We start from the raw sequence: 57,671 nt of genomic DNA on the forward strand, positions 1-57,671 counted from the left end.
GCGGACACCGCGGCGCACGTCGGCATCGCCTTCTCGCGCGGCATGCTGGCGGCCGGGATCCTGCCGGCCGCCAAGCACTTTCCCGGCCACGGCTCCGTGACCGTCGACTCGCACGAGGGCCTGCCGGTCCAGGGAGCCGGCCTGGAGCAGCTGCGCGCCAGGGACCTGAAGCCGTTCCAGGCCGCCATCGACGCCGGGCTGCCCATGGTCATGACCGGGCACATCGCCGTGCCTGCGCTGCAGCCCGGGGTGCCCGCCTCGGTCTCGCCGGCGGCCTACGCGGAGCTGCGCCGGATGGGCTTCAAGGGCGTCGCCGTGACCGATGCCCTCAACATGGGTGCGATCGGGAAGCAGTTCCCCAACGACGCCGCCGCCCCGCTGGCGCTCGCCGCCGGCGCGGACCTGGTGCTGATGCCGGCGTCGGTGGAAACCGCCCACGACGCCATCGTGGCCGCGGTCCGGAACGGCTCCCTGCCGGCCACCCGGCTGGACGAGGCGGCCACCCGGGTGGCCACGATGCAGCTCTGGCGCGCGCGCAGCCTCGCGCCGCAGGGCAGGCCGCCGGGCAGTGGCGTGACGCTGTCACAAAAGGTCTCCCAGCAGGCCATCACCGTGCTGGCCGGGCCCTGCCGCGGGCCGATGGTCCCGGCCAGCGTTCGGGTGAACGGCGGCTCCGAACAGGACCGGGCCAGGTTCGCGGCGGCGGCCGGCCAGGCCGGCATCCGGATCGGCGACGGGCCGCTCGTGACGCTGATCGGCTATGGCGGAGCTCCGGCGACCGCGGATGTGGCGGTTGCCCTCGACGCCCCCTGGCCGCTGGAGAAGTCCGCCGCGCCCGCGAAAATCGCGCTCTACGGCCGGACCCAGGAGGCCTTCGACGCGCTGCTGGCGGTGCTGGCCGGGAAAGCGACCGCGCCGGGGAAGCTGCCGGTCGCCGTCGGGCCGCAGGGAGCGGGCGCCGGCTGCCGCTGAGCCGGGACCATGGCGTTTAATGGTGCTGTGCCCATCCTGAACAAAGACATGACCCTGTGCATCTCGCTCTCGGCCCGGCCGAGCAACAACGGGACCCGCTTCCACAACCACCTGTATGAACAGCTGGGCCTGAACTGGATCTACAAGGCCTTCGCCCCCACCGACCTCGCCCAGGCCATCGCCGGGGTGCGAGGCCTCGGCATCCGCGGCTGCGCGGTCTCAATGCCTTACAAGGAAGACGTCATAGCCCTGGTGGACGCCATGGACCCGTCGGCGAAAGCCATCGATTCGGTAAACACGATCGTCAACGACGGCGGCACGCTCACGGCCTATAACACCGACTACACGGCAATCGAGCAGCTGCTGGCGCGCAACGCCGTCCCCACGGATTACTCCGTGTGGCTGCTGGGCGCCGGCGGGATGGCGAAGGCCACCGCTGCGGCGCTGCGCGACGCCGGCTTCCGCAACGTCACCGTGGTCGCACGCAACGAGGAGGCCGGCCGGGCGCTGGCCGGGCTCTACGGGTTCGACTGGCGGGCCGACCTCGATCCGTCCGGCACTGCCGAGCTGCTGATCAACGTGACGCCGATCGGCATGGCGGGCGGCCCCGATGCGGAGGCGCTGCCCTTCCCGCAGGAGGCGATCGCCGCCGCGAAGGTGGTGTTCGACGTCGTCGCGCTGCCGGCCGAGACCCCGCTGGTGAAGGCCGCCCGCGCTGCGGGCAAGCAGGTGATCACCGGCGCCGAGGTCGCCACGATCCAGGCCCTGGAACAGTTTGTGCTCTACACCGGCATCCGGCCCAGCGACGAACAGGTCCGGGCCGCCGAGGAGTTTATGCGGGCCCAGTAGCCCCGGCCGCCGGGACCTGGACGGGCTCCACCGAAATGGCCACCCGCTCCTCGCCGATCCTGGTGAGGACCAGGGTGGCCGTTTTGGTGGCGGAATTCTTGGCGCTCCTGCCGCCCGGGAGCAGCTGTTTGCGCAGTTCCTCCGGGGTCACCGAGGTGCCGCGTTTCTTGATATCCAGGACACCGACGCCGTTGGCCTTGACCCAGGCCTTGAGCGCCTTGACGTTGAACGGCATCACCTCGAGGACTTTGTACGCGCGGGCGAAGGGCGTCTCGCGCAGTTCCGGCGCGCAGATGTAGGCGATGTGTTCATCTAGCAGATGCCCGCCGAGCTGGAGCGCGACGTCGGCGACCAGGCCGGCACGGATCACGGCGCCGTCCGGCTCGTAGAGGTAGCCCTCCACGGCCCCCACCGGGGCGGCCGGTCCGGCGTCGAACTCCTCCGAGCTGGTTAGCTCCGCGGCTCCCTGCGGCCCCAGGACCAGGGCGGCGCGGCGGATCCCGGGCCGGCGGACCGCGTTGAACCAGAGGGCCACCTCGGTAACGTCGCCGCCCACCGAGACCCACTGCGCCTCGCAGCCCGCGGGCACGGAGGCGTGCGGCATGCCCGGGCCCATCTTCACGCCGACGGCCCGGCCGGACGCGGCCAGGGACTCCACAAAGGACAGCGGCGGGGAGAAGTCCTCCGGGTCCCAGAGGCGCTTCGTTCCGGAGCTCGACGTAGTGCGGCGGGCCGGGTCGAGCCAGACGCCGTCGATCCCGTCGAGCGGAACGACGGCGGCATCGGCGTGGACCACGGTGGCGTTCCGGAACGGGATCAGGTTCATGGTGGCGCAGGCGGCCGTGGTTTCATCCAGTTCGACGGCGGTGACCGTGATGTCGAGGGAGGCCAGCGCCATCGCATCCGCCCCCAGCCCGCAGCCCAGGTCCGCCACGTGGGAAATCCCGGCGGCGGCGAACCGCTGCGCATGCCGTGCCGCGACGGCCAGCCGGGTGGCCTGCTCCAAGCCGGCCCGGGTGAAGATCATCTGCCGGGCGAATTCGCCGAACTTGGCCTCCGCCTTGGTCCGCAGCCGGGACTGCGTGAGTGCCGCCGAGACCAGTTCGGGGGAATGGCCGGCTTTCCGGAGCGAGGCGTTGAGCCGGAAGGCCTCCTCCTCGCGGTACGGGCCAAGGGACGCCAGCAGTTCCCAGCCCTCCGGATTCAGGAGCGGGGCGATCTGGTCCTGCGTAGTCTCAGCCATGCCATCAAGCGTAGTTCAGGCGCGGAACGCCCGGCACGACCGATAGGCTGGACGGCATGGACGACAGGGACACAGAGGACTTCGGCGCGGCGGGCACCCGGGAGCCGGGCGACGGGGAAAATCCGGGCCGGAGCGGCCTGGTCCGCTTCGCCCGGCCCGCGCTGATTGCGGGCAGTGTGGTGGCGGTCGTCTGCGTGGCGCTGCTGGTGATCATCTTCGCCCTCGACTCCTTCAACGCCACCGTGTATTCCGTTGGCGGCAAGGACGTCACGGACGCCACGGACGAGGCGCGGGCCATCCGCGAAACCTATGCCCCGGCCCGGGTGGGCGGCATCATCTTCCTGGTCCTCGGGACGCTGGCCGCCCTCGCTGGCGGCTTCGTCATGTACCGCGAACGGAACACCTCCGCGCAGGTCGACGAGGACGACGACGGCCAGGACTGGGACTACGAGGACCTCGCGGGGCAGTAGGCCGCTTTGGCCCGCTTGGCCCGGCGCAGGGTCGGCGCCGGCATGGAATGGGACGGACATGCCCATCCTTCGCCGCCAGCACGGGACATATTGCGTATATGCCCATCCGTGGCGGCCAGCACTGGGCATGTCCATCGCTCAGCACCAACAATGGTCACAAGCTCCGCGCCCGAGGCAACATGCCCGTCGTCCAAGCCGCCCGATGAGCATGTCCATAACCGCGTTCACCGACGACGAACTTTCTGGCACTCACCTTGACCGAGTGCTAACTCCTTACATAGAGTCGTCATTGGCACTCCCCCTAGGCGGGTGCTAACACCTGAAGCTTTACCGGCCTGGCTGCTGCCGGCACCGCGACGACGGTCTGTACGCCATGGCACCACAGCTTTAAAGTCCACGAATTTGCTGACGAAAAGGAGAGGTCCGAGTGTCGGTCTCTATTAAGCCTCTTGAGGATCGTATTGTTGTCCGCCCGCTCGAAGCCGAGCAGACCACGGCTTCCGGCCTGGTTATCCCGGACTCCGCACAGGAGAAGCCGCAGGAAGGCGAAGTTGTTGCAGTGGGCCCCGGCCGCTTTGACGACAACGGCAACCGCGTCCCCGTCGACGTCGCCGTCGGCGACGTTGTCATCTACTCCAAGTACGGCGGAACCGAAGTTAAGACCGGCGGCGTCGAGTACCTCGTGCTGTCCGCCCGCGACGTTCTGGCGATCGTCGTAAAGTAACTCTCTTGGACCCCCGCGCCGCCGATTCCTTCGCTTTGAACGGAACGGCTGCGCGGGGTTCTGTCTTGAAAGGACAAAACCATGGCAAAGCAGCTCGCGTTTAACGACGCTGCCCGCCGGTCGCTTGAAGCCGGCATCGATAAGCTCGCCAACACGGTCAAGGTGACGCTCGGCCCGCGCGGCCGCAACGTCGTGCTGGACAAGAAGTGGGGCGCCCCCACGATCACCAACGACGGCGTCACCATCGCCCGTGAAGTCGAACTGGACGACCCGTACGAAAACCTTGGCGCGCAGCTTGCCAAGGAGGTCGCCACCAAGACCAACGACGTCGCCGGCGACGGCACCACCACCGCCACCGTGCTCGCCCAGGCCCTAGTCAAGGAAGGCCTGCGCAACGTTGCCGCCGGCGCCGCCCCGGGACAGATCAAGCGCGGCATCGAGGTCTCGGTCGAGGCCGTCGCCGCCCGCCTGCTGGAGAACGCCCGCCCCGTCGAGGGCACCCAGGTGGCCAACGTGGCCGCCATCTCCGCGCAGAGTGACGAGGTCGGCGAGCTGCTGGCCGAGGCGTTCGGCAAGGTCGGCAAGGATGGTGTGATCACCATCGAGGAGTCCTCCACCACGCAGACCGAGCTGGTCCTCACCGAGGGCATGCAGTTCGACAAGGGCTACCTGTCCCCGTACTTCGTCACCGACGCCGAACGCCAGGAAGCCGTCCTCGAGGACGCCCTCATCCTGATCAACCAGGGCAAGATCTCCTCGGTCCAGGAATTCCTGCCGCTGCTGGAGAAGGCTCTGCAGAGCTCCAAGCCGCTGTTCATCATCGCCGAGGACGTCGACGGCGAGGCCCTCTCCACGCTGATCGTCAACCGCATCCGCGGCACCCTGAACGTCGTCGCCGTCAAGGCTCCCGGCTTCGGTGACCGCCGCAAGGCCATGCTGCAGGACATCGCGACCCTCACCGGCGCGCAGGTCGTCTCCCCGGAGCTGGGCCTGAGCCTGGACACCGTGGGCCTTGAGGTCCTCGGCACCGCCCGCCGCATCACCGTGACGAAGGACAACACCACCATCGTCGACGGCGCCGGTTCCGCCGAGGACGTCGCAGCCCGGGTCGCCCAGCTGCGCGCCGAGCTGACCCGCACCGATTCGGACTGGGACAAGGAAAAGCTGCAGGAGCGCCTGGCCAAGCTGGCCGGCGGCATCGGCGTGATCAAGGTCGGCGCAGCCACCGAGGTCGAGCTGAAGGAAAAGAAGCACCGCATCGAGGATGCCGTGTCCTCCACCCGCGCCGCCCTCGAAGAAGGCATCGTGGCCGGCGGCGGCTCCGCCCTCATCCACGCGCTCAAGGCGCTCGATGAGGACCCGGCCGTCCAGGCGCTCGACGGCGACGCGGCAGCTGCCGTGGGCATCGTCCGCCGCGCCCTGACCCAGCCGCTGCGCTGGATCGCCCAGAACGCCGGCTTCGACGGCTACGTCGTCGTCGCCAAGGTGTCCGAGTCCGCGGTCAACCAGGGCTTCAACGCCAAGACCGGCGAATACGAGGACCTGATCGCGGCCGGCGTCATCGACCCGGTCAAGGTCACCCGCGCGGCACTGCGCAACGCGGCCTCGATCGCCGCGCTGGTCCTCACCACCGAAACCCTTGTGGTGGAGAAGCCGGCCGAGGAAGACGAACACGCCGGGCACCAGCACTAAGGTTCCCGCGCACTAGTTCCCGTGCAACAAAAGGGACCGGACCAGCTCCAGCTGGTCCGGTCCTTCTTGTTATGGCAGGCCCCGACCGGCGCCTGTCAGCGCCGGTCACGTCACGTCAGCGCCCCTGCGCCTGCGCCTTCCGCCGCAGCCGCGCCGCGGCGTCGCGCGGCAGGCGTTTGGTGACCACCCGGTAGAACAGCAGCACCGCCACCGCCGACACGACGATCCCGACCAGATTCACCAGCAGCTGCAGCGCCGAGCCCGCCGCCTTCTGGTACTCGCCGAGCACCAGCGCCACCGCCACAAACCCGGCCGCCGGGACCGTGGTCACCGAAATGAACACGCCGATCAGGGCAGCAGACCGCCGGCCGATCACGGACAACATGCCGGCGGTGCCAGCCAATAGGGCCACAATCAAGGAGTACGGCCCCGGATGGTAAATGAACTCCACCGCCGAGCCGCGGTCAAGGGCATCGGCGGGAAAAAGACCAAGCGGGACGGAGAGCCACGCCGTGAACGCCGCCGCCAGCATGGCGACGGGGAACCCCACTCCGAGCGCCAGCGCCGCGCGGCGCCCCAGCCGCCACTGGCGCCGCACCAAGGCCACGGCCAGCGCGGCGAGCGGACCGAACTCGGGACCGACAGCCATGGCGCCCACAATCGCGATGGTCGAGTCGGTGACGATCCCGATCGCGGCGAGCTGGGTGGCCAGGACCAGGAACGCCAGGTAGCTCCACGTCAGCCGGGAGTCCTCCCCGGTCTGCCGGGACACCTCATCCCAGATCACGGCGTCCGCGCCCTCGCCGGGGGCAGCCGCCGCGGCCTCGTCCGCGCGGTCGGAGAGCAGCAACTCGGGCGTGGTCACCGAGATCGAGCCGACCTCCTGGACGTTGAGGGCGTGGAGCTTCTCGATCAGCGCCTCGACGGATTCCCGCGCGATGAAAACCAGGATCACATCTCCCGGCGGGAGCACCGAGGCGCCCGGGTGCAGCGCCACCTCCGCCACACCAGTCCCGTCCGAACAGCTGTCCACCACGGCACCGGTGAGCTGCTCCGGGACACAAATCCGTAACTGCACGATCACTCGCGGCCTCCTTCGACTCGTTACAGACTAGGGCCTGCTGCGTGGCCGGCGCCCGCAGGCAGACCTCCCGGCGATTGGCGCAGAAAATTACGGTTCAGTAACATTGATGTTTTTGGAAGTGTGCCTGAGGGGTCCCCAGTGTCGAACGAGCGAACCGTAGCCAGCCCGCCGCCCGCATCCGCGGGTTCGCCCGCGCGCCGCAAATCAGGCTACCGGCCCGAGGTGCAGGGCCTGCGTGCGCTTGCCGTCCTGATGGTGGTGACCTACCACGTGTGGCTGGGCCGGGTCTCCGGCGGCGTGGACATCTTCCTGCTCATCTCGGCCTTCCTGATGACCCTGAGCTTCGCCCGGAAGGTGGAGAGCGGGAAGCCGCTGCGCCTGCTGAGCCACTGGCTGCACCTGCTCAAGCGGCTGCTGCCGGCCGTCGTGGTGGTGGTCCTCGCCGTGCTGGTCGGGACCTGGGCCATCCTGCCGGCAAGCCGGTGGCCGGACATCCTCGACCAGGCCTGGGCGTCGCTGCTGTACCGGCAGAACTGGCTGCTTGCCGACACCGCCGTCGACTACTACGCCCAGGACCACTCGGGTGCCAGCCCGCTGCAGCACTTCTGGTCCCTATCCATCCAGGGGCAGGTCTTCCTGCTCTGGCCGCTGGTCTTCGCCGGCGCCGCCCTGCTTCACCGTGTGCTGCGCCGGGCACTGCGCCGGACGAAGCTGGATGACCGGCTGACGGACTACCGGCTGCTCCTGGCCCTGGCCTTCGGGACCATCTTTGCCGTGTCGCTGGCTTACTCGATCGACCAGACCGCCAGCAACCAGGCCTACGCGTACTTCGACACCCGGACCCGGCTGTGGGAGTTCGCCCTCGGCTCGCTGCTGGCCCTGGCGCTGCCGCACCTGAAACCGGGCAAGGCGCTGCGCGTGGTGCTGGGCTGGGCCGGCCTGGCCGCGATGCTTTCCTGCGGGCTGCTGCTGACCGTGGACCGATCCTTCCCCGGTTTCATCGCGCTGTGGCCCACGCTGGCTGCCACCGCCATCATCGTTGCCGGGCAGAGCGGCAGCCGCTTCGGCGTCGACCGTCTATTGACGTGGCGCCCGCTGGTGGCCCTGGGCGACAACTCCTACGCCCTCTACCTCTGGCACTGGCCGCTGCTGGTGCTGGCGCTGGCCGGCATGGGAATCACTGCGCCGGACCTGGTGCAGGGGCTCGCCATCGTCGCCGCCTCCGTGGCGCTGGCCGTGCTCACCACCCGCTACGTCGAGAAGCCGCTGCGCGACTGGCACTGGCCGCAGCGCCGCGCGTGGCGCACCGCCGTAGTCATCGCCGCCTGCGGTGCCCTGCTCGCCGGACCCGTCACCGTATGGCAGAGCCAGCTGATGGCCGATGAGGCCGCCGCCGCGGCCCAGCCCCGGGAGCTGACCCCCGGCGCCGCCGCGCTGGCGCCGGAGAACGCCGGCAAGCCGACTCCGGACGCCAAGATCATTCCCGGCCCCGCGGCCCTGAAGAACGAGTGGGCCGACATCGACGGGCTCTGCACGGACTCCAACGTGCCCACGGACCCGCTGCTGGCAGGCTGCCTGCAAAACAGCCGGCCGGACCCCGTGACGAAGAAGATTGTGGTGCTCGGCGACTCCCACGCCCAGCAGTACATGGCCGCCCTGGGCCCCATCGCCACGAGCCACGGCTGGGAAGTCGTGACCCTGCTCAAGGGCAACTGCCGTTTCGGCGGGGAATCGCCTGAGCGCGATGCGGACTGCAACGCCTTCAACAAGGCGAGCGCCCAATACGTGCTGGATCACACGCCGGACGCCGTGTTTACGGTCGCCTCGCTCACGCTCAAGGACGCCCCGTACGAAACCGAGGTGCCGCAGTACCTCGAGGGCATCAAGCCGTTCACCGACGCCGGGATGGAGGTGGTGGGCATCCGCGACAACCCGCGCTTCACCATGAACATGCCCGAATGCGTGCAGAAGAAGGGCGCCGACGCCGCAGCCTGCAACGTTCCGCTGCAGGAATCGCTGGCCGCCTCCTCGCCGCTGGACGCCTACCGGGGCAAGGTCGCCGGACTCCACCTCATGGACCTGAGCGACTTCATCTGCGCCAACGGCACCTGCCCCGCCGTCGTGGGGAACGTCTACGTCTACAAGGACGACAACCACCTCACGAAGACCTACGTCCAAAGCATGATCCCGATGTTCGAGCAGCGGCTGCTCGCCGCCACCGGCTGGACGTGACGCGCGCGGCGCGGCCCGGCATGCCGTTGCTCACATTCGCGGCCCGGAATATGGGGATCGGGCCCGAGGTTCTACTATTTACACAACACTTCTGCACAGGCCACGCCCGTAATGACGGGCTGGTCATCTGCTGCAACCCCTACCCGTGAACCCAGAAACCAAGGTAAGAGGCGCACTCATGACCCAGCCCGAACACGACCCTTTCGGCTTCGTTGGCCTGACCTACGACGACGTCCTGCTGCTGCCGGGACACACCAACGTCATCCCGTCCGAGGCTGACACCTCCTCGCGGATATCCAAGCGCATCACCGTGAACACCCCGCTGCTCTCCGCTGCGATGGACACCGTGACCGAGTCCCGGATGGCCATCGCCATGGCCCGCCAGGGCGGCCTCGGCGTGGTGCACCGTAACCTGTCGATCGCCGACCAGGCCGACCAGGTGGACCGGGTCAAGCGCAGCGAGTCCGGCATGATCACCAACCCGCTGACCATCGGCCCCGAAGCCACGCTCGCCGAGCTGGACGAGATCTGCTCGCACTACCGCGTCTCCGGCCTGCCGGTCGTGGACGAGGGGATGCGGCTGCTCGGCATCGTCACCAACCGCGACACCCGTTTTGTGCCGGAATCCGACTTCCCCATCCGGCTGGTCAGCGACGTCATGACCAAGATGCCGCTCGTCACCGGGCACGTGGGCATCAGCCGCGAGGAAGCCTCGCACAAGCTGGCCACCAACAAGATCGAGAAGCTCCCGCTGGTCGACGAGCAGGGCCGGCTCAAGGGCCTGATCACCACCAAGGACTTCACCAAGGCCGAGCAGTACCCGCTGGCCACCAAGGACGAGGAGGGCCGGCTGCGCGTCGGCGCCGCCATCGGCTTTTTCGGTGACGGCTGGGAGCGGGCCATGGCCCTGATCGACGCCGGCGTCGACGCCCTGTTCGTCGACACCGCCAACGGCCACTCGCAGGGTGTGCTGGACATGATCCGCCGGCTGAAGTCCGATCCGGTCGCCGCGCACGTGGACATCATCGGCGGCCAGGCCGCCACCCGCGAGGGTGCCCAGGCCCTGATCGACGCCGGTGCCGACGGCATCAAGGTGGGCGTGGGCCCGGGCTCCATCTGCACCACCCGCGTGGTGGCCGGCGTCGGCGTCCCGCAGATCACCGCCATCTACGAGTCCGCCAAGGCGGCCATCCCGGCCGGCGTGCCGCTGATCGCCGACGGCGGCCTGCAGTACTCCGGCGACATCGGCAAGGCCCTGGTGGCCGGCGCCGACACCGTGATGCTCGGTTCCCTGCTGGCCGGCTGCGACGAGTCCCCGGGGGACCTGATCTTCGTCAACGGCAAGCAGTTCAAGAGCTACCGGGGGATGGGCTCGCTCGGGGCCATGCAGACCCGCGGCAAGAACACCTCCTACTCCAAGGACCGCTACTTCCAGGCCGACGTCTCCGGCGATGACAAGCTCATCCCGGAAGGCATCGAGGGCCGGGTGGCCTACCGCGGCCCGCTGTCCTCGGTGGCGTACCAGCTGGTCGGCGGCCTCCGCCAGACCATGTTCTACACCGGCGCCCCGACCGTCGCCGAGCTCAAGGCCCGCGGCAAGTTCGTCCGGATCACCGCGGCCGGGCTCAAGGAATCCCACCCGCACGACATCCAGATGACCGTGGAGGCACCGAACTACGGTTCGCGCTAATCCCCACCCGCCCCCTAACCTCGCAAGCTCGGTCAGGGAACCCGGCGGGCGTGGGCCCACCCGCCGCCTCCCTGACCTTGCTTCGCTGCGGTCAGGGAACCCGGGCGCCGTGGGCCCACCCACCCGCTCCACCGTAAGTACCGCGACACGCAGGCCATGGGGATCTCTCCCCATGGCCTGCGTGTGTCTGTGCGCGGTAGCCTCGAGGGTGACCGGCGGCCGGGGGGATTCCCTGGCCCGCGGCCGTAGCCGACGACAACAGGGGGATTGCGCGTGGCGGATGGATTTCAGGGGGCGGATCCTGCCCAGCTCAGGTTGCTTGGCGTCCAAATGGGTTCGTCCGGCCGGCTGCTGCTGGCGCAGCTGAGTTCACTGGGAACCGGCGTCGCGCACACGCCCTGGCCAGGACCCGACGCCGAAAGGTTCCGGCAGGACTGGCAGTCCGGTCACAGCCGGGCGCTGCGCCAGGCCGCCGCTTTCCTGGCAGCAGCGGCGGAGGAACTGCTCCGCAATGCGGCGGAGCAGGAACAGGCAAGCCAGGGCGGCGGAGCCGGCGCGGCCGGAACGTCGGCCGTTGGACTTCCGGCGGCCGTGACGGTCCCTCAGCCTGCTGACCTCGGAGGTAAGACGCCGGCGCAGATCCGCGACTGGTGGGCGGGACTGACGGAGGGGCAGAGGACGGCCTTCATTGCCGATCACCCCGACGTGGCCGGCAACACCAACGGCATCCCGTTCGAGGACCGCATCAGCGCCAACGCCATCAATGCCCGGCACCGGCTCGATGCGCTGGGCCCAGACCCGGAACCCAAATTCAATCCGCTGATCATGGCCGCAGGATATCCGCTGATGTACGCGAAACAGCACGAGGCGTGGGAGAAGCGGCAGGCCTTGCAGAAGGTTGCCGGCGGTAAGGTCAACCTCGTGGCCTGCGCCCCGGAGCGCAGCGCGATCGTGGAAATGATCGGCGACTACAACGCCGACACCAAAACCGCTGTGACGTATGTGCCCGGAACCCTAACCAACGAGCAGTCGTTCTACGGCGGCGGCCCGCAAGCCGTAGCCCAAAGGCTGGTTGGTTTGGACCCGTCACAGGGCACCGTCGCCTTCGTTTACAAAGGAACCGAATTCCCCGACGGGCCGCCTCTGGAAGCCTTCGTCGGGGAAGCCAAAAGCGACGACTTCGTGGCCGCGACGGCTCCCGTACTCCGGGATTTCCAGGCCGCCGTCGAGCTGGAAAAACCCGCCGGAGCGCAGACCGTTGCTATCGGCCACAGCTGGGGTTTGCGGAACGTCACCGGGTCCGAGGTCGCCGGCGCCCACTACGACAAGGTCCTCGCCCTTTCCGGCGCCGCGATGCCGCCAGGCTGGACGCCCGACCCTGGCACGCAGTACTCCAGCTACACGTATCCCGACATCCTGTTGACCGCGGAGCGCAGGGGAGTCGTGGGAGACAACTACCCCATGAAGGAGCCCGCTTTTGAGAAGCACGTGTACGCCCCGCCGGGAGGCAGCGGATGGCAGGAGGCCTACAGCATTGACAACCACAGCCTCATCGCGACGACGGATCCGTTCAATGAACCGGCCTTGGAAGACATCCGAAAGGAGATCCGTGCGCGGTAAGGGGCGGTTGACCGACGGGACCCGTCTTTGGTGTGGGTTTCTTGCAGTTATTTTGTGCCTTGGCCTGTCCGCCTGCGGAACTGGATCCGCACCACAAGAGAGTCAGAAGATGAAACCCCTAACGTTGGAAACGGCCAAGTCCAAGCTCCTCGCAGTGCAGCACGAGATCATCGGGATGGTGCCAGCCGGTCTGGTCGTCTCCGTTTTCGAAAATGACACGTCCAGCCTGATGCCCTGCCGGGGCGATCAGAAGAAGTGGACGGGAGCCGGGCAGGTCGAGCTGCGGCCCGGCCTGGACCGGACGACGTTCCTGGACCAGGTCCGGAATTCCCTGTCCGGCCGGCCCGGCTGGTCCGCGACGGACGGCAAGGACCAGGACGGGAACCGCCGGGTGGATCTCCTTCACGACGACGGCACCCATCTCCTGGTGTCCTTCTGGGACGGTCCGGAGAGCCTTCAGATCGGCAGCTTCAGCGCCTGCTTCGACTTCCCAGAGTACGAATACGGCGAGAAGTACTAGCGGCCGGGCAGGCTCCAAACAGCATGCCCGTGCCGCGCGTCCCAACTAGGCTGGAGGCATGTCCGAACTCCTGCCCGCGCGCGAGCCCAAGCGGAAACTGGCGCTGAGGCCCTACGCCCGGGCCGTGGCGCAGGTGCTGCGGGTAAGCTTCCGGGCCTCGCCGGCCGCCGTCGTGATGAAAATCGTGGGCTCGCTGATCTCGGCGCTGCTGCCCCTCGTCACCACCTACTTCGCCGCACTCACCACGACGGCGCTCGCGGCCGCCTACACCGGGAACGCCGAGGCCGGGCGGCAGGCGATCGTGTATGTCATCATCACGGCCGCGCTCGGCCTGTTCTGGGGAGCGTTCAGCAGCGTGGACCGTTACATCCAGCAGCTTATGAGCTTCCGGGTCGGCGCGATCGTCGGGGACCTGATGTACGAGCGGTTCCTTGCCCTCGACTTCTGGCGCTACGACGACAAGGAGACGGTGGACCTCTACGACCGGGCGAAGCGCTTCTCCGATTCCTACGCCCGCGTCCTGGACCGGATCGCCGCCATCTTCACCCAGCTGGTCTCGGTGATCCTGGCGGTCGGCGCGCTGCTGCTGGTGAGCTGGTGGATCGCAGTGATTGTGCTGGTCGCGATCGTGCCCAGCGTCTACCTGCAGTTCAAACTCTCCCGCGAACAGATCGCGCACTGGAACACCCAGGTCGACTCGCGCCGGCAACGCAGGATGATCGAAACCAACCTGCTGCGGCCGCAGCACATCGCCGAGATGCGGCTTTACGGGATCGTCGGCTACCTGATGGGGCTGCGCTCCAGGCTCCGTGACGCGGACGAGAAGCGCCGGCTGGACTTCCAGAAACGCTACATCCCCAAACAGCTCGCCGCCGACGCCCTGCAGTACGGCGCCGAGGTGGTCTCGCTGATCTGGGTGGTGGGCCAGATCATCGCCCGGGCGCAGCCGGTGGGGCAGTTCCTCTACGTCCAGCAGATCGTCAGCCGCGCCCTGTCCACCGCCAACAGCCTGGTCTCCTCGCTTAGTTCCATCGACGAGGACCTCGCAAACCTGAAGGACTACGAGCTCTTTATGGCGCTGCCGGTCCACTCCGACCATGCCCCGCCCCTGCTCCAGGCGCCCCGGACCGTAAAACTGCGCGACATCCGCTTCACCTACACCGGCAGCGAGCTGGAGGTCATCAAGGGCATTTCGCTGACCATCCGCGAAGGCCAGCACATCGCTATCGTGGGGGAGAACGGCGCCGGCAAGTCCACCCTCATCCGGATCCTCGCCGGGCTCTACCGCCCGGATTCGGGGCAGGTGCTGCTCGACGGCGTCGACCTCGCCGCCGTCGACGTGAAGTCCTGGCACCGGCACCTTGCGGTGCTCAGCCAAGAATTCCTCAAATACGAGTTCGCCACCGCGGCGGAGAACATCTTCTTCGGCGACGTCGACGCGCCGCGGGACGACGCGCGGATCCGCCGTGCGGCCGCCGACGCCGAGGCCCTCGAGTTCATCAATAAACTGCCCAGCGGGCTGGACAACCACGTGAGCAACTGGATGGAGGATCCGCGCGGCCGGAAGGGCAGCGGCCTCTCGGGCGGACAATGGCAGCGCCTGGCCATGGCCCGGAACTTCTACCGCGACGCATCCTTTATGGTGATGGACGAGCCGACCTCGGCGATCGACGCGCTGGCCGAGCACCGGATCTTCACCCGGCTCTTCGCCGACTGCGGCAGCACCATCATCGCCATCAGCCACCGGCTCGCCACAATCGAGAAGGCGGACATCGTCTACATGCTGGAGGACGGCCGGATCGTGGAGCAGGGCACGCATAAGGAACTCGTGGGCCTGCGCGGCCGCTACTTCCGGATGTTCGAATCCCAGCTGGCCGTGGACGAGGCCTAGGAACCCGTCACGGTGGTGCGCACCCGGGCCAGGCTGGGGGCGGCGGGAACGCTGCTGAAACCGAAGGAGACCGCGGGCCGCACGGCGGCAAGCGCCCCGGCGTCGGTGCCGTCCCAGCTCACGCGGGCCGCCGTGATGTGGTGCAGGTCCGTCACGCCGTAGTACTCCCTTCGTCCGCCCCCGGCCGTGCCCGCGGTGCGGGCGCCCGGGCTGATTCGGGAAGCGAGCGGGCTGACGGCCCATAGCCACCGCGGGTGCACCGCCAGCGGACGCGGAACCAGGCGCACGACGCTGCCAAGACGGGTGCGCGCGCCGACGTCGGCCCGGACGCTGAGCGAACCGGCGTCGATGCCGAGCCGGGGTCCGTCATGCGACACCGCGAGATCCACAACGCGGGTCTCGTCAAAGTTGTAGACCGAGGCGATGAACGCGCCGATCTCGGCGGTCGGGGCCAGCAGAATCCGGCGGCCGGAGGGCAGTTCCACCATGGCATCGGCGAAAGGTCCGAAGGGGGAGCGCTGCCAGAGTCCCAGCACGGCGCGCAGCCCGGATTCCGTTCCCAGCCCGGCGATGTGGCCGTCGAAGCTCCACCCGTTACCCATGCCGCCAGCGTACCTGCCGCCGGACGCCTGTCCGCCTGCGGGCTGCCCGTGACCGTTCCCGGAAGCAACGGATGGGCATGCCCTTCCGTGGCCGCGGCCAATGGACATAACCCCACTATGTCCGTTCCCGGGCGCCAAGAATGGGCATGTCCTTCCGGGGAGGGAGGACATGCCCACTCTTGGCGGTGCTCAGCGGTGTTAGGAGGTGGTCACCGAGGTGTCGTCCACGAAGAAGTAGGTCTTCAGCGAGGAGTCCTCGACGCCGAGGAAGCGCAGCGTGACGCTCTTGCCCTTGAACGCTGACAGGTCCAGCGTCTTCAGGACATAGCCGGCGGACTTGTTCAGGTTCGAGTAGGTCGCCAGAGTCGTGGTGACGCCGCCGCTGATGGCCTGGACCTTCAGGGTGTCGTAGGCCGTCGCCGTGGTGGTCTCATCGGTCAGGGTTTTGAGGTAGAAGGACAGGGTGGAACCGGTCACGGAGGACGGGATGGAGATGGTCTGGTCCAGCGTGTACGAAGTGGCCTGGCCCCAGCCGTTCAGGCCCGCGAAGCCGGTGCCGGTCCGGGCGTTGGTTCCGGTCTCAAAGGTGTCCGCGTGGTCGGAGGTCCACGAGGCCGCGCCGCTTTCGAAGCCGGGGTTCAGCAGCAGGTTCCCCGACGGCGGCGGGGTGGTGCCGCCGAGCAGGGCCATCGTGGCGGTGGCGTCGGAGAGGCCGGCGCCGCAGCCCTTGGTGCAGCCGCCGGGCATTGCCCGGGTGCCCTGGCGGAGCGTGGACTCGACCTGGGCCGGGGTGAGGGCGGGGGACTTGGCCTTCATCAGGGCTACGAGGCCGGCCACGTGCGGGGTCGCCATCGAGGTGCCCTGGTAGCTGGCGTAGCCGGCGGCGCCCGGCGTCGTGGTTCCGGTGTTGAGGGTGGAGAGGATCCCGCCGCCGCTGACGCTCGTGTCGCCGCCGGGAGCCGTGAGATCCACGGTGGCGCCAAAGTTGGAGTAGTAGGAGAGGGTGCCGCTCGGGTTGCTCGCGGCCACGGTGACCACCGAGTTGCAGTTGGCGGGCCGGAAGCCGGAGGCGTCCTGGTTGCTGTTGCCGGCCGCCACCACCACGGTGGTGCCGCGGGAGACGGCGGCGTCGATGGCGGCCTGGTACGTGGTGCCGCAGGCGCCGGAGCCGCCCAGGCTCATGTTGATGACCTTGGCGGGGTTCGCGTTGGCGGGGACGCCGGAGACGGTGCCGCCGGAGGCCCAGATGATGGCGTCGGCAATGTCGGAGAGCGAACCGCCGCACTTGGCCAGCACACGGACCGGGAGGACCTTGGCGTTGGGCGCCACGCCGGCCACGCCGGTGGCGTTGCCGGTCACGGCGGCGATGGTGCCGGCCACGTGGGTGCCGTGCCAGGAGGAGTTGGAGGCCGCGGTCTGGCCGCATTCGCCGGCGGCGTACCAGTCGCCCTCGTCCTGGGGGTTGGCGTCCCGGCCGTTGCCGTCGCGGGCCGCCGTGGCGTCCGAGACGAAGTCGTAACCCGGCAGCACATTGGCGTCCAGGTCGGGGTGTGCCGTGATGCCGGTATCGATCACGGCGACCGTGGAGCCGGAGCCGGTGGAGACGTCCCAGGCGCCGGGGATGCGCATGCCGTTCGCCGCGGTGAAGTCCCACTGCTCGCTGTAGCGCGGGTCGTTCGGCGAGAGCACAGCGGTCATGCGGGCGTCGGGCTCGACGGCGTCGACCGCGCCGGAGGCGACGATCTCGTTCATAAAGTCCTTGGCGGCCTGGTCCGAGAGTGCCTTGTCGGAGGCGATCAGGGTGCCGCCAGTGGCGAGGGCGCGGAGCTCCTTCACCGTGACGCCCTGCTGCTTGGCTGCCTTGCCCCAGGCGTTCGCGCGGCCGTTCGGCGTGGCGTTCCCGGGGGTCTTCTTAAAGCTCACAATGAACTGTGTGTAGGCCTCGCCGGCGTTGACATCCGGCGCCGGGACATTCTCCGAGGCGACCGGTCCGGTGCCGGGGGCGGCGAGTACCGGGCTGACGGCCAGCGTCATGGTGCCGACAAGGGCGGCCAGCGACAGGGCCAGCACGCGGGACTTCCTGAGTGATGCACTTCCCATGGGTTCTGCTTTCTATCACCGGGCAGTGCGGACTGCCCGGAACGGGGTGGGGAGGCCGCCGGGGACAACCCCCGGCGGCCGAAGGCAAACGTAAAGGCATTTTCATGATTTGTAAACCGTTGACAAAACATGTCAAGTAGGTGTGGACTATCGATTATTTGGGACCCGGCCGGGCGTCTCCTGGCGGCCCCGGAGCGGCCTGCGGACGCGGTCCGGACGGTCCGTCCCGGGTCAAAGGCCGGGTCAAAGGCCGGCCCAACGGCCGGGTCAAGTAAAGTGGGGACGTGACTTACGAGATTGAGATTGGCCGTGGCAAGCGTGGGCGTCGTGCCTACTCCCTGGACGACATTGCGATCGTCCCCAACCGGCGCACCCGCGACCCCAAGGACGTGTCCGTCTCCTGGCAGATCGATGCCTACAAGTTCGACATGCCCGTCATCGCCGCGCCGATGGACTCCGCGATGTCCCCGGAGACGGTCATCGCGCTGGGACGGCTCGGCGGCCTCGGTGTCCTCGACCTGGAAGGCCTGTGGACCCGCTACGAGGATCCCCAGCCGGTGCTGGACCAGATTGCCGCCCTCGAGAACGAGACCAACAGCCCCGCCGTCACGCGCCGGATGCAGGAGCTGTACCAGGCCCCGATCCAGCCCGAACTGATCACCTCGAGGCTGGCCGAGATCCGTGCCGCGGGCGTCACCGTCGCCGGCTCGCTGACCCCGCAGCGCACCCAGGAGCACTACAAGACCGTGGTGGCTGCCGGCGTCGACATCTTCGTCATCCGCGGCACCACCGTCTCGGCCGAACATGTCTCCAAGGATCACGAGCCGCTGAACCTCAAGCAGTTCATCTACGAACTCGACGTCCCGGTGATCGTCGGCGGAGCGGCCGGTTACACCCCGGCCCTGCACTTGATGCGCACCGGCGCCGCGGGCGTCCTGGTCGGTTTCGGCGGGGGAGCCACCACCACCACCCGCCGCGCCCTGGGCATCCACTCGCCGATGGCGTCCGCCATCTCCGACGTCGCGGCCGCCCGCCGGGACTACATGGACGAATCCGGCGGGCGCTACGTGCACGTGATCGCCGACGGCGGCATGGGAACCTCGGGCGACATCGTCAAGGCCATCGCCATGGGCGCCGACGCCGTCATGCTCGGCAGCGCCCTGGCCCGCGCCGAGGAAGCCCCCGGCAAGGGCTGGCACTGGGGCCAGGAGGCCCACCACCTCGAACTGCCCCGCGGCGACAGGGTCAATGTCGGCACCGTCGGGCCGCTGGAGGAGGTCCTGTTCGGCCCGGGCCACCACACCAACGGCACCTCGAACCTGATCGGCGCGCTGCGCCGCTCGATGGCGACCACCGGCTACTCGGACCTGAAGGAATTCCAGCGCGTCGACGTCGTCGTCTCGCCCTACGCCGGGAACTGAGCCCCGCGCGGGGCCCGGCAAAGCCCTGCCCATCCGGAGAACTTGGAAGTAGTGTGGTGCACTACGAGGTTTGATCCGGACGGAGGCGTGAGATGAACAGTTTTCCCGGTGGTGCTCCCTTGGCCGGCGGTGCTCTTGGACCCGCGGAACGCGAAGCGTCCCTGGCGGCGCTCAGGGCCAGCACCGAGCCCGGCAAGGAACTCGACATCCTGATCGTCGGCGGCGGCATTGTCGGCGCCGGAGCCGCGCTGGACGCCGTGACCCGCGGCCTGAGCGTTGGCATCGTCGAGGCCAACGACTGGGCGGCCGGCACTTCGTCGCGGTCCTCGAAGCTCATCCACGGCGGCCTGCGCTACCTGGAGATGCTCGACTTCGCCCTCGTCAAGGAGGCCCTGCACGAGCGCGGACTGATCCTCTCCGTCCTCGCCCCGCACCTGGCCCGGCCGGTGCCGTTCCTCTACCCGCTCACCAAGCGCTTTGTGGAACGGCCGTACGTCGGATCCGGGATCGCCCTCTACGACGCCATGTCCATCACCGGCGGCCACAGCCGCGGCGTCCCGTTCCATAAACACCTGAGCCGGCGCGGCACGCTGCGCGCCGCGCCGAGCCTCAAGGATGACGCCTTTGTCGGGTCCATCCGCTACTACGACGGCCAGGTCGACGACGCCAAGTACGTCGCCAACCTCGTCCGGACGGCGGCCTACTACGGCGCCCACGCGGTGAACCAGATGGCCGTAGTCGACTTCCTGCGCGAGGGCGAACGGGTGGTCGGGGCCAAGGTCGTCAACCACGAGGACGGCTCAAGCTTCAACATCCGGGCCAAGCAGGTCATCAACGCCACCGGGGTCTGGACCGACGAGACCCAGGCCATGGTCACGGACCGCGGCCAGCTCAAGGTGCGGGCTTCGAAGGGCATCCACCTGGTGGTGCCGCGGGACCGCTTCCAGTCCACGGTGGGCCTGATCCTGCGGACCGAGAAGTCGGTGCTGTTCGTCATCCCGTGGGGGCGGCACTGGATCATCGGCACCACCGACACCGACTGGCACCTGGACAAGGCCCACCCCGCGGCGTCCAGCAAGGACATCGACTACATCCTCGAACACGTCAACAAGGTCCTCAAACGGCCGCTGACCCGCGAAGATGTCGAGGGTGTCTACGCCGGCCTCCGCCCGCTGCTGGCCGGTGAGAACGACTCCACGGCAAAACTGTCCCGCGAGCACGTGGTGGCCCACCCGGTTCCGGGCCTCGTCGTCGTGGCCGGCGGCAAATGGACCACCTACCGGGTCATGGCCAAGGACGCCGTCGACGAGGCGACCCGCAGCATGGACGAACGCGTCCCGCCGTCGTGCACGGAATCCATCCCGCTGCTCGGCGCCAGCGGATTCAAGGCCGCCTGGAACAAACGCAACCGGATGGCGGAGGAAACCGGCGTCCACGTCGCGCGGATCGAGCACCTGCTGAACCGCTACGGGTCGATGGCCCCGGAGGTGCTGGCCCTGATCGGGGAAAACCACGAACTGGCCGAGCCGCTGCCGGGCGCCGACGACTACCTGGCGGCCGAGGCCGTGTACGCGGCCAAGTTCGAGGGCGCCCGCCACGTCCAGGACGTGCTGACCCGCCGGACCCGGATTTCGATCGAGGCCTGGGACCGCGGTGTGTCCGCCGCCCCGGTAGTCGCTAAACTGATCGGTGAGGTTCTCGGCTGGAGCGACGCGCAGCGCGAGAGCGAAATCAAGCATTACCTGGCCCGGGTCGACGCCGAACGACTCAGCCAGGAGCAGCCGGACGACGAATCCGCCGACGCCGCACGGATGGGCGTGGAGGACATCGTCCCGCTGCGCTGACCGGGGCGCCCCGGCGCACCACCCGTCGGCGTGCACCGACGCCACATCGAAGGGACACCTCTTGGCGGAACAACTGGACCGGTACGACGCCGACCTCACCACGCCGCAGATGGTGATCCTGGAGCTGGACGCGAAGGACAAGTTCGACGCCGCGGCCCAGCTCGCGCAGCGGATGTACGACGCCGGACGGATCTCGGACCTCGAGGGATTCCTCGGCCACGTCAACGCCCGCGAGCACCAGCTGGCCACCGGGCTGCCCGGCGGTGTGGGCCTGCCCCACGCCCGCAGCGAATTCGTCTCGCGAATCTCGATTGCGGTCGGCATCACCAAGTACGGCAAGGCGCTGGACTTCGGCGCGGCGGACGGCCCGGCCACCGTGGTCCTGCTGATCGCGACGCCGGCCAGTTCCTTCTCGGACCACCTGGAAGTCCTCGCCACCATGGCACGGTCGCTCTCGAAGGAGTCTTTCCGGGAGTCCCTCCGCCGTGCCTACGACCCCGAGGTGATCTCCGAACTGATCAACTCGTCCCTGGTGTTCTTCGACCACTGAGATTGGGGCAGGCCATTTCGTGTCGACTCCGTCGCCACGCAGGGACCCTGCTGCCCCACTCTAGGCCCAGCCCTAGCGCCCGTTTCGTTGTTCTACACGGGGACGAAGTACGGTTAAGGGGTGCTGAAAACCGCCCTCAAACCCCGCTGGATCGCAGGCCTGGTGTTTGCGATCGTCATTTCGGGGGTCTTTGTGCTGCTGAGCCAGTGGCAGTTCGGCCGCTCCACGCGGCCCGAGGCACCGGTTTCCACCGGGACCGAGGAGGCCCGCCCGCTGACCGCGGTCCTGAAACCCGGGCAGTTCTTCCCCGGCTCTGTGGCCGACCAGGTGGTCACCGCCACCGGCAGCTACGATCCGCAGAAACAGGTCCTGGTCCCGGGCCGGATCCACGACGGCGCCAAGGGATTCTGGATCGTTTCAGCCTTCGCCGTGCAAGACGCCCCGGCCCTCTCCGGGGCCGGGGCGTCGCCGCAGACCTGGATCCCGGTGGCGCGCGGCTGGGTCGCCGACCCCGCGGACGCCGCCGCGCCGCCGTCGGGCCCCATTGAACTCACCGGCCGGCTGATCCCGTCCGAAGCGCCGCTTCCCAACACCGACGCCGGACCCGGCCGCGCCAGCGCCGTCTCCGTCGCCGAACTCATCAACCTATGGGATGTCACCAGCTACCCCGGCTTCGTTGCCGCCAGCGCCGAACGCTCCGCCGGCGCCGATGTGGCAGCCTCCGGCGAAGTCAAGCCGCTGGCGATCGGCCCGCAGCCGCCCGCCCAGAAGGTCAACTGGCTCAATCTCTTCTACGCCGCCGAATGGGTGGTCTTCGCCGGCTTCGCGCTCTTCATCTGGTGGCGCCTGGTCAAGGACGACTACCGCCGCGGCCTCGAGGACGCCCAGGATGAAGAAGCCGCCCGGCTCGCCGCTGCGGGCGGGCCCCGCGACCCCGATTCCTCCGACACCAACCCGCATCCCACCAAACCGAGAGTGCAACCATGATCGAGCCCAAGCCGGCCATCGCGCCGCAGCAGCCCAACGGAACGGGAACCCCCGGCGGCAAGAAGCGCCGCTTCGGCGGGACCGAGGCGCAGATCCGCTCAGCCCTGAAGTTCTACAAGGTCCTCGCCTACCTGACGGGCTCCATGCTGCTGCTGCTCTGCGCGGAATTGATCGCCCGCTACGCCTTCGGCCAGTACCTCTTCGCCGGCGGCACCAACGCCGTCAACGGCCAGCCGTTCGGTTTCGGATTCGCCGACGCCGAGCCGGCCGGCGTCATCGGCGGAGTGAACCTATCCGTCGCGGTGCTGATCGTGCACGGCTGGATGTACGTCGTGTACCTGATGTCCAACTTCCGGCTCTGGTCGCTCATGCGCTGGCCCTTCGTCAAGCTCATCATCCTGGCCCTCGGCGGCGTCGTGCCGTTCCTGTCCTTCTTTGTGGAGAAGAAGTTCCACGCCGAGGTGGAGGCCGAACTTGCCGCTAACCCGCAGGCGCCGCAGCGCTACTGAGCCGGCCCGGATAAAGCCCCGCCCCGCGGTGCTGTGAGTTCGCTTACCCGCAGCTTCTCAAGGTGCGGGGGACCGGGGGCGCAACGTAGGCTAGGACGGTGACCACTCCCACTGCATCCCAGACGTCCCACAGGCCGGTGCTGGTTGTTGACTACGGTGCCCAGTACGCGCAGCTGATTGCCCGCCGCGTCCGGGAAGCGAATGTGTATTCGGAAGTCGTTCCGCATACCTACAGCACCGAGCAGCTGCTGGCCAAGAACCCCGCCGCCATCATCCTCTCCGGCGGCCCCGCCAGCGTCTACGCCGAAGGCGCCCCGAGCGTCGGCGCCGACCTGTTCGAGGCCGGCGTCCCGGTGTTCGGCATCTGCTACGGCTTCCAGGCCATGGCCAACGCCCTGGGCGGCAAAGTGGCCCGGACCGGACTGCGGGAATACGGCTCCACGGAAACCACCGTGCTCGGCGAGGGCCGCTCCATCCTGGCGGGCATGCCCCAGCACCAGAGCACCTGGATGAGCCACGGCGACTCCGTCCACGAGGCCCCGGAGGGCTTTGAGGTGCTCGCGACGACGGCCGGCGCCGACGTGGCCGCCTTCGCCAACGAGGAGAAGTGCCTCTACGGCGTGCAGTGGCACCCCGAGGTGAAGCACTCGGCCTACGGCCAGCAGGTGCTGGAGAACTTCCTCTTCAAGGGCGCCAAGCTGGAACCGAACTGGACCACGGGCAACATCCTCGACGAACAGGTCGAGCGGATCCGCGAGCAGATCGGTGACGCCCGGGTGATCTGCGGGCTCTCCGGCGGCGTCGACTCCGCCGTGGCCGCGGCCCTCGTCCAGCGCGCCGTCGGCGACCAGCTGACCTGTGTCTTCGTGGACCACGGGCTGCTGCGCGAGGGCGAAGCCGAGCAGGTCGAGCGGGACTTCGTGGCGGCCACCGGCGTCAAGCTTTACGTCGCCAACGAGCAGGAGCGCTTCCAGGCGGCCCTCGCCGGCGTCAGCGACCCCGAGACCAAGCGCAAGATCATCGGCCGCGAGTTCATCCGCGCGTTCGAGGAAGCCGAGCTGGCCATCATCGCCGAGGCCGCTGCGCACGGCGAGAAGATCAAGTTCCTCGTCCAGGGCACCCTGTACCCGGACGTTGTCGAATCCGGCGGCGGCGAGGGCGCAGCGAACATCAAGAGCCACCACAACGTGGGCGGCCTCCCGGAAGACCTGCAGTTCGAACTCGTCGAGCCGCTGCGCGCGCTGTTCAAGGACGAGGTCCGGGCCGTCGGCGCGCAGCTTGGCCTGCCGCAGGAAATCGTCGGACGCCAGCCCTTCCCGGGTCCGGGCCTCGGCATCCGGATCGTCGGCGAAGTGACCAAGGAACGGCTGGACCTGCTCCGCAAGGCCGACGCGATCGCGCGCGCCGAGCTGACCGCCGCCGGCCTCGACAACGAGGTCTGGCAGATGCCGGTCGTGCTGCTCGCGGACGTCCGCAGCGTCGGCGTGATGGGCGACGGCCGCACCTACGGCCACCCGATCGTGCTGCGCCCGGTGTCCTCCGAGGACGCCATGACGGCCGACTGGTCGCGGCTGCCCTACGACCTCCTGGCCCGGATCTCCAACCGGATCACCAACGAGGTGGAGGGCGTCAACCGCGTGGTGCTGGACGTGACCAGCAAGCCGCCGGGAACCATCGAGTGGGAATAGCAGTGTGAATGGCCGGCCCCGTGAGGGGCCGGCCATTGTGCTTTTGCGGCCCGTCGCGCCGAAGCGACTTGCCCCACGAATTTGACCCGCGCCAGTGTTGCGCCCCGGCACTGACGCCTGATTCGGGCTACCCTCGAAAGCATGCCGGTATGGTCCAGGGCGTCCCGCGCGAACTCAGAAACCGTGAGCACAGAAAAGAAGGCAGCAGTGTCAGTAGGTCAAGGCCACCCCGAGGGCTCCGAGGAGTTCAGGAAATGGCTGTCGGGTCTCAAACCCGTCACCGGAGCAGACACCATGCTGCGTTTCACGAAAACGCCCGAAGGCTCCATTGACCTGACACACGCCCACCCCTCCGGACTGGCCCAGCTGATGGCCGGACGCCGCACCCGCCTGTCCACCCTGATCCGGGACCGCCAGCAGTACGTCGTCGCGGCCCGGGCCTCGCGCAACCTCCGCTCCAAGATCTTCGAGCTCGCCAACGACCGCGGCATCGACGCCGGCTACCTCTCCGCCGGAACCGTCGTCTGGACCTCCGCCGTCGGCGGCAAGCCGCAGCGCGTGTCCGCGCCGGTCATGCTCACCGCGGTGTCCCTGACCGTCCGCCCCGGCGAGGACGACTACGAACTGCAGCTCACCGAACAGGCCCGGATCAACCCGGCCCTGATCCGGCACCTGAAGACCATCCACGGGATCGTCTTCGACGTCAATGCCGTGACCCGGATGGCCTACAGCACCGCCCGCTATGACCCGCAGCCGGTCCTGGACCGCCTTGGCACCCTGATCCAGCCGATCCACGGCGCCGAGATCGAGCACAACCTCCTGGTCTCGACCTATGCAGACCTCTCCGGGAACCTGGACGACCCCTGGATCAACCAGCACAACCCGCTGGTGGCGGCGCTCGGTCGGGCCGCTGCCGGCAGTCCGGTGGACGTCCCCGTGCTCAAGGACGGGCGCTTCCCGAGCACAGATGAGCGCAGCCCCGCGGACGAGCTCCTGCTGCTCGACGCCGACACGGACCAGCAGTACGTTGTGGACGCCGTCCGCGCCGGCGACTCCCTGGTGGTCAGCAGCCCGCCGGGCACCGGCCAGACCCAGACAGCCATCAACACCATCGGTGCCTTGGTCGACGAAGGCAAAAGCGTCCTCGTGGTCGGCGACCGGCGCGCCAGCCTCGGCGAGCTCTCCGCCCAGCTGGAGGCCCTCGGCCTCGAATCGCTGCTCGTCCAGCTCGCGGGCAACTCCACGCCGCTGCAGCTCAAAGGCCAGCTGGTCCGGGCGATTGTCCGGAACGAGAAGTCTCTGGAACCGCAGCTGAAGAACCTGCACTCCACGCTGACCGAGCACCGGCATGCCCTGAGGGACCACGTCGCGTCGCTGCACAACGTGCGGGCGCGCTGGGGGTGCTCACCGTACGAGGCCATGCAGTCCCTCGCGGCGCTGACCGCCATCCACCCGGCGCCGGCCACCACGGTCCGGCTCAAGCGCAGCGTCCTGGACAGCATCCGCGACCGTGCGGAACTGGCGGGACGGCTCAAGCGAGCCGCCGAGCTGGGCAGCTTCAGCCGCGCCTCGACCATGAGCCCGTGGCACGGCGCCCGGCTGCTGACGCGCAAGGAGACCCAGGAGGCCCAGCAGGTGGCCCGCTCGGTCGCGGAAAAGCTCCCGCAACTGCGCGAACGGATGAACGGCGTCGCCGAGCACGCGGAGATCCGGCTCGGCGGGACCTTTGCCGAGTGGGGTGACCAGATCGACCTGCTGGTCGCGGTCCGCGAGAGCCTGGACAAGTTCACGCCGGACATTTTCGACCGGCCGGTCCACGACCTGATTTCCGCCACCGCCCCGTCGGCGTGGCGGCGCGAGCGGAACATCGACATGCCCTCGATGCAGCGCTCCCGGCTGCGGCGCGTCGCCAAGGAGTACGTCCGGCCCGGTGTGCACATCGCGGACCTGCACAGCTCGCTGGTGCTGGTCCAGGACCAGCGGGCCACCTGGGCCGACTACGCCACCAGCCAGCGGCACCCGGCCGTGCCGTCCGGACTTGCCGAGATCACGGCCCTTTACCGCGAGCTGGAAGCCGAACTGGCGGAGCTCGGGGAGGCCGTCCGTCACACCCGTGCCGGGGGAGCCGTCCACGACACCCCGTACGAGGAACTTCTCGAGCGCCTGGACCGGCTCGTCGCTGACACCGGGACGCTGGAAACGTTGCCGGAGCGGACGCTGCTGGTGGAGAACATGCGCGAACACGGCCTGGGCGAACTGCTCGCCGACCTCGCCAAGCGCGAGGTGCCCGCCGGATCCGTCGCTGCGGAGCTGGAACTGGCCTGGTGGCAGTCCGCGCTGGAGGCCATGATCAGCGGCGACGACTACCTCGCCATGTCCGACGGCGACGCGCTGCGCCAGCTTGAGGCGGAGTACCGCCTCGCGGACAACGCCCACATTGCCAGCGGCGCCGCCCGGCTGCGCTGGAAACTGGCCGAACGCTGGCGTGCCGCCCTGACCGAACACCCCCGGCAGGCGGAGCTGCTGCGCAGCCTGCTCAAGGACGGGCGGGTCACGCCGGCGGCGCTGACCGCACAGTCGCCCGAGCTCGTCCCGAGGCTGGTGCCGGTCTGGTCAGTCAGCCCCTACCTCCTCAGCAGCCTGCTGCCGGCCGAGCAGCATTTCGACGCGGTGGTGATCCTTGACGCCGAGGCGACGTCGCTGCAGGCGGTGCTGCCCGCCGTCGCGCGGTCCCGGCAGGTCATTGCCTTCGGCGACGACAAGATCGCCAGCCCGCGCAGCTTCTCCGTGGGGGTCGAGCGGCTCGCCGCCGGCGAGAACCCGCACCAGCGGGTGGACAGCGCGTTCCAGGCCCTGACCGCCGTGTTGCCGGTCTGGAAACTCAGGACCGTCTACCGCGCCGTCGACGAGGACCTGGTCCGGCAGCTGAGCAAGGGTTTCTACGCCGGCGAGCTCCGCCGTCTTCCCGAGGGCCAGTCGGCAACCGGCCTCGACCGGGCCCTGACCGTGGAATACCTGCCGGACGGGACCGGCCTGCCCAGCGCCGACCACGACGGCGTCGAGTCTGTTGTGGCCGAAGTGAACCGTGTGGTGGAACTGGTCTTCGAGCACGCCCGGCTGCGGCCTCGCACCTCCCTGGCGGTCGTCACCGGCAGCCTGCGGCACGCGGCCCGGATCGGCGAGGCCATCCGGCTGCAGCTGCCCAGCTACCCGCTGCTGGGCAGCTTCTTCACCGCCGGCGAAGAGTCCTTCCGGGTGGTGGACCTGGAACGGGCGCAGGGCCTGGTCCGGGACCGCGTCATCTTCTCGCCCGGTTACGGACGCACCCCGCACGGCCGCGCCCTGCACAGCCTCGGCCCGCTCTCCGCCGACGGCGGCCGCGCCCGGTTCGCCCTGGCCATGACCCGGGCACGGCGGTCCTTGCATGTGCTGAGCTGCTTCCGGCCCGAAGACCTGGACGTCACCCGCCTCAGCCACGGCGCGGTGGACTTCTACGAGCTCCTGGACCGGGAAATCGCGGGCAACTCCGATCTGGGCAGCCCGGCTTCCCGGGCCGCGGCCAGCGAACAGGCCCTCGGCGCCGACCCCCTGGTGGCCGACCTCGGCGACCGGCTCCGGGCCCGCGGGGCGCGGGTCTGGCATCAGTACGACGGTGTCCTGGACATGGTGGCGGCGGCGGACCCGATGCACACGATCGGCCAGGACGACGCCGAGATCCCCAGTCCCGTCGCCATCGAGTCCGACGGCACCGAGCGGTACCGGCGGATGAGCGTACGTGAGCGCAGCCGCCTCCGGCCGCAGCTGCTGGAGCGCATGGGCTGGCGCTACATGCCACTATGGACCATAGAGGTATTCACCGATCCTTCGGCCTGCGCGGACCGGATCGGCGGCTACCTCGGCCTGGAGAAGCCGGTGGCGTCCAGCCGGTTGGGCAGCTCGCCCGGCTTCTCCGACGACATAGAGAACCTGAGCGTCGAGGACGGGCGGCATACCTACGCCCCGTCCGCCCCGGCGCCGCACGGGTGGTCCGCGGACGGTGATCGCGGGCAGGAAACAGCGATTCGCACCAAGGAGGCCGGCGGCATGCACGCAGACGGCGACAACCAGTACAACAACTCCATCCCCGGCGGGGACCGGAATCACGACTCGGCGCCGGACGCCCCGGCCCGGGAAGCAGCGTCCGCGGGCCTGCGGCAGCCGGAGCCGCAGTCCCGGAGCGGGGCACGCGCCGCGGTTCCCGGGGGAGTGCTGCCCAACAAGGCCGCCGAGGACGATCCCCGGCGCTGGGGCGACCAGCCCGGCAGCTACGACCACGACGCCTGGCTGCAGGAGCAGAAGCCCCCGCACTGGGGCTGAGCGGCCAGCACGCTCCGGCTGCACGCGCGCCCTGGAATAAACAGCCCGGGGGCCGGTCATCCCGTTAGCCGGGCGCGGAGCCGACCAGGACAAAGAACAACTTGCCCTGCGTCGATGCCCCGGCGAGCCGTCGGGCCTGGTCCGGATCTGCCGCCACGACCATCAGCCCGTCGGTCTCTGCGGTGTCGAGCCACTGGCCGGTCCTGCCACCCCGGGCCGACGTCCACAGCACCGGCACCGCCGAGGCCAGCAGCTGCGCCGGCGCCCCCTGCTCGGGGCCGCCCCCGCCGGTCATCACAACATTGATGAGCTGGCCGGGGGACACCAGTTGGATGGAGGCGGGGTCAGCCATGCGCAACGGCACAGCGGCGGCCCCCGGTGGGCTGCCGGCCAGCATCCCGGGTCCCACCAGAAGGGAGTCCGCGACGAGCTGGCCTTTCCGCAGCGCCACGGCGAGCTGTTTGCCTTCGAGTGCGAAGGGCTCGAGGGTGCCGCCGGGGAGCAGTCCGGGAGGCACCTGGACGACGGCGAGGTCGACGGACGCCAGCACCCGGCCGGCCGGGAGATCCCTCGCGGCAGCCCAGGCGGAAACAGTCGCTGCCGGTGCAGGCGTCAGTTGCTGCACGGCCAGGCTGGCAGCGAGGCACAACAGGAGGGCAACAATCAGCCGGCGGTTGCGCAGGAGCCAGCGGCGGGCGCGCCGCCTTGGCGGGCCTTTACGGGAGGCGCCGTGCAAGAACGGGCGCGGCGGCCGGGGCCGCGCCGGGAACCAGGGCGGTGCGGGTCCCTGCGGAGGGGGCGGACGTAAGCTGCGGGCCATGCCCCCACGCTAGGGCGGAGCCGTGGCCCGCGGCAGTTCCGGCTGCGGCTATGTGGACAACGTTGTGCGGGAACGCCGGCCGGTGCCGGCTCTAACCGGGCGCCGGCCGGGCGCCGGACCTGACGGGACAGTGCCGGGTACCGGCGTCGACGTCCCTAGCTTGCTGCGGCGGAAGCCGAAGCGGGGGCGGCAGGAGCTGCCGCCGGGGCCACGGTGCTGCCCTTGGAATCGCGGGAGTCGGTCCGGTAAAAGCCGGAGCCCTTGAAGACGACCCCGACGCTGTTGAACTTCTTGCGCAGGGTCCCCTCGCACTCGGGGCAGGACGTCAGCGAGCTGTCCGTGAAGGACTGCACAACCTCGAAGGCGTGGCTGCAGTCCTTGCAAGCGTATGCATACGTGGGCACTGGGTTCCTCCTCTGGGACAAACGAGCAGGTCCCGGGCTGTCGTACCAAAAAGCTGGCATTAGCAGTCGCAGGGCCTGAGTGCCAATTCTATCACCCGGCGGGCGCGGCTAGGGCTGGACGGAGAACCGGACGAGACCTCCGGGTGTCAGTGCCGCGGCAACCTTTCGGTCGAAGGACTCCGCGGGAATGCTGCCGGCGGCCAGCACCTCAGCGTCGTAGACAAGGGCCGCCGTCGGCAACGGCCCGGTCTCGGACACGGGGACGCCCCACGGCAGGTCCTCGAGGGCGGCCAGGAACTTGTCGTAGTAACCGCCGCCCTGGCCGATCCTGTTGCCGGTGCGGTCCAGGGCCGTGGCGGGCAGGAAGAGTCCGGCGACCCCCAGCATCACGGAGGTGTCGAGCCGGTCGCCCACAGGCTCCTGGATGGGGGCGTAGCGGCTGCGGACAAATTCCGACGACGGGGTCCAGTACACCCAGCTCAAAGCGAGTCCGGGCTCGCAGACCGGGAGCAGCACCCGGTGGCCGGCGCCGTGCAGCGCAGCCAGCAGGGGCAGGGTGGGGGGCTCCGCGCCGACGCCGAGGTAGGCCGCGAAAGTGCGCCGCCCGCCGTTGGCCAGGGCCGTTGCCCAGGCCAGGCCGTGCCTGGCCAGGGCTGCGCCGGCGGCCTCCAGGTCCGGCTGCGAGAGTGCGGCCCGGCCGCGCCGGTGACGGGATCGGATCTCGTCCTTGCTGCTCATGTGCGCGGTGTCCTTTCGGCCGGGCGGCGCCGTGCTGCCGGGCGGCCGCGGCAGCCCGGCCGGCGGGGGAGAATTACCTGATGGTTGCCCCCTCCGCTAGATTAGTCGAGTGATTACACCCAACGCCTCCGTTCGTAAGGCCGTCATCCCCGTAGCGGGCCTCGGCACCCGCTTCCTTCCTGCCACCAAGGCGATGCCGAAGGAGATGCTGCCGGTCGTGGACAAGCCGGCCATCCAGTACGTGGTCGAGGAAGCCGTGAACGTGGGGCTCCAAGACGTCCTGATGATCACGGGGCGCAACAAGCGGGCCCTCGAGGACCACTTTGACCGGGTGCCCACGCTGGAGGCGACGCTGGAGGCCAAGGGCGACACCGACAAGCTGGAGTCCATCCAGGCCGCCAGCAACCTGGGCGACATCCACTACGTCCGCCAGGGCGACCCGATGGGCCTGGGCCACGCCGTACTGCGCGCCAAGCAGCACGTCGGCTACGAACCGTTCGCCGTGCTGCTCGGTGACGACCTGATCGATGCCCGCGACGAACTGCTCAGCACCATGATCGAGGTCCAGGCCAAGACCGGCGGCTCCGTCGTCGCCCTGATCGAGGTCGACCCCTCCCAGATCAGCGCCTACGGCTGCGCCGACGTCGAGGCCGTTGAAGGCGAGGACTACGTCCGGATCAAGCAGCTCGTGGAGAAGCCCGACGTCGACGAGGCTCCCTCCAACCTGGCCATCATCGGCCGGTACGTCCTGCACCCCGCCGTGTTCGAGGTCCTGGAGCGGACCAAGCCGGGACGCGGCGGCGAAATCCAGCTCACCGACGCCCTGCAGGAACTCTCCGCCGGCGAGGGGGAGGGCTACGGCGTGTACGGCGTGGTCTTCCGCGGCCGCCGCTACGATACCGGGGACAAGCTCAGCTACCTCAAGGCCTGCGTCCAGCTCGCCTGCGACAGCGAGGACCTGGGCCCCGGCCTGCGCGAATGGCTGCCCGGGTTCGCCTCCAGCCTGACCAAATAATCCCGTGGGGGGCAGCTTCGCCTGGCCGGTGACCCTGGAGTGCGGCGACGTTGTGCTGCGCCCGATCCGGTACCGGGACCGCCGGGAGTGGACTGAACTGCGGGCCAGGAACGAGACGTGGCTTGCCCCCTGGGAAGCCTCCAACCCGGTTCCCGGCGGCGGGCTGCCCGACTACCGGCAAATGGTGCGCTCGCTCAAGGCCCAGGCCGCCCAGGCCACGGCGCTGCCGTTCGTCATTGCGGCGTGGACCCCCGGGTTCAAGGAACCCGTGATCGTAGGACAGCTGACCGTCTCATCGATTGTCTGGGGTTCGGCCATGATGGCCACGCTCGGGTACTGGGTGGATCAGGACCGCGCAGGGCAGGGGATCGCACCGACCGCCGTCGCGATGGCCACGGACTACTGTTTCCGCACCCTGGGGCTGCACCGGATGGAGATCAACATCCGGCCCGAAAACGGTCCGAGCCTGCGGGTCGTGGAGAAACTGGGGTTCCGGGACGAGGGGTACCGGCCGCGTTTCCTGCACATCAACGGGCAGTGGGCGGACCATAGAAGCTTCGCTTTGACCGCAGAGGAAGTACCCGAAGGACTCCTGGCCCGGTGGTTGGAAAACCGTCCCGCCTAGGCGCAGAAAACCACGGTCTGACCAGCACTTTCGTCATATTTCCAGTGATTTCGCAGTTGCCTCGCGACACACCGCCGGCAATGCCGCCCGCGCCGTCGACTTGCTCATACGGTTTTGACTGTGGACTTCCCTCTTAGCAGCTCAGTGATCCTTGTCATTGCTGTTGCACTCTGGATCGTATGGGTGGCTCCCTACATGCTCCGGAACGGCCGCTCCCAACTCCAGCCGGCGGGCGAGCTCCTGATGGACGCCGCGGACGTAGGAAAAGCAGACCCCCGAGCCGGGTTCGTCATGAAGATGGCTGCCCCGCAGGAGAAATCGATGTCGAGTACGCAGCGCCCCGAGCCCGCTCCGGGTTCCATTGACCGCGACGGCGCCCCGAAGCCTGCGGCCCCGGCCTTCCGGATCCGCTACGGCCGGCTGGTGCTTGCCCTGGCAGGCCTGCTCTCTCTGCTGACCGGCGTGGTGTCCGCCGCGCTCCGGCTCTTCGGCGTTGGCTCCGGTTGGCTTCCCGTCTCCACCCTGCTCGGCGCGGTCCTGGCCGTTGTGATGCTCCGCCGGCTTGCCGTGCGCGACCGCCGACGGAAGCTCAACGCCGCGTTCCGTTCCGCCATGGGCACCCCGGCGCACGCCGGCGCCGCAGCCCCGGCCGCCCACCGGGCCGCTTCGGTCCGCTCGGCTCTCCCGGCGAAGGAAAGCCCGCTGTTCGACGCCGAAGCCGGCGCCGCGGCACCCAAGCCCGCCCCCAAACCCCTGACGGCCGACGAACTGCGCCAGGCCGCCCTGGCCGAGGCTGCCGCGTCCGGCGATCCGTCCGTCCGCCGCGTCGCAGATCCGGCCGCCGCGGAGGGCTCCAGCTGGGAGCCCGTTGAAGTGCCGAAGCCGACCTACGTCGAGGCTCCCAAAGCCGAACGCGCCGCTCCGCAGCCGCTGGACCTGCCGGAGGCCCCGAAAGCGGTCGGCAAACCCTCGCTCAAGCAGGCCACCGTCCGGCAGCCCGAGACGGCAGGCCCCGACGCGAAGCCGCTGGGTAAGGGCCAAAGCGCACTCAGCAACCTCGACGACGTACTCCAGCGCCGCCGCGCCTGACACCGACCTTCCCGCCCCGGACAGCCGACAATTCGGCCGTCCGGGGCGTTTTTGTTGCCCGAGGCAGGTAGCCTGAGGCGCATGACGAGAATCTGCGTTGCCGGGGGGACCGGACAGGTGGGCCGCGAACTGGTGCGCCAGGGGGTTGCCGGCGGACACCGGGTGGCCGTGCTCAGCCGCAATCCTCCCGCGCCCGGAACTGCCGGGCACATCGACGGCGCGGAGTACTTCCGCGGCGACGTCACCACGGGCGAGGGGCTGGCCGCGGCGCTGGCCGGCGCCGACGTCGTCGTCGATTGCCTTGAAGGTTTTTCAGGCAAGGCGCTGAAGAACTTCGCCGGCGGCGGGGCGCGGCTGCTGGCCGCCGCGCAGGACGCGGGCGTGCAGAGGGCGGTGATGCTTTCGATCGTCAACTGCGACCTGAGCAGCGCCGGCTACTACCGGTCCAAGGCGGCCAAGGAAACGGTCTACGAACACTCCGGTCTCGAGACCTTGGTGCTCCGCGCCACCCAGTTCCATTCCCTGCTGGCGCGCGTCTTCGCCGCCGGCGCCAGGGTGCGGCTGGTGCCCGTGGTGAAAGGCGCCAGGTTCCAGCCGATCGCCCACGCCGAGGTGGCCGCCGCCCTGCTGGACGCGGCGCTGGAAGCCCCTTCGGGCGTCCGGCACCGGGTCCGGACCATCGGGGGCCCGGAGATCGTGGACATGCGCCAGCTGGCACGTTCCTGGCAGCGGGCCACGGGTGCGCGCGGCCGCCTGGTGGAGTTTCCCCTGCCCGGGGCGATGGGCAGATACCTGCGGGCCGGCCTGAACCTGGTGCCCGAAGAACGACACGGCGCGCAGACATTCGAGGGCTGGCTGGCAATGCACGCGGATAGTTTGTAGCCTAGGAACGTTGATGGCGCCGTTCCCCTGAGGGAGCGGCGTTGTTGCGGGGCTATAGCTCAGTTGGTAGAGCGCTTCGTTCGCATCGAAGAGGTCAGGAGTTCGAATCTCCTTAGCTCCACAAAGAAAGCCCTTCGGCCCGCGGGAATCCCGGGCTGGAGGGCTTTTGCCGATAAGGGCCGAGCCGGAGATTCCGGATGGATGCCGATGATGGGCCGCGGCGGCCACCGCAACTTTCTCTGGAACATGTGGTGAGGCAGCCGCAGCCCGATCCGAAAAACGGGAGGGCCTTGGGGCCCTCCCGTTATGTGGATGCGGATTCCCCGTACTGCTGACTTACGGGGCGCTTGTGAGCTGTCTAGGTCACGGGTGGAAGAGCTCCTCGAAGGTGCCCGATGTCGTGGGCGAGCAGGTGTTGGCCAGGCAGCCAAGGTGCCACATGTGCTCAATGGTGGAGAGCAGGGTGTAGTGGTCGGAGAGCTGGTTGGTTGCCTTGTGCGGTCCCTCGGCTGAGTTGATCACGATCGTGGGTGCGTGGCCCCCGCCGAGGACGGCGCCGTTCTGCCCGACCGGGCTGCCCGGGCCGCCGGTGGATCCGGAGTAGTCGTTCTCGTCCCAGGCCAGGACGATGCTGGACTTGGATGTCTTCCAGGTTGGCGAGTCCATGATCTGCTGGACGGTCTGATTGACATAGCTGTCGCCGAGCTGAATCGCGCCGTGGTCAAGGCCGGAGTCCGGGTAACCGCACTTGGGCTGGTCGACCAGGGCCGCCCCCGAGGAGGAAACCCCGTGCATGTCGTGGCACTGGTTCGGGCTGATCCAGACAAAGTTCGGCACGTTGCCGCTGGCCAGGTCGTTCTTCAGGTTGTTCTCCTGGGGCACGATGTTTTGCAGGCGCGGGCTGCCCGGGTAATTGATGTTCGAGAAGTACATGAACGGGTTGTGCTTCTGCGCATACAACTTGACCGTCGAGGAGCCGATCGTGGGTGCGTACTCGACCTGGGAGCCGGCGCTGGGAAGGCTTTCCATGTAGGCCTTCCAGCTCAGGCCCTTGTTTTCGAGCTGGTCAACAATGGTCTTGCCCGAGAACATGTGCGGGGTGGCGGAGGCGCTGGCAACCTGTTCCTGGGTGAGGAGACCGGTGGCTCCCGGGTCGCCGGATCCGGGGACGAACTCTTCAGGCGCACAGGTGACGTTGGCGCCGGCTTTGCAGTCGTCCCAGATGCCCTGCGAACTTCCTGAAATGGTGGCCAGGTAGTTGGGCAGGCTCGGGTGGGTCACACCGTGGTAGTTCGTCGCGGTGTTGTAGCGCTGCGCGAGGGTGTTGATGTACGGCGCGTCAGCGGTGTTGCCGATGACCTGGTCGTAGCCGTGGTTTTCCATCATGATGACGAACACATGGTCGGGGCCGTTTTGGCCGTTTCCCTGCGCCGCAGTGTCCGAAGTCGTGTGCGCATCCGCGGGTGCAGCCGCACCGACGGTTGCCAGTCCGGTGAGCGCGACGGCGGCAGCCAGCGCCGTCGCGCCCGCCTTCCGGCTCTTGGGAGTTACCGGCCGAGTTGGGGGTCGCTTGTGAGTTGCCGGGCGTTCTCGAGCCGGCCGGCCAGGACGCGGACGAGCTTTGAGTCCGCGGCGGAGGTGATGGTCAGGTCGTACCAGCCGCCCTGGGTCGGGATGACGACGGTCTCGCTCTGGCCCGGGGTAAGCGAGAGCGTCTGGGTACCAGCGCCGTAGGCGTCCCTGAGGGTGAGGGCGGCACTCGTAGGACCCGTGTTCTCAATCCGGAACTGGGCGTGCGGCGATTTGCCGTCGGTTGTGACCGTGACGCGGACATCCGCGGAGGCGGTGGTTCCGGCGAGCCGCCGGAACCAGCCGGCCGGGCCGTGCATGTGCACGTCGTACTCCGCGCCGAGCGCCCAGGACGCGTCAAGTGAGGCGGCTGCACCGATCGTGTAGGAGTACGGACCCTGCGGCAGCAGGTTGGAACGGACCTGCACGTGTGCCCCCAGGGTGCCCCGGTTCGCCCAGCGGGCGGTCAGCTTGCCGCCTTCGATCTTCGTCTCGACCTCGAGGGCGTAGCCGAGCGGACGCGACGGACGCGTTCCCTTCTCCTGCGACGGCATCGAATTGGTCGCCGGAGGGGTCGGAACGTAGCTGGGGTGCCGCTGGTGGTCGGCCGGCTTGTACGCCGACGTGTCCGGCATGGCTGGCGCCGCGCCGGCGGCTGCGGAAAAGTCGAACGCACTGGTGAGGTCGCCGCTGACCGCGCGGCGCCAGGGTGTGATGTTTGGCGAGGCCACTCCGAAGCGGGCTTCAAGGAAGCGGACAATCGAGGTGTGGTCAAAGGTTTCGGAGCAGACCCAGCCGCCCATGCTCCAGGGCGAGAGGACAATCATTGGCACGCGGACCCCGAGGCCAAAGTGGCCCGGGGTGTCTTTGCTGCCGTAGAAGGTGGGGCTGCCGTCGTACCACTCTCCGGCCGTCGAGACCGTGGATCCGCCCGGAATCTGGGGGGTGTTCGGGTGCGGCGGAACGACGTGGTCGAAGAATCCGTCGTTTTCGTCGTACATGAACAGCACCGCCGTCTTGCTCCACACCTCCGGGTTCGAGGTGAGAATGTCCAGGATGTTGGCGGCGTACCAGGCGCCGAAGTTCGGCGGCCAGTTCGAGTGTTCCGTGTAGGCTTCGGGGGCCACGATGTAGGACACCTGCGGCAGTGTTCCCGACGTCACGTCTTTGCGGAGGATGCTGAAGAGGTCGTCTCCGGCCTTGGCGTTCGTGCCGGTGCGGGCCTTCTCGTACAACGGCGAGCCGGGCTTCGCGTCCTGGTACTGCTTGAAGTACAGGAGCGAATTGTCCCCGTAGTTGCCGATGTACGCGTCGTCGGTCCAGCCCTCGTAGTGCGCCGGATCGAGGCCCTCGCCGATGTCCTGGTAGATCTTCCACGAGACTCCGGCCTTCTCGAGTTCCTCGGGGTAAGTGCTCCACCAGTACCCTTTTTCCTCGTTCCACAGGTCAGGACCGCCGCCCTTCCGGTCCGGGTCGTCCCCGCCGGCAAACATGTAGTAGCGGTTGGGGTCCGTCGGGCCGAGAACCGAGCAGTGGTACTGGTCGCAGATCGTGAACGCGTCGGCAAGGGCGAAATGGAACGGGATGTCCTGGCGAGCGTAGTAGGCCATGGTCGCATCGGATTTCGCCGGCAGCCACTTGTCGTACTTACCGTCATTGAACGCCTCGTGGGTCATCTTCCACGAGTGGTCCAGGTCCTCCATGAACTGCAGGCTCAGGTTCGGCGCGTCCGGATGGAACGGAGTAATGTCGCGGGTGGCGTTGGCCTGATGGAACGCGTTCTTACCGCTCGGGAGGACGGCGGGGTGCGGATCCGAAAACCCGCGCACACCCTTCAACGTACCGAAATAATGGTCGAAAGCGCGGTTCTCCTGCATAAAGATCACCACGTGCTCAACGTCCTTGAGCGATCCGGTGGCCCTGTTGGCCGGGATTGAGGCAGCGCGTGCAACGCTTTGGCCGAGCAATTCGGCGATCGCGGTGCTGGCAGCACCAGCGCCCGCGAGCTGAAGGAAACGTCTACGTTCGAGACCGGGCATGAACTGCTCCTAAGATTTGATGTGCAGGCCCCCTGTGGCAGTGTGCCAGCACTGGGTGAAGCTCCGGTGTAGCCGCGGTTAAATATCGGCGGCCCCAGCACGTCGGAACGCTGTACCCCCTGGCCGTCGACGGAGGACCTGGTAATCAAGATGGCGGGCATGCTCCTCCCCGTCACGCGCGCCCGGCAGGAGCGCGCCGGGCATCAGGTCCAGCAGGCCCGGCGGCCTAGCTGCCTAGCCTCACTGGCTGGTGGCTTGGCAGGTCTGTTCGTTGGCCGTCTGGGAGACCGCTCCGCCGGCATCCGACGCTGGGGCTGACGGCTTGGCGCCGGCGGTGAAGTCCTGGCCGGCGTAGAGTTGAACGCCGTGGACGCCGGCTACCTGCTGGACGCTCGACGGCGGCAGGCCGAACAGTGCAGCGACGTCGGAGGCGACATCGGCGAAGCCGGCGCCGTAGTAGACCATGGTTTGCGGCCGCGGCTGGGCCTGAATCCGGGCCAGTTTGGTGAACCCGGCCCCAGTGAGGAGCGCCCCGATCTCGCTGCTCCTGCCGGGCAGGTTGGTGCCGTTGGCGAGGGTGACCGGCTGAAGGGCCTTGTTATAGGCCGGTGCCGCGGGCGCGCTGGACGCCTCGGCCGCTGCTTCCGACGACGGCGCAGGCTGGGACAGGTCGGGGCTGCGGCGCAGGGCAGCAAAGAGATTTGACGCGGCGGGTTCGTCCAGGCTCAGCCGGTTGGGATCGGACGCGGCGGGCACGGTCGGGGCGGTGATGAAGTTAACCTTGGCCGGGTCGATGTTCTTGAGCCGGCCGGCCAGGGTCAGCATGGTCGGGACGGAGGCCAGTCCGTCGTCGACCGTGAGGTTCTGGGTCATGGTGTCGGCAATGCCGAGGACCTTTTGGGGATCGCCCAGGGTGCCGTCGGCCTTGAGTTTCCTGGTCAGCGAAGCCAGGAAGGACTGCTGGGCTTTGATCCGGCCAAGGTCCCCGCCGTTGGCGAACGCGTGGCGGGTCCGCAGGAAAGCCAGGGCCTGCTCGCCCTGCACCTGGGAGGTGCCCTTGGGTAGACGGAGGCCGGAATCGGGGTCGTTGACGGCGGAAGCGACGCAGACGTCAACGCCGCCGACTGTGTTGGAGAGTTCCTTCACGGCGTTGAAGTCGGCCATCATGAAGTGGTCCACTTCGAGCCCTGTGAGCTTGTTCACCGTGTCCACGGCACAGCCAATTCCGGCCTCTGCCATGGCGCTGTTGATCATGGCCCCGGGACGGGCCGCATGATCCTTGTTGGTCGCGCGGTCGCGGCAGGCCGGGACGTCCACCAGCAGGTCCCGGGGGAAGCTGACGACGTTGACGTGGTTGTTGTCCGCCGAGATGTCCAGCAGCATCATCACATCGGATTGACCGTAGCCCGAGGAATCGGCCGCGGACCCGTACTGTCCGTTCTTGCCGCTGCGTGTGTCGCTGCCCAGGACGAGGATTTGCAGCCGGTCTTTGCTGTCATCGACGGGACCTTCGGTCCGCACACCACCGGCGCCAAGGGCCGAGGTGCTGATGTTGGACTGGAGCCGCCAAAGCCAGTAGCCGCCGAACGCGACAACAGCGACCAGGAACGCTACAGCCACGACGCCGGAGACTTTTAGCCAGCGCGGACGCCGCCGGCCATGATGATTAAGGCTGCTTTCAACCAAAGTGCCATGCCCGGGGTACGGGGCGGGCGTGCCGGTTTCCCGGCCCGGCAAATCGTTACGCAATGTGGCTACCTCTCCGGGGACGCACGGACCCAGCCATGGTACTGGCTGTTGCTGGGAAGCCAGCCAGCAACACCGTATGCGGGGCGTCCGCATTGTCGAGGCACAGCGAAGGGCGCACCATTTTTGTGGTGCGCCCTTCGGCTAGGTGCAGACTAGTCCTTTTTGAAGGCGTCCTTGACCTTCTCGCCGGCCTGCTTCAAGTCACCTTTGGTCTGGTCAGCTTTGCCTTCGGCGCGAAGGCTCTCGTCGCCCGTGGCGCTTCCGGCGGCTTCCTTGCCCTTGCCGCCAGCTTTCTCGGCAGCGTTCTGAATCTTGTCACCTAGTCCCATGCTGTTTCCTCCTCAGGTTGGCGGCCAATCGATCCGACCGCAACCTCATCATAAGCATGCTTACTGTGAAGACTTCAAGTAGCAATTGGTCGAAACAAGTTCGGATCCGCGTTGAACGGCCCCGAAAGCCCGGATGGTCTGGCAGGCGGTGCGCGGATGTCATTTTTGCCAAGGACTTCCGCAGGAATTCCCACTTCGCCGGAAACCCCGCCTTCCGTTCGGTAACGTTGCGCGCGGCTGGCTGTGCGGCACCGTCCGCCAGCCTCAATATACGCACTCTGGAAGGACCACCCCTTGGCAGGAATCTTCACTTGGCTCAGCGCCCTCGGCACGGCGGGCAAGGCCACTGTTGTCGCCGCCGTCGTAGTTACGGGCGGTGCGGGCGCCGCCATGGCTGCCACCGCGACCGAACTCATCTCCGACCCGACCGCTACCGTCACCCCGGACCCGACGGCGACCGCCACGACGCCGGCGCCGACGGCGACCACTCCGGCCCCGGCCCCGACGGCGACCACTCCGGCCCCGGCCCCGACGGCGACGACTCCGGCCCCGGCCCCGACCGAGACCACCCCGGCGCCGGCACCCACCGAGACGACTCCTGCGCCGGCGCCCACCGAAACCGCGCCGGCCGAGGACGAGGCCGACGAAGCCGATTCCGACGCCAAGGGCGATTCCTCGGAAGCCGGCAACAGCGCCTGGGCCCACGAGAACGCCGCTGCGCACCGCGCGGCCGGCCTCGCCAACGCCGCCGAGCACCGCAGCGAGCACGCCGCCACCCCGGCAGAGCCTTCCTACGGCGCAAAGGACACCACGTCGGAACCCGCTCCTGCGCCCGCCGTCGCACCGAAGGCCGCACACGAGAAGTCAGGCAAGTCCGGCAAGTAGCCCCCTGCCCGGAAAGCCCTGCACCGACCCCGTGAAAACGGCGCAGTGCAGGGCTTTTTTGTTGCTCCCGGCAGCGTCCCGCGCCCGTGCCCGGACGTCCCAGTGTCCGGCCGCTGCGCCGATACCGGATAGTCTGAAGCGAGGCTTCCGCAAGCCTCCCCGCCCGCCGGGCAGGATTCCTTGAGAGGACAGCATTAGTGAGCCTGATCCGGCTGCATGACGTCAGCGTCCGCTTCGACAACACCCAGATCCTCCGCGAGGCCTTCTTTCGGCTCGAACCCGGGGACCGGGTGGGCCTGATCGGCAAGAACGGATCCGGCAAGACCACCATCCTGAAGCTGATCCTCGACCAGGTGGCCCCGGACACCGGCACGGTCAGCATCGAGCTCGGGACCAGGGTGGGCTACTTCTCCCAGTTCTCCGAGCTGAACGGCGACTCGACCATCACCGAGGTCCTCGACGGCCTGTTCGGCGAGATCAAGGCCGTGGAGGCCGAACTGGCCGCCATCGACGCCGCCATCGCCGGGGACCCCGCCGCCGACGAGCTGGACCGGCTGATCGTGCGGCAGGCCGCACTCTTCGAGGACATGGACCGGCTGGACGGCTGGGACTACCCACGCCGCATCGACACCGTGCTGACCACCCTGGGGTTCGACGACGCCCACCGCCACTGTGCGATTGATGCGCTCTCCGGCGGCTGGCGCAACCGGGCGGCGCTGGCGAAAATCCTGCTCGAGGGACCGGACGTGCTGTTGCTCGACGAGCCCACCAACTTCCTCGACGTCGCCGGCGTCGAATGGCTGGAAAACTGGTTCCGCGACTTCAAGGGAGCGGCCGTGATCGTCTCACACGACCGGACGTTCCTGGACGCAGTCGTCACCCGGATCATCGAGGTGGAGAACTACCACCTGCACGAATACCCCGGAAACTTCGGCGAATACATCATCCAGAAACAGTTCCGGCTCAAGACCCTCGAGCAGCAGTTCGTGCACGAATCCGAACTGCTCGCCTTTGAAGCCGAGGGGATCGCCGACCGCCGCGAAGCCGCCAAGGCCGCCGGCCGCGGGCTGGGCAACCAGCTGGCCAAAATCAAGAAGTCCCGCATGCCCCGTCCCGTGGACCAGATCGTCACCGAGATCTACGGCGGGCTGCACGTCAAGGACGTGCTCTGCCGGGTGCAGGGGCTGGGCAAGGCCTATGGCGACAAGCTCCTGTTCGAGGACCTGAGCTTCGAAATCCGCAAGGGCAACCGGATCGCGGTGCTCGGCGCCAACGGCAGCGGCAAATCCACCCTGCTGAAGGTCCTGACCGGCGAGGAGCAGGCCGACGCCGGCGAGGTGGCGTGGGCCAAGGGCCCTGGCTTCGTGTCCTACAACCGGATGCTGGACGAGCTCGACGACGGCGACACCGTCTCGCACGCGGTCAACGCGCTGCCGGACAGCCTGGCGTTCAGCGCCACGAAGAAGTCCGTCAACCGCTTCCTGGCGATGTTCCAGTTCTCCGAAGCGGACCTCAAGCAGAAGATCGGCAACCTCTCCGGCGGCCAGAAGGCGCGCGTGGCCATGGCCCAGTGCCTGCTCTCCGGCGCCTCGGTGCTGCTGCTCGACGAACCCACCAACCACCTGGACCTCTCCAGCACCCAGGTGATGGAACGGGCGTTGCTGCATTTCCCCGGCGCCGTCGTGGTGGTCAGCCATGACCGGTTCTTTACCGAGAAGATCGCCACCCGCCAGCTCATCTTCGGCGCCGCCGGTGCCGGCCCCGGCGAGGTCGGGCAGCGGGCCGCCTAGGCCGCGGGATAACGCGGGATAATAGGACCATGGCCGAACAGCGGCGCGAACACGGGCCTGATCCGTGGGAGGAATTCGACCGGCTCCCGCCGGCCGCGCAGGACCGCGTGGGTGGTCACCCGGGCGGGGAGCCGCTGGGCTTTGGCTTCCGGACGGGCGTGCGCAGCGCCCGGGTGGCCTTCGGCTTCGCCGTCTACGCCCTCGTCCTCGGCAGTGTGCTGGTCGCGCTCGGGGCGATCTACTTCATCGGCCACGCGCAGTGGCTCTGGCTCGGACTGATGGGCTTGATCGAGGCCTGCTTCGTCCTGGCTTTCCTGCGTCTTGTGGCGCTGGCCCGCAACCGCCGCGGGACGCGCTGAGCCCTGAGCTGTTCCCGGCCCGGTGTAGCTGCCCTGCCCTGCGCCGCCGTCGCGCGCGCCGGCGCGGTGGAACGGCTTAGCGCCGCCGCCGGTGCCGGGAGGTGACGGCCAGATAGCCGCCGAGGGCGCCGACCCCGCCCAGGCCGGCAGTGACGAGGGCTTTTGGCCAGCCCCGCCAGCGCTCCGGCTGGACGGACACGAGTTCCCCCACGGCGCCGATCAGGGCGGCCGTGATCAGTCCTGCCACAATCCGGTTGCCGGTCCGTTCGGCTTTGTCCAGCAGCCGGTCCAGCTCGTCTGCCCGGAAGTGGACGTCCAGCCCGCCACGTTCGAGCACCTCGAGCAGCCGGCGCGCCATCTCCGGCGCCTCCGTCCCGAACTGCAGCGCCTCCCAGCCGAGCTTTTTCAACCGCGATGCCAGCGCCTCGGGGGACAGCGAGCCGAGGAGGATCCTGCGCGTGAACGGTGCCAGCCGGGCGGTCAGCTCGAACTCCGGATTGAGCTGCTTGCCGAGTCCGTCCGCCATGATCAGCATCTTCACCAGCAGGGCGGTCTCGCGCGGCAGCCGGAGCCGGTGGTCGCGCAGCAGCCCGGCCAGCTCGGTCAGCACCGGGACGATCGGCACCTGGGCGAGCGGACGGCCGGCGTAGCGGCCTACCAGGCGGCCCAGTGACGCCTGCAGGCCGCTTGCGTCCGCGGCCTCCGTCGCCCCGCAGAGCTGCACCATGGCAGTGGTGAGGCGGCCGGCGTCCTGTTCGACGACGGCCAGCAGCACCCGGACCAGGTTCCACCGTGCCGTGTCGCTGATCTGCCCCACCATGCCGAAGTCGATGATGCCGAGGCGCCCGTCGGGTTCCACCAAGAAGTTCCCCGGGTGGGGGTCGGCGTGGAAGAAGCCGTCCTCGAACACCATCTTGAGTAGGATGTTGCAGGCCGTGACGGCGAGGCCGCCGGCGTCGATCCCCGCGGCGCGCAGGGCCTCGACGTCGTTGATCTTGATGCCGCGGACACGCTCAAGGGTCAGGACACGCGAAGTGGTGGTGTCCCAGAAGACTCGGGGGATGTGGACGCGGCTGTCGCCGGCGAAGTTTTCGGCGAACTGCTCGGCGTTCTGGGCCTCCTGCAGGTAGTCCAGCTCCGCCCGCATAGTCTGGGAGAATTCGTCCACCAGCGCGGAAACGTGGTAGCCGGCGATCGTCCCCGAGGCCTGTTCGGCCCGTTTGGCGAGTTCGGCCATGATCTCCAGGTCCTCGTTGACCTGTGCCACGACGCCGGGGCGCCGGACCTTGACAACGACGTCGTCGCTGCCGCCGCCGGGCGCTTGAACCGTTGACTCGTGGACCTGGCCGATGGAGCCGGTGGCGAGCGGAACGTCCTGCAGGTCCGCGAGCAGCCGGTCCGCGCGGGGCCCGAGCTCCTCGGCGAGGACCGCGCGGATCTGCCCGGCGGGAACGGGCGGGGAGGCGTCCTGGAGCTTGGCCAGTTCGGCGGCGTATTCCGGCGGGAGCACATCCGTGCGGGTGGAGACGATCTGGCCGAACTTGATGTAGACCGCGCCCAGGTCCTCGAGCGTCAGCCGGATCCGGGCCGGCAGCGGCACGCCGCTGGGTCCGGCACGCAGCGGTGCGGGGCGGCCGGGCAGGTGCAGCCGGTCCAGGCCCAGATGGCCCACCGCGAACCCCAGCCCGTGCCTGCTCAAGGTCTCCACGATGTGCCGGAACCGGTCCCGCCGCGCGCTCATGACGCCAGACTACACGGGGCGCCGGGTCCGGCTAGAGCCAGCCCTTGCGCTTGAAGATGCCGTACATGAGGGCCGCGGTGGCCGCCATCAGGCCGATCGCCATCGGGTAGCCGTAGGTCCAGTGCAGCTCGGGCATGTTGTCGAAGTTCATGCCGTACACGCCGGCCACAAAGGACGGCGCGAAGAAGATGGCGGCCCAGGAGGAGATCTTCTTGACCTGCTCATTTTGTTCCGCGCTGGCCTCGTTCTGGCGGTTGGCGGTCAGGGTGCCGTCCAGGGTGAGCGCATTCTGCAACAGCTCGCGGAAGGAGTCGGCGCGCGAGATCAGCCGCTCCACGTGGTCCTCGACGTCGCGCAGGCTGTGCTGCAGCTCCGTGTCCACCTCGTACTTCTCGAATCCGCGCCGGAGGTGCGCCATCATGGCCGGCAGCGGGTGGATGGCACGCTGGAAGTGGATGACCTCGCGGGCGAGTTCGTAGATGCGCCGGGACACCAGCGGATCGCCGCTGAAGAGCTGGTCCTCAATCTCGTCGATGTCGTTCTCCAGCCCGGCCACGACCGGGCCGTAGTCGTCCACCACCTGGTCCATCAGGGCGTAGAGGACGGCTTCGGGGCCGTGGCACAGCAGGTCCGGGCGTTGCTCCAGCCGGCGCCGGACGAGGCCGACGACGGCCGTTTCGGCGTGCCGGACCGTCACCACGAAGTTGCGGCCCGTGAAGACGTGCAGTTCGCCGAACTCCACGGTTTCGGTGTCGTCCAGGTACCGGGCCGGCCGGAGCACGGTGAACAGATTGTCGTCGTAGCGTTCCAGCTTGGGCCGCTGGTGCGCGGAGATCGCGTCTTCCACCGCCAGGCCGTGCAGGCCGAATTCCGCGGCGACGGCGGCCATTTCCTCTTCGGTAGGGCGGTACAGGCCGATCCAGGCCATGCCGCCGTGTTCGGTCAGGGTCTCGACGGTCTGTTCCAGGCTGCTCGGCTCGGCGCGGCGCACGCCGTCGACGTAGACGGCGTTGTCAATGATAGTCACCGGCTCATTATCCAGTCTCTAGCTCGGTTCCGCGGCACCGGCCCGGCGCGACGCGGACCGGCCGGGTGCCAGTGCGCTGCCCTGGGCCAGCCGGCTGATCAGCGGCTCGGTGCGGTAGGGAATGTGGGTGTGCAGGGCGAGCACGGTTTCGGTGCGGATCACGCCCTTGATCCGCAGGATGGACCGCAGCGCGGACTGAAGGTTGTGGGTGTCGGTGGCGACCACCCGGCACCAGACGTCGCCGCGGCCGGAGATTTCGTGGACCTCGAGGACCTGCGGGATGAGGCGCAGCGCGCCCACCACGCCGTCGAGTTCGCGGTGGTTCACCTCGATCGTGACGAAGGCGACGACGTCGTAGCCCACCGCCTCCAGGTCGATTTCCCGGCCGCCGTCGTGCAGCAGGCCCGAGCGCAGCATCCGGCGCACCCGCGACTGGGCGGTGTTTCGGGCGATGCCCAGGACATCGCTGAGTTCGCCGATCTGGATGCGCGGATCCTTGATCAGTTCGAGCAGAATCTTCAGGTCGGTAGGGTCCAGGCTGTTCAAATCGTCACTCCGGTTCATGTTGACAGGTTGCGATTGATGGTTTTGTTCAATTTTGGCACAGAACTTGGCCTGAAAGTTCATCGGTGCCGCACTCTGGAAGTATCAAACTTCACCGGGCCGGCGCCTCCCTACAGGGAGCATGTGCGGCCCGCTTCGATGCAGCAGGGGCACCGCCATGACCGTCTTCAGCGAATTTCGCATGCGCCCGGCCACGGCAGAACGCTGGGGCTGGGACGCTTCCGTCACCGCGCGGCTGGTGATGGCCGGCGTCGTGATTTTCACGCTCCTGGTGGGCGCTAACCTCGCGACCCCGCTGTATCCGCTGCTGCAGGCCAAGCTCGGCATCTCGGCCCTGGATGTTACGGTCGCCTTCTCCGCCTACGTGCTGGCGCTCGTGGCCACGCTGATCCTCGCCGGGCACTGGTCGGACCACATCGGCCGCCGTGCCGCGCTGCTGCTGGCCGTGCTGGTGGGCCTCGCCGGCGGCTTCGTCTTTGCCAATGCGGACAGCCTGCTGGCGCTGTGTGCGGGCCGCGCGCTGCAGGGGGCCGCCGTGGCGCTGGCCACCGGCGCCAGTTCCGCCGCCCTGCGCGAGCTGCTGCCCAGCCGGCCCGAGTGGGCCTCAAGGTTCACGCTGCTGGCCTCCGCCGGCGGCGTGGCGGCCGGGCCGGCGATCGGCGGAATGCTCTCCGTCCTCCCCGGCCCCACCTCCACGCCGTACTACCTGCACTCCGTTGTCCTGCTGGCGCTGCTGGTGCCGCTCTACCTGCTCAAGGCCCGGCCCGCCATCACCTCGGTCGCAGGCCCGCAGCCGCTGAAGGTCCTCGCGCCCCGCCGCCCCTCCGTCTCCAGCGACGCCCGCGGCGCGTTCTGGCTGGCCTCGGCCGTAGGGTTCCTCAGCTTCGCCGTCTTCGGCTTCTGCCTCTCACTGGCCCCGGGCTATTTCGCCCAGATCGTCCACGCGGACTCCCGTCCCCTGATCGGGCTCCTCGCCGGGCTGACCCTGGCAGCCTCGGCGCTGAGCCAGCTCCTTGCCGTGCGCGGCCGCTTTGTGGTGCCCGCCGGGCTGTCCCTGCTGGCCGTGTCCGTGCTGCTCATCGCTGCGGCCGCGGCGATCAGCAGCCCGTGGCTGCTGATTGCGGCCAGCATTACCGCGGGGCTCGGCCAGGGCGTCTCCTTCCGCACCGTGTTCAACGATGTGGCGGGGAAGGTGGAGGCGTCCCGGCACGCCCAGATCATCAGCACCGTGTACGTGATTACCTACCTAGGCAGTGCCTTCCCGGTGATCGGGCTCGGCCTGGCCGCCGGCGCCGTCGGCCTGCAGACGGCCGTGGCAGGCTTCGTTGGGCTCTGCGCCGTCGTTGCCCTTGGCCTCGCGGCGCTCACGCTGCGGAACACCCTGCGGACGCAGGCCTGAGGGCCCCTGGACTAGAGTGCGCGGGCCTGGCGCCGTCCGCGGTTAGCTGTACTGAGCTAAGCCCACCCGCCGGGGCGAACAATGGGCACGTCCCACCGGGCCGGCAGGGGGAATGGGCATGTCCGTCGGTCGGCCGGGGGACATGTCCGGTGCAGGGCTCGAGCAATGGACATAGTGCCGGTATGTCCACCCTCCGGCACGAAGAATGGGCATGTCCCACCTGACCGGCCCGAGGAATGGGCATGTCCCACCTGACCGGCATCGGAACCACACCCGTCACCCGGGTGCAACCAACGCCGGGCCCGCACGCGGCTAGTCCGGCAGCGGTCCGTGGTTGCCCTGAATGTGGTCGAACACCAGGGTGGTCTCGGTGTGGCCCACCACCGGATCCGTCGCCAGGTTGTCCAGCACCCAGTCGCGCAGGTCCTCGGTGGTGGCGACGGCGATATGCAGCAGGTAATCCACCGAGCCCGAGGTATGGAAGGTGGAAAGCACGGCGGGCAGTTTGGGCACGCGGGCGGTGAAACGGTCGATCTGTTCGCGGTCGTGGGCACGCAGCCGGACCGCGATCAGCGCCTGCACCGAGCGGCCGACGGCGGCGAGGCTGAGTTTGGCTTCAAAGCCCTGGATGATCCCGCGCTCGGACAACGCCCGGGTGCGCATCAAGGCCGTGGACGGGGCAATCCCCACCAGTTCGGCCAGGTGTTTATTGGAGATCCGGGCATCGGCGACCAGTGCGGCGAGCAGGCGCTCGTCAATGGCGTCCAGGGGTTCGCTGATGCCGGTTCCGGGCCGAACATTCTTCGTGGGGCTGCTCACGGATCCTCCTTGATGTGGTGTGAGTTCATCATAAACGGCACTTTCCGGCAGTTCCATTCACATCCTCTATAAAAGTCCGAATTAGTGCCAGATACTTACCGCATTCAACGGTGAATATTCAAAGGAGTACGGTGCTTTCTCAAGACTCGCTGGCGGTCCATGCCGGCCGGAACGGACTCACGGAACTCGGCGTCCACGCAGTCCCGATCGATCTCTCCACCACGGCCCCGCTGCCCTCGGTCCACGACGGCGGCCTCGCGTACGAACAGATGGCCACCGGCGGCCCGCACCTGGACGGCCAGAGCACGGTCTACCAGCGGCTGTGGAATCCGACCGTCGCCCGCTTCGAGGAGGGCGTCGCACTGCTCGAGGCCACGGAAGAAGCCGTCGCTTTTGCCACCGGCATGGCCGCCCTGAGCGCGGTGCTGCTCGCTGTCGTCGCTGGCGGGAAGAAGCACGTGGTGGCGGTCCGCCCGCTCTACGGCGGCAGCGACCACCTGCTGGCCTCCGGAGTGCTGGGGACCGAGGTCACCTTCACGACCCCCGAGGGGATCTGCGCGGCAATGCGCCCCGACACGGGACTGGTCATCCTGGAAACCCCAGCCAACCCGAGCCTGGAGCTCGTGGACATTGCCGCCGCTGCCGCCGCCGCGGACGGGGTGCCGCTGCTGGTGGACAACACCTTCGCCACCCCTATTCTCCAGCAGCCCTACCGGCACGGGGCTGCCATGGTGCTGCACAGCGCCACCAAGTTCTTTGGCGGCCACGGCGACGCGATGGGCGGCGTCGTCGCCGCCTCCCCGGAGTGGGCCGTCCGCCTGCGCCAGATCCGCGCCATCACCGGCGGCATCCTGACGCCCTGGCCTGCCTACCTGCTGCACCGCGGGCTGGCCACGCTGCCGGTCCGGGTGCGGGCGCAGCAGGCCGGCGCCGAGAAGGTCGCGGCCGCCCTGTCCGGGCACGAGCTGATCCGCCGGGTCTACTTCCCGGGCCTGCCGGAGTGCGATCCGCGGGGCCTGGTCGGAACGCAGATGGCGGGCCCCGGTTCCCTGCTGGCGTTTGAACTGGCCAGCGCCGAGCACGCCGAACGTGTCCCGGCCGCCGTCAGCATGATCACCCATGCCGTCTCGCTCGGCGGCATCGATACCCTCATCCAGCACCCCGCGGGGCTGACCCACCGGCCGGTGGCCGCAGAGGCCAAGCCGCACGCCAGCCTGCTGCGGCTGTCCGTAGGACTGGAGGATCCGGCCGACATCGTGGCGGACCTGGTCCAGGCCCTCGAGGCAACCCGCTAGCGCGCCGCCGTCCCCGCCGGGGCTGAGCCCGCTGCCGCGGCGGGATGCACGACGGCGGTGATTACCGCCGTCGTGCAGGCCAGCCCCATCACCGCTAGGGCAAGGGCCGCCCAGCCCAGGGACTGGAAGAGCAAGCCGCCGGCCCAGCCGATGACGCTCGAGCCCAGGTAGTACGCGAGGTTGTACAGCGAGGCGGCCTGCGCGCGGCCGGTGCTGGCGATCACGCCGGTCCAGCCGGAGCCGATGCTGTGGGCGGCAAAGAAGCCGCCGGTGAACAGGAGTAGGCCCACCAGGATCAGGCCCAGCAGCTGGGTCAGGGTCAGCGCCAGGCCGGCCACCATCAACACGGTGCCGGCCACCAGCACATTGCGCCGGCCGAAGCGCACGGTCAGGCCGGCGGCCCAGCGGGCGGAGACGGTGCCGGAGAGGTAGGCCAAGAAGATCAGGCTGATCAGGCTGGCCGGCAGGCTGAACGGCTCGCCGGAGAGCCGGAAGCCGAGGTAGTTGTAGACCGCCACAAAGCCCCCCATCAGCAGGAACGCCTGGACGTAGATGGCCAGCAGCCGCGGGTTCCGGGCATGGCCGGACAGCGTCGAGAGCGCGCCGCGGAAACCGGCGGCGGCAGCGGCGGTGAAGTTCCGGGCCGGCGGCACCAGGACCAGGAACAGGACGGCCGCGGCCGTGGCCATGACGGAAACCGCCAGCGCCGCGGCCCGCCAGCCCCACAGTTCACCGACCGGGCCGGCGACGAGCCGGCCCGCCAGCCCGCCGAGCGTGGTGCCGGCGACGTAGGTGCCGGCGGCCAGTGCGGCATGAGCCTTGTTGACCTCCTCGTTGAGGTAGGCGATGGCGATGGCCGGGATGCCGCCCAAGGCCATGCCCTCAGCCATCCGCAGGCCCAGCAGGACCGGAAAGCTCGGTGCCAGCGGGGCCAGCAGCCCCAGCACCGTGGCCACGGAGATGCCCCAGGCCATGGCACGGACCCGGCCGATCCGGTCGGCGAGGAAGGACCACGGGAGCACGGTCAGGGCCAGGCCCACGGTGGCCAGCGAGATGGTCAGCGCCGCCTCAGCCGCCGTCACCTGCAGCTCGCCGGCGATGAGCGGCAGCACGGCCTGGGTGGAATAGAGCTGGGCGAAGGTGGCGACGCCGGCGAAGGCGAGGCCAGCGAGGATCCGGCGGTAGGCCGCCGATCCCTTGGGATGGCCCGCCCACCCGGGGCTGCCGGCGAGTGCCGCCGCCCCGGCACTGGCTGCGGCGGGGGAGGGGCTGAGCGGGAGGCGGGGCATTCCACCAGACTAGGCGTCGGAAAGACATGCTTCCAATGCATGTTTTCTATAGGATCAATAGCAAATTTGGAACGATTGAGGAGCTGGGTGCCATGGACGTGGAGCACAAGCAGCTGGTCCAGTTGCTGCCCCTGTTGCCGCTGCTTGCCGAGCTCGGCCGTACCCAGCACATCACAGCGACCGCCGAGGTGCTGGGGCTGCCCCAGTCCACGGTGAGCCGGGCAGCCGCGCGGGCCGGCACCATCATCGGCACCGAACTGCTGATCCGCGACGGCCGCGGCGTGCGGCTGACCGCCGCGGCCAAGGCCCTCCTGCCGCACATCGAGGCGGCACTGGGCGAGTTCCAGGCCGGGCTGGACCTGGTCCGGCACGAGTCCGAGGTGGTGCGCGGACGGATCGCGGTCTCCTTCCAGCATACCTTCGGGGAGGCGATGCTGCCGCTGCTGATCAGCGCGTTCCGGCAACGGCATCCTCAGCCGGCCTTTGACCTCAGCCAGGGCGCGCGGGGCGGCTGCCTGGCCGAACTGGCCGCGGGTGACGCCGATCTGGCCCTGACCGCGCCCCTCGCGGCGCCGAGCAGGCTGATCTCCTCGGCCGGCCTCTACCGGGAACCGCTCCGCCTGGTGGTGCACCATTCGCACCCGCTGGCCACGCGTCGCCGAGCCCGGCTCGCGGAGATCCGGCACGACCCGTTCGTGGCGATGGGACCGGGTTACGGCATGCGCTCGCTGACGGACGCCCTATTCCGGGAAGCGGGCTTCCGGCCCCGCATCGCGTTCGAAAGCCAGGACTCCCACACCGCCAGGGGACTCGTCTCGGCCGGACTCGGCGTCAGCATCCTCCCGCCCGGCGGGCTGGCGCCTGGACGCCACACCCCGGCGCAGCCCGGCGAGCTGGGCTGGGTGGAACTCGCGCTGGATTCCCGGCTGGCCTTCCGGGAAATCGGCCTGGCCTGGCGGGAGCGGCGCGGGGGAGCGGACGCCGAACCGGACCCGGTGCGGCTGTTCCGGGAACTGGTGCTCAGCGAGGGCCCGGCGCTGCTAGCCAGCTTTGTCCGCGGCCGCTCCGGCAACTGAACGGACCCCCGGCGCCTCAGCCGCCCGCCGACGCCGTTGTTCGCTCGCGTGTTCCGTCCGGACTCGACGTTTCCTCACGGCGAGCCCGGAGCGAAGCCGCGAGCGGGCGGACCGGCGACGCCACCTCAGCCCAGCAGCGCCGCCATGACCTCCGCGACGGACCCGGCCCGCGCCCGCTGCCAGCCGGTCCCTGCCCAGAGATTCAGCCTCTCCGGGTCCCCGGCGGCGGCAGCGGCTGCCCGCAGCGGGGCGGTGAGGTGGTGCACGGCCGGGTAGGCCTCGGGCGCGTCGGGGTGGTCCCGGACAAACTCGTTGACCAGAGCTCGGGCCCAGCGCCCGGTGAAGGCCCGGGTCAGTTCGGTCTGGGTGAAGTGCGGGCTGGCCAGCGCATCCTTGTGCAGCTGCCTGGCGCCGCTCTCGTCCGTGCGCAGGAAAGCGGTGCCCAGCTGGCCGGCCTCTGCGCCTGCGGCCAACGCCCGGTCCAGGCCCGCGGCGTCCATGATCCCGCCGGCCGCCGCGAGGGGGAGCGCGACGGCGGCGCGCACCGCCGCGACCAGCTCCGCCGTCGTGCCCGGAGCCGCGGAATCCCTGGCAGAACCCGGCAAGAACGCCGCGCTGTGGCCCCCGGCAGACGCATGCTGCACCACGACGGCGTCCACGCCCTGCTCGGCCGCCTGCCGGGCCTCCGCCACTGAGGTGACCGTGGCCAGCACCGCCGACCCGGCCCGCTGCAAGGCCCGGACGACCTCCGCGCCGGGGAGCCCGAACGCGAAGCTGACCAGCTCCACCGGGTCTGCCAGGAGGGCGTCGATCTTGCCCTGCCACTCGTCGTCGTCATCGAGCCGCAACGGCGGCAGCTCCACACCGTAGCGCGCGGCGTCCGCACGCAGGCTGAGCCGGTACTCTTCGAGTGCGGCCAGGGCAGCCGCGGACGGCGCCAGCTGGTCCGGGTCCGGGACGAACACGTTCATGCCGAACCGCGCGCCCGATTCACGGGTGGAGCGGATGTCCGCCTGCATGGCGGCAACGCCCTTGTATCCGGCCGCCAGGAAGCCCACGCCCCCGGCCGCATGCACGGCCGCCACGAAGGCCGGCGTTGACGTCCCGCCCGCCATCGGGGCGGCGATGACCCGGGCACCAAAGAGACTGTGCGGCATTGCTTACTCCTGCCAGTGATTCAGTAGGCTGTCCAAGTGACCCATTCTGACATCCCTCCCGCGCCGGCAGCCTCCGCCTCCGCCGCCTCCGGTGCCGTGATCGGACTCGATATCGGCGGGACCAAGACCCGCGGGGTCCGCTTCGAGGCCGGAACCCCGGTGGCGGACGAATCGGTCGGCAGCGCCAACGTCCAGAACGTCAGCCAGGACGAGGCCATCCGGAACCTCGCGGAACTCTTCGGCCGGATCGGCGGGGGAGACGTCGCCCAGGTCTACGCCGGTTCCGGCGGCATCGACACCGACGACGACGCCGCGGCGCTCGCTGCGCTGATCGCCCCGCACGTGCCCGGCGCCAAGATCACTGTGGTCCACGACTCCCGCCTGCTGCTGGCAGCCGGAGGTGCCAGCACCGGCGTCGCCGTCATTGCCGGAACCGGCTCGGCCGCGTGGGGCCGGAACAGCCACGGCGACGAAGCGAGGGCCGGCGGCTGGGGCTATCTGCTCGGCGACGAGGGCAGCGGCTACTGGCTGGGCCGGGAAGCCGTGCGCCACAGCCTGCGCCGGATGAACCAGGGGCTGGAACCGGATGAGCTGACCCGTGCCCTGCTCGACGCCTGCGGGCTGGACCACCCGAACAAACTGATTGCGCTGTTCCACTCGCCGCGGACCGGGCGCCGCTTCTGGGCCCAGCGCGCCCGGCTCGTCGTCGAAGCGGCCGACGCCGGCCACGCACCGAGCCGGGCTCTGATCGAGCAGGCCGGCCGCGACCTCGCGGGCCTCGCCGAACAGACCGTCCGGCAGCTGGGCATCGAGGGCCCGGTGATCCTGGGCAGCGGCCTCGGCATGAACGTGCCGCGGCTGCAGGACGCGTTCCGCGCTGCCCTGGCCGGCGCCGGGATCACCGATGTCCGGGTCCTGCAGCAGGAGCCGGTGTTCGGCGTGCTCCAGCTCGTCGCCGAGCAGGGCTAGCGCACAACGTCGAGAAACGGAAGGTTGCACTGTCCCTGAGGGCAAGGTTTCGCTCCTAAAAGCGTGGACTGCGCTTAGAAGTTGAGTCGCCGACTTTCAGTTGTTCCGTTGGTGTAAGTCACGTCGACAGGTATTCCCTGATCGGATGCATTCTGCAGCTCACTGCCGGGCAACCAAAATGCGAACTGACCCTTCGATACGGTCGCGACCACTCTTTCCTTGGCAGCGTTGGTGTAGGTCATCGCCGCCACATCAGTTCCTACGCGTCCAGAGGCGATTGAGATGGGCTTGTTCGCGATCGTTCCGGTTCCCAGTTGAGTAGCGGCGATACCTCGTGCCGGAGGGGATGTCGCATTACTGGGCTTTCCGATGGATCCGATCGTTCCCTTGTTGAACCAAGGCGCGGTGGCGTCGGTAGTGCAGGTCGCTTCAAAGCCATCTTCGCCGCTGAGTACGACAGTCACCCACGCTCCGCGCCTTTCCGCAATCGCTACCGTCGCTGCTGAAAGTTCAGTTGAGTACATGCCTCCGCCGACATTCTCTTTTGAATTAAGGCAGTCTGAAACGGCGGTGTCGCGTTCTGAACCAACAAGTGTTCCGGGTGCTGCCGTCCAAGTGGCGAAGGCTGGGTCGCCTCCCGATATTGCCGGAAAGATGAGCAACCCTGCCGTGGCCGCTGCTGCGAGCCCTCCAAGAGCGACTGCCCGGCGGCGACTGGGAGCGGGTTTGACCGGGAATTGTGTGACTTCCGTCCTCCTGCTGAACGCAGTGGGAAATGGGTCTTGGTTGAGGATGCGGGTGAGGTCCTTTTGTGCCCGGTCGGGGCTCGGCGGAGAGCTTTGCTCTGCTGCGTCCATCGAGCGCAGAAGTACGTCGAGATGCTGGCTTCTGTTCATAGCGTTGAGGCCTTTTCAGGTGATGCCGCAGGAACGCCGGCGGCATGGTGTGGGAGGTGGTCGAAAAGGAGCCTGAGCGCCCGTCTGGCACGCGTCAGTCTCAACCGGAAGGCGACAGGGGAGATTCCGAGGACTTTGGCTGCCTGTGGCGCAGCCATGTTCTCGAAGACCGCGAGTCCTAGGGTTTCTTGGTGGACTTCGGATAGAAGCACCCAGGCGCGGCTCAGATCGATACGGCTTCCGACCAGGTCAGCGTGAGAGGCACTGAAGAGACCGGGGGATACATCAGCGAGCCGTACGCCTAGCGACTGGCGTCGTAGTTCCCCTCGCCGTGCATTCAGCAGGAGGTTGCGCGTGATCCCGAAAACCCAAGCCCGGGCATCATCTTCGCTGGATGGTGCTTCGGCGAAGCGCCTCCAGACGACAAGAAAGGCCTCTGCTACGACGTCTTCGGCACTTGTCGCCTCCGTACGCCGCTGAACAAACCTGAGCAGGTCGCCGTATGCGGATTCGTACAACGACCGGAACGCGTCCGCCCTATCGGGGGCCCTCGATGGATGACTCATACCCTGTACCTGTCCGCCACGTGCCTAAGTGTGTTGCAAGTAGTCGGACATTTCTTGCAAGCTCCTCGATCAAGCCCACTGGTCATAACCTCAACGCCCACAACGCACAAAACACGGATACAGTTGCCTTCGATTCGAGCCCGTTGCGACGTTGGTGAGAAACCGCCGAGACCGCACTTTCCTACAATCCATCTAGGGGGCTCCAATGACTCATCAATTTCGTGGCGGACTTGAGTGGCCTGGCAAGCTCCAAAGAGTGTCCGGGCCCTGGATCCTAATGACGGCAACCGGCTCCTCTATTGAGTTCAGCATGAGGTTTCGCTGCCTCAGGCGATTTTTCGGCCCGTGGAGGGTCGAACGCGCGGCCGTTCGGGAGGTGTACATCACTCGAATGAATGCCCTTGCTCCGTGGACCAGGGTGCGTATCCTTGGCCAGGAGAACATGCCGTGGTGCTTCCTGACCCAGCGGCCGTACGAGGTTCTGGGCTATCTGGAGCGGCTGGGGTATCCCGTGAGCAGTACCAGCAAGCATTGACCCGTATTTGCCGGGATGCTATTGCCGGCGCCGGGGGCGCAACGGCACCCCGGGCAGCGGCGGCGCCGGGATCCGGCCGGCCTCGGCACCGGCGTCGGGACCGTGCCCGCGCACCAGCCCGAACCGCGCCCGCGCCGCTTCGTCGTCCGAAAGCCCTGCCTGGGCTTCCCAGTCCAGCCGCGACTGCTCCACCTCCTCGTGGCTGCGGCCCACGAAGTTCCACCACATCAGCAGTTCCTCCTCGAACGGCTCGCCGCCGAGCAACACAAAGCGGGTGCCGGGCGCGGCGTCGAGATCCAGCTGGCTGCGCCCGGTGCCGAGGTAGCCGAGAGGCCCCGGTGCCACGTCCTGGCCGTCCAACGACAGGGTCCCGTCGAGCACCAGCACGGCGTGTTCGAAGCTGGGGTCCAGCGGCAGGCTGATCCGGCCCGCGCAGCTGATGTCGGCGCCCACAATCGGTGAGTACACCGTCGCCGGGGAGGTGGCCCCTGCGAGGGTCCCCACGATGACCGTCGCCGTGAATCCGTCGCCTCGGACCACAGGCAGCTCGCGGTGCTGTTCAAAGGCCGGGGCACGGTGCCGTTCGGCGTCGGGCAGCGCAACCCACAGCTGCAGCCCGCGCTGCAGCGGCAGTTCGTGCGCCGGAGCGTCCGCCCCGCCTGCGGGAAGCACAGCGAACTCCGAGTGCGAGACGCCACGGCCGGCGGTCATGATGTTCAGCTCGCCCGGGCGGACCAGCACGTCGCTGCCCACGCTGTCCCGGTGGCGGATGGTGCCGGCCAGCGGCCAGGTGACGGTCTGCAGCCCGGTGTGCGGATGCGGCAGCACCGACATGGCCACCCGGTCCGGGCCGAAGCTGTCCAGGAAACACCACGCTCCCACGGTCGGCAGCCCGCGCTGCGGCAGCGTCCGGGAGACGTTCATGGCGCGGACCCCACCGAGGGGGACCTCACGGGCCGGCCACAGTTGCAGGCACGGTCCGCTGGCGGCGCCCTCCACAC

At 68.7% G+C, this 57,671-nt stretch carries 48 protein-coding genes and 1 tRNA gene (2 of these 49 cut by a window edge); 29 read left to right on the top strand and 20 right to left on the bottom strand.

What is annotated here, in order from left to right:
• Both AC6I9V_RS12570 and AC6I9V_RS12575 read left to right on the top strand, forming a co-directional pair.
• Positions 1-972: the 3' portion of a glycoside hydrolase family 3 N-terminal domain-containing protein gene (locus AC6I9V_RS12570; protein WP_497899660.1), read on the top strand. The gene continues 672 nt to the left of window position 1, outside the view; the window shows 972 of its 1,644 coding nt (coding positions 673-1,644); its start codon lies off the left edge, out of view; it ends in the stop codon at positions 970-972.
• A gap of 48 nt (positions 973-1,020) precedes the next feature.
• Positions 1,021-1,821, top strand: coding sequence for a shikimate 5-dehydrogenase (locus tag AC6I9V_RS12575; RefSeq protein WP_497900311.1), 801 nt, complete (start codon positions 1,021-1,023; stop codon positions 1,819-1,821).
• Here AC6I9V_RS12575 and AC6I9V_RS12580 read toward each other — a convergent pair.
• Positions 1,805-3,064 (bottom strand): THUMP-like domain-containing protein, encoded by a 1,260-nt coding sequence (locus tag AC6I9V_RS12580; protein WP_497899661.1) that lies wholly within the window; start codon positions 3,062-3,064, stop codon positions 1,805-1,807. The genes AC6I9V_RS12575 and AC6I9V_RS12580 overlap by 17 nt on opposite strands.
• A gap of 56 nt (positions 3,065-3,120) precedes the next feature.
• Between AC6I9V_RS12580 and AC6I9V_RS12585 the strand changes: the two genes are divergently transcribed.
• The 3 genes from AC6I9V_RS12585 (at position 3,121) to groL (ending at position 5,950) form a co-directional block, all read left to right on the top strand.
• Positions 3,121-3,534 carry a hypothetical protein gene (locus AC6I9V_RS12585; RefSeq protein WP_497899662.1) on the top strand — a complete coding sequence of 138 codons (414 nt, stop codon included), beginning with the start codon at positions 3,121-3,123 and terminating at the stop codon, positions 3,532-3,534.
• Between the two features lie 427 nt (positions 3,535-3,961).
• On the top strand, positions 3,962-4,258 hold the full coding sequence (gene groES / locus AC6I9V_RS12590; protein WP_056737866.1) for a co-chaperone GroES: 297 nt from the start codon (positions 3,962-3,964) through the stop codon (positions 4,256-4,258).
• An 81-nt stretch (positions 4,259-4,339) separates the two neighbouring features.
• Positions 4,340-5,950, top strand: coding sequence for a chaperonin GroEL (groL, locus tag AC6I9V_RS12595; protein ID WP_349412964.1), 1,611 nt, complete (start codon positions 4,340-4,342; stop codon positions 5,948-5,950).
• Positions 5,951-6,065: 115 nt separating this feature from the next.
• Here the strand turns inward: groL and AC6I9V_RS12600 are convergent, their stop codons facing one another.
• The gene (locus AC6I9V_RS12600; protein ID WP_497899663.1) at positions 6,066-7,034 is read right to left on the bottom strand and encodes a DUF389 domain-containing protein; all 969 of its coding nucleotides are present in this window, start codon (positions 7,032-7,034) and stop codon (positions 6,066-6,068) included.
• 138 nt (positions 7,035-7,172) lie between these two features.
• Between AC6I9V_RS12600 and AC6I9V_RS12605 the strand changes: the two genes are divergently transcribed.
• The 5 genes from AC6I9V_RS12605 (at position 7,173) to AC6I9V_RS12625 (ending at position 14,987) form a co-directional block, all read left to right on the top strand.
• Entirely contained in the window at positions 7,173-9,266 is a 2,094-nt protein-coding gene (locus tag AC6I9V_RS12605) for an acyltransferase family protein (RefSeq protein WP_497899664.1), read from the top strand.
• A 178-nt stretch (positions 9,267-9,444) separates the two neighbouring features.
• Positions 9,445-10,956, top strand: coding sequence for an IMP dehydrogenase (gene guaB / locus AC6I9V_RS12610; RefSeq protein WP_349412962.1), 1,512 nt, complete (start codon positions 9,445-9,447; stop codon positions 10,954-10,956).
• A 330-nt stretch (positions 10,957-11,286) separates the two neighbouring features.
• Positions 11,287-12,576 (top strand): hypothetical protein, encoded by a 1,290-nt coding sequence (locus AC6I9V_RS12615; RefSeq protein ID WP_497899665.1) that lies wholly within the window; start codon positions 11,287-11,289, stop codon positions 12,574-12,576.
• A gap of 109 nt (positions 12,577-12,685) precedes the next feature.
• The gene (locus AC6I9V_RS12620; RefSeq protein WP_497899666.1) at positions 12,686-13,096 is read left to right on the top strand and encodes a hypothetical protein; all 411 of its coding nucleotides are present in this window, start codon (positions 12,686-12,688) and stop codon (positions 13,094-13,096) included.
• 58 nt (positions 13,097-13,154) lie between these two features.
• Positions 13,155-14,987, top strand: coding sequence for an ABC transporter ATP-binding protein (locus AC6I9V_RS12625; RefSeq protein WP_497899667.1), 1,833 nt, complete (start codon positions 13,155-13,157; stop codon positions 14,985-14,987).
• On the opposite strand, the gene AC6I9V_RS12630 is transcribed toward AC6I9V_RS12625, so the two are convergent.
• Both AC6I9V_RS12630 and AC6I9V_RS12635 read right to left on the bottom strand, forming a co-directional pair.
• Complete coding sequence (locus AC6I9V_RS12630) at positions 14,984-15,589, bottom strand: hypothetical protein (RefSeq protein ID WP_497899668.1); 606 nt, start codon at positions 15,587-15,589, stop codon at positions 14,984-14,986. The two genes, AC6I9V_RS12625 and AC6I9V_RS12630, sit on opposite strands and share 4 nt — an antisense overlap.
• 198 nt (positions 15,590-15,787) lie before the next feature.
• Positions 15,788-17,689 carry a S8 family peptidase gene (locus AC6I9V_RS12635; RefSeq protein ID WP_497899669.1) on the bottom strand — a complete coding sequence of 634 codons (1,902 nt, stop codon included), beginning with the start codon at positions 17,687-17,689 and terminating at the stop codon, positions 15,788-15,790.
• Between the two features lie 284 nt (positions 17,690-17,973).
• Here AC6I9V_RS12635 and AC6I9V_RS12640 point away from each other — a divergent pair, with 284 nt between their 5' ends.
• From AC6I9V_RS12640 to AC6I9V_RS12670, 7 genes are all read left to right on the top strand, one after another.
• A complete protein-coding gene (locus AC6I9V_RS12640; protein ID WP_349412958.1) occupies positions 17,974-19,110 on the top strand; it encodes a GuaB3 family IMP dehydrogenase-related protein in 1,137 nt (378 codons plus the stop codon).
• A 92-nt stretch (positions 19,111-19,202) separates the two neighbouring features.
• Complete coding sequence (locus AC6I9V_RS12645; protein WP_497899670.1) at positions 19,203-20,954, top strand: glycerol-3-phosphate dehydrogenase/oxidase; 1,752 nt, start codon at positions 19,203-19,205, stop codon at positions 20,952-20,954.
• A gap of 61 nt (positions 20,955-21,015) precedes the next feature.
• Positions 21,016-21,504, top strand: a complete 489-nt coding sequence (locus AC6I9V_RS12650) for a PTS sugar transporter subunit IIA (protein ID WP_349412956.1) — start codon at positions 21,016-21,018, stop codon at positions 21,502-21,504.
• A gap of 120 nt (positions 21,505-21,624) precedes the next feature.
• Positions 21,625-22,491 (top strand): SURF1 family protein, encoded by an 867-nt coding sequence (locus tag AC6I9V_RS12655; protein ID WP_497899671.1) that lies wholly within the window; start codon positions 21,625-21,627, stop codon positions 22,489-22,491.
• The gene (locus AC6I9V_RS12660; RefSeq protein ID WP_497899672.1) at positions 22,488-23,000 is read left to right on the top strand and encodes a DUF3817 domain-containing protein; all 513 of its coding nucleotides are present in this window, start codon (positions 22,488-22,490) and stop codon (positions 22,998-23,000) included. The genes AC6I9V_RS12655 and AC6I9V_RS12660 overlap by 4 nt, the downstream gene beginning before the upstream one ends.
• A 98-nt stretch (positions 23,001-23,098) precedes the next feature.
• Positions 23,099-24,688: a glutamine-hydrolyzing GMP synthase gene (guaA, locus tag AC6I9V_RS12665; RefSeq protein ID WP_349412953.1), complete on the top strand. Its 1,590-nt coding sequence runs from the start codon at positions 23,099-23,101 to the stop codon at positions 24,686-24,688.
• Positions 24,689-24,895: 207 nt separating this feature from the next.
• Complete coding sequence (locus tag AC6I9V_RS12670) at positions 24,896-29,044, top strand: AAA family ATPase (RefSeq protein WP_497899673.1); 4,149 nt, start codon at positions 24,896-24,898, stop codon at positions 29,042-29,044.
• A 64-nt stretch (positions 29,045-29,108) separates the two neighbouring features.
• On the opposite strand, the gene AC6I9V_RS12675 is transcribed toward AC6I9V_RS12670, so the two are convergent.
• From AC6I9V_RS12675 to AC6I9V_RS12685, 3 genes are all read right to left on the bottom strand, one after another.
• Positions 29,109-29,864, bottom strand: a complete 756-nt coding sequence (locus AC6I9V_RS12675) for an RcpC/CpaB family pilus assembly protein (RefSeq protein ID WP_497899674.1) — start codon at positions 29,862-29,864, stop codon at positions 29,109-29,111.
• Positions 29,865-30,019: 155 nt separating this feature from the next.
• The gene (locus AC6I9V_RS12680) at positions 30,020-30,268 is read right to left on the bottom strand and encodes an FmdB family zinc ribbon protein (protein ID WP_497899675.1); all 249 of its coding nucleotides are present in this window, start codon (positions 30,266-30,268) and stop codon (positions 30,020-30,022) included.
• Between the two features lie 108 nt (positions 30,269-30,376).
• Positions 30,377-31,006 (bottom strand): 5-formyltetrahydrofolate cyclo-ligase, encoded by a 630-nt coding sequence (locus tag AC6I9V_RS12685; protein ID WP_497899676.1) that lies wholly within the window; start codon positions 31,004-31,006, stop codon positions 30,377-30,379.
• A gap of 109 nt (positions 31,007-31,115) precedes the next feature.
• On the opposite strand from AC6I9V_RS12685, the gene galU reads away from it, so the two are divergent.
• From galU to AC6I9V_RS12710, 5 genes are all read left to right on the top strand, one after another.
• Positions 31,116-32,021, top strand: coding sequence for a UTP--glucose-1-phosphate uridylyltransferase GalU (gene galU / locus AC6I9V_RS12690; RefSeq protein WP_349412948.1), 906 nt, complete (start codon positions 31,116-31,118; stop codon positions 32,019-32,021).
• 4 nt (positions 32,022-32,025) lie between these two features.
• Entirely contained in the window at positions 32,026-32,646 is a 621-nt protein-coding gene (locus tag AC6I9V_RS12695; RefSeq protein ID WP_497899677.1) for a GNAT family N-acetyltransferase, read from the top strand.
• Between the two features lie 144 nt (positions 32,647-32,790).
• Positions 32,791-33,735 carry a hypothetical protein gene (locus AC6I9V_RS12700; protein WP_497899678.1) on the top strand — a complete coding sequence of 315 codons (945 nt, stop codon included), beginning with the start codon at positions 32,791-32,793 and terminating at the stop codon, positions 33,733-33,735.
• Between the two features lie 81 nt (positions 33,736-33,816).
• Entirely contained in the window at positions 33,817-34,617 is an 801-nt protein-coding gene (locus AC6I9V_RS12705; RefSeq protein WP_497899679.1) for an SDR family oxidoreductase, read from the top strand.
• 48 nt (positions 34,618-34,665) lie between these two features.
• A tRNA-Ala gene (locus tag AC6I9V_RS12710) sits at positions 34,666-34,738 on the top strand.
• A gap of 242 nt (positions 34,739-34,980) precedes the next feature.
• On the opposite strand, the gene AC6I9V_RS12715 is transcribed toward AC6I9V_RS12710, so the two are convergent.
• The 4 genes from AC6I9V_RS12715 to AC6I9V_RS12730 form a co-directional block, all read right to left on the bottom strand.
• The gene (locus tag AC6I9V_RS12715; protein WP_497899680.1) at positions 34,981-36,003 is read right to left on the bottom strand and encodes an alkaline phosphatase family protein; all 1,023 of its coding nucleotides are present in this window, start codon (positions 36,001-36,003) and stop codon (positions 34,981-34,983) included.
• A gap of 161 nt (positions 36,004-36,164) precedes the next feature.
• Positions 36,165-38,225 carry a phosphocholine-specific phospholipase C gene (locus AC6I9V_RS12720; protein WP_497899681.1) on the bottom strand — a complete coding sequence of 687 codons (2,061 nt, stop codon included), beginning with the start codon at positions 38,223-38,225 and terminating at the stop codon, positions 36,165-36,167.
• 240 nt (positions 38,226-38,465) lie between these two features.
• On the bottom strand, positions 38,466-39,974 hold the full coding sequence (locus AC6I9V_RS12725) for an LCP family protein (protein WP_497899682.1): 1,509 nt from the start codon (positions 39,972-39,974) through the stop codon (positions 38,466-38,468).
• A gap of 152 nt (positions 39,975-40,126) precedes the next feature.
• Positions 40,127-40,303 carry a CsbD family protein gene (locus tag AC6I9V_RS12730; RefSeq protein WP_138768652.1) on the bottom strand — a complete coding sequence of 59 codons (177 nt, stop codon included), beginning with the start codon at positions 40,301-40,303 and terminating at the stop codon, positions 40,127-40,129.
• 294 nt (positions 40,304-40,597) lie between these two features.
• Between AC6I9V_RS12730 and AC6I9V_RS12735 the strand changes: the two genes are divergently transcribed.
• From AC6I9V_RS12735 to AC6I9V_RS12745, 3 genes are all read left to right on the top strand, one after another.
• A complete protein-coding gene (locus AC6I9V_RS12735; protein ID WP_497899683.1) occupies positions 40,598-41,188 on the top strand; it encodes a hypothetical protein in 591 nt (196 codons plus the stop codon).
• Between the two features lie 197 nt (positions 41,189-41,385).
• The gene (locus AC6I9V_RS12740; RefSeq protein WP_497899684.1) at positions 41,386-42,978 is read left to right on the top strand and encodes an ABC-F family ATP-binding cassette domain-containing protein; all 1,593 of its coding nucleotides are present in this window, start codon (positions 41,386-41,388) and stop codon (positions 42,976-42,978) included.
• Positions 42,979-43,007: 29 nt separating this feature from the next.
• A complete protein-coding gene (locus AC6I9V_RS12745) occupies positions 43,008-43,337 on the top strand; it encodes a hypothetical protein (protein ID WP_497899685.1) in 330 nt (109 codons plus the stop codon).
• Positions 43,338-43,413: 76 nt separating this feature from the next.
• Here the strand turns inward: AC6I9V_RS12745 and AC6I9V_RS12750 are convergent, their stop codons facing one another.
• From AC6I9V_RS12750 to AC6I9V_RS12760, 3 genes are read right to left on the bottom strand one after another with little or no spacing between them, the layout of a single operon-like run.
• Positions 43,414-45,078 (bottom strand): ABC1 kinase family protein, encoded by a 1,665-nt coding sequence (locus AC6I9V_RS12750; protein ID WP_497899686.1) that lies wholly within the window; start codon positions 45,076-45,078, stop codon positions 43,414-43,416.
• 31 nt (positions 45,079-45,109) lie between these two features.
• On the bottom strand, positions 45,110-46,105 hold the full coding sequence (gene corA, locus AC6I9V_RS12755; RefSeq protein ID WP_349414691.1) for a magnesium/cobalt transporter CorA: 996 nt from the start codon (positions 46,103-46,105) through the stop codon (positions 45,110-45,112).
• 18 nt (positions 46,106-46,123) lie between these two features.
• Positions 46,124-46,669, bottom strand: a complete 546-nt coding sequence (locus tag AC6I9V_RS12760) for an Lrp/AsnC family transcriptional regulator (RefSeq protein WP_349414692.1) — start codon at positions 46,667-46,669, stop codon at positions 46,124-46,126.
• A 157-nt stretch (positions 46,670-46,826) separates the two neighbouring features.
• Here AC6I9V_RS12760 and AC6I9V_RS12765 point away from each other — a divergent pair, with 157 nt between their 5' ends.
• Entirely contained in the window at positions 46,827-48,068 is a 1,242-nt protein-coding gene (locus tag AC6I9V_RS12765; RefSeq protein ID WP_497899687.1) for an MFS transporter, read from the top strand.
• A 312-nt stretch (positions 48,069-48,380) separates the two neighbouring features.
• Here AC6I9V_RS12765 and AC6I9V_RS12770 read toward each other — a convergent pair whose 3' ends face one another.
• Complete coding sequence (locus AC6I9V_RS12770) at positions 48,381-48,887, bottom strand: Lrp/AsnC family transcriptional regulator (protein ID WP_349414694.1); 507 nt, start codon at positions 48,885-48,887, stop codon at positions 48,381-48,383.
• Positions 48,888-49,018: 131 nt separating this feature from the next.
• Between AC6I9V_RS12770 and AC6I9V_RS12775 the strand changes: the two genes are divergently transcribed.
• Positions 49,019-50,182, top strand: coding sequence for a trans-sulfuration enzyme family protein (locus AC6I9V_RS12775; protein ID WP_497899688.1), 1,164 nt, complete (start codon positions 49,019-49,021; stop codon positions 50,180-50,182).
• On the opposite strand, the gene AC6I9V_RS12780 is transcribed toward AC6I9V_RS12775, so the two are convergent.
• Complete coding sequence (locus AC6I9V_RS12780; RefSeq protein WP_497899689.1) at positions 50,179-51,471, bottom strand: MFS transporter; 1,293 nt, start codon at positions 51,469-51,471, stop codon at positions 50,179-50,181. The genes AC6I9V_RS12775 and AC6I9V_RS12780 overlap by 4 nt on opposite strands.
• Positions 51,472-51,563: 92 nt before the next feature.
• On the opposite strand from AC6I9V_RS12780, the gene AC6I9V_RS12785 reads away from it, so the two are divergent.
• Positions 51,564-52,547, top strand: a complete 984-nt coding sequence (locus tag AC6I9V_RS12785; RefSeq protein ID WP_497899690.1) for a LysR family transcriptional regulator — start codon at positions 51,564-51,566, stop codon at positions 52,545-52,547.
• Between the two features lie 125 nt (positions 52,548-52,672).
• Here AC6I9V_RS12785 and AC6I9V_RS12790 read toward each other — a convergent pair whose 3' ends face one another.
• On the bottom strand, positions 52,673-53,704 hold the full coding sequence (locus tag AC6I9V_RS12790; RefSeq protein WP_497899691.1) for a nitronate monooxygenase: 1,032 nt from the start codon (positions 53,702-53,704) through the stop codon (positions 52,673-52,675).
• A 36-nt stretch (positions 53,705-53,740) separates the two neighbouring features.
• Between AC6I9V_RS12790 and AC6I9V_RS12795 the strand changes: the two genes are divergently transcribed.
• Positions 53,741-54,673 carry an N-acetylglucosamine kinase gene (locus AC6I9V_RS12795; protein WP_497899692.1) on the top strand — a complete coding sequence of 311 codons (933 nt, stop codon included), beginning with the start codon at positions 53,741-53,743 and terminating at the stop codon, positions 54,671-54,673.
• Positions 54,674-54,747: 74 nt separating this feature from the next.
• Here AC6I9V_RS12795 and AC6I9V_RS12800 read toward each other — a convergent pair whose 3' ends face one another.
• From AC6I9V_RS12800 to AC6I9V_RS12810, 3 genes are all read right to left on the bottom strand, one after another.
• Complete coding sequence (locus AC6I9V_RS12800; RefSeq protein WP_497899693.1) at positions 54,748-55,569, bottom strand: hypothetical protein; 822 nt, start codon at positions 55,567-55,569, stop codon at positions 54,748-54,750.
• Positions 55,566-56,135: an RNA polymerase sigma factor gene (locus tag AC6I9V_RS12805; RefSeq protein ID WP_497899694.1), complete on the bottom strand. Its 570-nt coding sequence runs from the start codon at positions 56,133-56,135 to the stop codon at positions 55,566-55,568. The genes AC6I9V_RS12800 and AC6I9V_RS12805 overlap by 4 nt, the downstream gene beginning before the upstream one ends.
• 553 nt (positions 56,136-56,688) lie before the next feature.
• Positions 56,689-57,671, bottom strand: partial view of a pirin family protein gene (locus AC6I9V_RS12810; RefSeq protein WP_497899695.1) — the 3' portion only. The gene runs 52 nt beyond the window's last position; the window shows 983 of its 1,035 coding nt (coding positions 53-1,035); the start codon falls outside the window, past its right edge — the gene reads right to left on this strand; its stop codon occupies positions 56,689-56,691.

This window comes from Arthrobacter sp. SlRoot2-15, from assembly GCF_059739345.1.

What these genes read in the sequence shown, in the direction of transcription:
- AC6I9V_RS12645 (WP_497899670.1), top strand. Translation starts at nt 19,203, where the DNA reads ATGAACAGTTTTCCCGGTGGTGCTCCCTTGGCCGGCGGTGCTCTTGGA.
- AC6I9V_RS12705 (WP_497899679.1), top strand. Translation starts at nt 33,817, where the DNA reads ATGACGAGAATCTGCGTTGCCGGGGGGACCGGACAGGTGGGCCGCGAA.
- AC6I9V_RS12785 (WP_497899690.1), top strand. Translation starts at nt 51,564, where the DNA reads ATGGACGTGGAGCACAAGCAGCTGGTCCAGTTGCTGCCCCTGTTGCCG.
- AC6I9V_RS12685 (WP_497899676.1), bottom strand. Translation starts at nt 31,006, where the DNA reads ATGAGCAGCAAGGACGAGATCCGATCCCGTCACCGGCGCGGCCGGGCC.
- AC6I9V_RS12800 (WP_497899693.1), bottom strand. Translation starts at nt 55,569, where the DNA reads ATGAACAGAAGCCAGCATCTCGACGTACTTCTGCGCTCGATGGACGCA.
- AC6I9V_RS12675 (WP_497899674.1), bottom strand. Translation starts at nt 29,864, where the DNA reads ATGGCCCGCAGCTTACGTCCGCCCCCTCCGCAGGGACCCGCACCGCCC.
- guaB (WP_349412962.1), top strand. Translation starts at nt 9,445, where the DNA reads ATGACCCAGCCCGAACACGACCCTTTCGGCTTCGTTGGCCTGACCTAC.
- AC6I9V_RS12630 (WP_497899668.1), bottom strand. Translation starts at nt 15,589, where the DNA reads ATGGGTAACGGGTGGAGCTTCGACGGCCACATCGCCGGGCTGGGAACG.
- AC6I9V_RS12720 (WP_497899681.1), bottom strand. Translation starts at nt 38,225, where the DNA reads ATGCCCGGTCTCGAACGTAGACGTTTCCTTCAGCTCGCGGGCGCTGGT.
- AC6I9V_RS12715 (WP_497899680.1), bottom strand. Translation starts at nt 36,003, where the DNA reads ATGATGGAAAACCACGGCTACGACCAGGTCATCGGCAACACCGCTGAC.
- AC6I9V_RS12620 (WP_497899666.1), top strand. Translation starts at nt 12,686, where the DNA reads ATGAAACCCCTAACGTTGGAAACGGCCAAGTCCAAGCTCCTCGCAGTG.
- AC6I9V_RS12660 (WP_497899672.1), top strand. Translation starts at nt 22,488, where the DNA reads ATGATCGAGCCCAAGCCGGCCATCGCGCCGCAGCAGCCCAACGGAACG.
- AC6I9V_RS12750 (WP_497899686.1), bottom strand. Translation starts at nt 45,078, where the DNA reads ATGAGCGCGCGGCGGGACCGGTTCCGGCACATCGTGGAGACCTTGAGC.
- AC6I9V_RS12790 (WP_497899691.1), bottom strand. Translation starts at nt 53,704, where the DNA reads ATGCCGCACAGTCTCTTTGGTGCCCGGGTCATCGCCGCCCCGATGGCG.
- AC6I9V_RS12805 (WP_497899694.1), bottom strand. Translation starts at nt 56,135, where the DNA reads ATGAGTCATCCATCGAGGGCCCCCGATAGGGCGGACGCGTTCCGGTCG.
- AC6I9V_RS12635 (WP_497899669.1), bottom strand. Translation starts at nt 17,689, where the DNA reads ATGGGAAGTGCATCACTCAGGAAGTCCCGCGTGCTGGCCCTGTCGCTG.
- AC6I9V_RS12765 (WP_497899687.1), top strand. Translation starts at nt 46,827, where the DNA reads ATGACCGTCTTCAGCGAATTTCGCATGCGCCCGGCCACGGCAGAACGC.
- AC6I9V_RS12585 (WP_497899662.1), top strand. Translation starts at nt 3,121, where the DNA reads ATGGACGACAGGGACACAGAGGACTTCGGCGCGGCGGGCACCCGGGAG.
- groL (WP_349412964.1), top strand. Translation starts at nt 4,340, where the DNA reads ATGGCAAAGCAGCTCGCGTTTAACGACGCTGCCCGCCGGTCGCTTGAA.
- AC6I9V_RS12625 (WP_497899667.1), top strand. Translation starts at nt 13,155, where the DNA reads ATGTCCGAACTCCTGCCCGCGCGCGAGCCCAAGCGGAAACTGGCGCTG.
- AC6I9V_RS12575 (WP_497900311.1), top strand. Translation starts at nt 1,021, where the DNA reads ATGACCCTGTGCATCTCGCTCTCGGCCCGGCCGAGCAACAACGGGACC.
- AC6I9V_RS12760 (WP_349414692.1), bottom strand. Translation starts at nt 46,669, where the DNA reads ATGAACCGGAGTGACGATTTGAACAGCCTGGACCCTACCGACCTGAAG.
- AC6I9V_RS12730 (WP_138768652.1), bottom strand. Translation starts at nt 40,303, where the DNA reads ATGGGACTAGGTGACAAGATTCAGAACGCTGCCGAGAAAGCTGGCGGC.
- AC6I9V_RS12580 (WP_497899661.1), bottom strand. Translation starts at nt 3,064, where the DNA reads ATGGCTGAGACTACGCAGGACCAGATCGCCCCGCTCCTGAATCCGGAG.
- AC6I9V_RS12780 (WP_497899689.1), bottom strand. Translation starts at nt 51,471, where the DNA reads ATGCCCCGCCTCCCGCTCAGCCCCTCCCCCGCCGCAGCCAGTGCCGGG.
- AC6I9V_RS12745 (WP_497899685.1), top strand. Translation starts at nt 43,008, where the DNA reads ATGGCCGAACAGCGGCGCGAACACGGGCCTGATCCGTGGGAGGAATTC.
- AC6I9V_RS12615 (WP_497899665.1), top strand. Translation starts at nt 11,287, where the DNA reads ATGGGTTCGTCCGGCCGGCTGCTGCTGGCGCAGCTGAGTTCACTGGGA.